Source organism: Streptomyces sp. WZ-12, assembly GCF_028898845.1.
Classification (GTDB): Bacteria; Actinomycetota; Actinomycetes; order Streptomycetales; family Streptomycetaceae; genus Streptomyces.
In genome coordinates this window covers 6,858,113-6,914,663 of sequence record NZ_CP118574.1, presented here as the reverse complement: position 1 = coordinate 6,914,663, position 56,551 = coordinate 6,858,113, and the positions used below count along the sequence as shown (strand labels likewise).

53 protein-coding genes (2 of these 53 cut by a window edge) are annotated in these 56,551 nt (G+C 73.1%); 28 read left to right on the top strand and 25 right to left on the bottom strand.

Features of this window, described 5'->3' with window-relative positions; all coding sequences use genetic code 11:
- The 3 genes from PV796_RS30000 to PV796_RS29990 all read left to right on the top strand — a co-directional run.
- Positions 1–70, top strand: the final stretch of a protein-coding gene (locus PV796_RS30000) for a DNA sulfur modification protein DndB (protein WP_274916620.1). Its footprint begins 1,157 nt before the window's first position; only the last 70 of its 1,227 coding nucleotides appear in the window; its start codon lies beyond the left edge, outside the window; it ends in the stop codon at positions 68–70.
- Positions 71–222: 152 nt separating this feature from the next.
- Positions 223–1,590: a hypothetical protein gene (locus tag PV796_RS29995; RefSeq protein ID WP_274916619.1), complete on the top strand. Its 1,368-nt coding sequence runs from the start codon at positions 223–225 to the stop codon at positions 1,588–1,590.
- A gap of 1,512 nt (positions 1,591–3,102) precedes the next feature.
- On the top strand, positions 3,103–3,777 hold the full coding sequence (locus PV796_RS29990) for an HAD family hydrolase (RefSeq protein WP_274916618.1): 675 nt from the start codon (positions 3,103–3,105) through the stop codon (positions 3,775–3,777).
- Between the two features lie 51 nt (positions 3,778–3,828).
- Here PV796_RS29990 and PV796_RS29985 read toward each other — a convergent pair whose 3' ends face one another.
- A complete protein-coding gene (locus PV796_RS29985; protein WP_274916617.1) occupies positions 3,829–5,454 on the bottom strand; it encodes an ABC-F family ATP-binding cassette domain-containing protein in 1,626 nt (541 codons plus the stop codon).
- A 373-nt stretch (positions 5,455–5,827) separates the two neighbouring features.
- On the bottom strand, positions 5,828–7,204 hold the full coding sequence (locus PV796_RS29980; RefSeq protein WP_274916616.1) for a cytochrome P450: 1,377 nt from the start codon (positions 7,202–7,204) through the stop codon (positions 5,828–5,830).
- 138 nt (positions 7,205–7,342) lie between these two features.
- Here PV796_RS29980 and PV796_RS29975 point away from each other — a divergent pair, with 138 nt between their 5' ends.
- Both PV796_RS29975 and PV796_RS29970 read left to right on the top strand, forming a co-directional pair.
- Complete coding sequence (locus PV796_RS29975) at positions 7,343–7,750, top strand: (2Fe-2S) ferredoxin domain-containing protein (protein WP_274916615.1); 408 nt, start codon at positions 7,343–7,345, stop codon at positions 7,748–7,750.
- A 98-nt stretch (positions 7,751–7,848) separates the two neighbouring features.
- Positions 7,849–8,589, top strand: coding sequence for a winged helix-turn-helix transcriptional regulator (locus tag PV796_RS29970; protein WP_274916614.1), 741 nt, complete (start codon positions 7,849–7,851; stop codon positions 8,587–8,589).
- Between the two features lie 126 nt (positions 8,590–8,715).
- Here the strand turns inward: PV796_RS29970 and PV796_RS29965 are convergent, their stop codons facing one another.
- On the bottom strand, positions 8,716–10,005 hold the full coding sequence (locus tag PV796_RS29965; RefSeq protein ID WP_274916613.1) for an MFS transporter: 1,290 nt from the start codon (positions 10,003–10,005) through the stop codon (positions 8,716–8,718).
- Positions 10,002–10,688 (bottom strand): helix-turn-helix domain-containing protein, encoded by a 687-nt coding sequence (locus tag PV796_RS29960; RefSeq protein ID WP_342456933.1) that lies wholly within the window; start codon positions 10,686–10,688, stop codon positions 10,002–10,004. Before PV796_RS29960 ends, PV796_RS29965 begins: the two co-directional genes overlap by 4 nt.
- A 153-nt stretch (positions 10,689–10,841) precedes the next feature.
- Here PV796_RS29960 and PV796_RS29955 point away from each other — a divergent pair, with 153 nt between their 5' ends.
- The 7 genes from PV796_RS29955 to PV796_RS29925 all read left to right on the top strand — a co-directional run bounded on the left by PV796_RS29955 (position 10,842) and on the right by PV796_RS29925 (position 17,487).
- Positions 10,842–11,738, top strand: coding sequence for a DMT family transporter (locus PV796_RS29955; protein WP_274916612.1), 897 nt, complete (start codon positions 10,842–10,844; stop codon positions 11,736–11,738).
- 87 nt (positions 11,739–11,825) lie between these two features.
- Complete coding sequence (locus PV796_RS29950) at positions 11,826–12,473, top strand: TetR/AcrR family transcriptional regulator (RefSeq protein ID WP_274916611.1); 648 nt, start codon at positions 11,826–11,828, stop codon at positions 12,471–12,473.
- Positions 12,470–13,264: a glucose 1-dehydrogenase gene (locus tag PV796_RS29945; RefSeq protein WP_274916610.1), complete on the top strand. Its 795-nt coding sequence runs from the start codon at positions 12,470–12,472 to the stop codon at positions 13,262–13,264. Before PV796_RS29950 ends, PV796_RS29945 begins: the two co-directional genes overlap by 4 nt.
- Before the next feature lie 65 nt (positions 13,265–13,329).
- Complete coding sequence (locus PV796_RS29940) at positions 13,330–13,881, top strand: NUDIX domain-containing protein (RefSeq protein WP_274916609.1); 552 nt, start codon at positions 13,330–13,332, stop codon at positions 13,879–13,881.
- Positions 13,882–14,085: 204 nt separating this feature from the next.
- A complete protein-coding gene (locus PV796_RS29935) occupies positions 14,086–15,033 on the top strand; it encodes an MBL fold metallo-hydrolase (protein ID WP_274916608.1) in 948 nt (315 codons plus the stop codon).
- 164 nt (positions 15,034–15,197) lie between these two features.
- The gene (locus PV796_RS29930; protein ID WP_274916606.1) at positions 15,198–16,247 is read left to right on the top strand and encodes a phosphotransferase family protein; all 1,050 of its coding nucleotides are present in this window, start codon (positions 15,198–15,200) and stop codon (positions 16,245–16,247) included.
- A gap of 7 nt (positions 16,248–16,254) precedes the next feature.
- Positions 16,255–17,487, top strand: coding sequence for an acyl-CoA dehydrogenase family protein (locus PV796_RS29925; RefSeq protein ID WP_274916605.1), 1,233 nt, complete (start codon positions 16,255–16,257; stop codon positions 17,485–17,487).
- A gap of 98 nt (positions 17,488–17,585) precedes the next feature.
- Here the strand turns inward: PV796_RS29925 and PV796_RS29920 are convergent, their stop codons facing one another.
- Together PV796_RS29920 and PV796_RS29915 are read right to left on the bottom strand one after the other, a co-directional pair.
- Complete coding sequence (locus tag PV796_RS29920; protein ID WP_274916604.1) at positions 17,586–17,792, bottom strand: DUF397 domain-containing protein; 207 nt, start codon at positions 17,790–17,792, stop codon at positions 17,586–17,588.
- A complete protein-coding gene (locus PV796_RS29915; RefSeq protein ID WP_274919303.1) occupies positions 17,779–18,639 on the bottom strand; it encodes a helix-turn-helix domain-containing protein in 861 nt (286 codons plus the stop codon). Before PV796_RS29915 ends, PV796_RS29920 begins: the two co-directional genes overlap by 14 nt.
- 488 nt (positions 18,640–19,127) lie before the next feature.
- On the opposite strand from PV796_RS29915, the gene PV796_RS29910 reads away from it, so the two are divergent.
- Positions 19,128–19,274: a hypothetical protein gene (locus PV796_RS29910; protein WP_274916603.1), complete on the top strand. Its 147-nt coding sequence runs from the start codon at positions 19,128–19,130 to the stop codon at positions 19,272–19,274.
- 497 nt (positions 19,275–19,771) lie between these two features.
- Here PV796_RS29910 and PV796_RS29900 read toward each other — a convergent pair whose 3' ends face one another.
- From PV796_RS29900 to PV796_RS29890, 3 genes are all read right to left on the bottom strand, one after another.
- A complete protein-coding gene (locus PV796_RS29900) occupies positions 19,772–20,383 on the bottom strand; it encodes a TetR/AcrR family transcriptional regulator (RefSeq protein WP_274916601.1) in 612 nt (203 codons plus the stop codon).
- Positions 20,384–20,460: 77 nt separating this feature from the next.
- The gene (locus tag PV796_RS29895; protein WP_274916600.1) at positions 20,461–22,113 is read right to left on the bottom strand and encodes a class I adenylate-forming enzyme family protein; all 1,653 of its coding nucleotides are present in this window, start codon (positions 22,111–22,113) and stop codon (positions 20,461–20,463) included.
- Positions 22,110–22,883: an SDR family oxidoreductase gene (locus PV796_RS29890; RefSeq protein ID WP_274916598.1), complete on the bottom strand. Its 774-nt coding sequence runs from the start codon at positions 22,881–22,883 to the stop codon at positions 22,110–22,112. Before PV796_RS29890 ends, PV796_RS29895 begins: the two co-directional genes overlap by 4 nt.
- Positions 22,884–23,113: 230 nt before the next feature.
- On the opposite strand from PV796_RS29890, the gene PV796_RS29885 reads away from it, so the two are divergent.
- Entirely contained in the window at positions 23,114–24,370 is a 1,257-nt protein-coding gene (locus PV796_RS29885; RefSeq protein ID WP_274916597.1) for an exo-beta-N-acetylmuramidase NamZ family protein, read from the top strand.
- An 85-nt stretch (positions 24,371–24,455) separates the two neighbouring features.
- Positions 24,456–25,784, top strand: a complete 1,329-nt coding sequence (locus PV796_RS29880) for an MFS transporter (RefSeq protein WP_446750637.1) — start codon at positions 24,456–24,458, stop codon at positions 25,782–25,784.
- A 19-nt stretch (positions 25,785–25,803) separates the two neighbouring features.
- Here PV796_RS29880 and PV796_RS29875 read toward each other — a convergent pair whose 3' ends face one another.
- The gene (locus tag PV796_RS29875; RefSeq protein ID WP_274916595.1) at positions 25,804–26,844 is read right to left on the bottom strand and encodes a LysR family transcriptional regulator; all 1,041 of its coding nucleotides are present in this window, start codon (positions 26,842–26,844) and stop codon (positions 25,804–25,806) included.
- 193 nt (positions 26,845–27,037) lie between these two features.
- On the opposite strand from PV796_RS29875, the gene PV796_RS29870 reads away from it, so the two are divergent.
- Complete coding sequence (locus PV796_RS29870) at positions 27,038–27,613, top strand: hypothetical protein (protein ID WP_274916594.1); 576 nt, start codon at positions 27,038–27,040, stop codon at positions 27,611–27,613.
- A gap of 72 nt (positions 27,614–27,685) precedes the next feature.
- On the opposite strand, the gene PV796_RS29865 is transcribed toward PV796_RS29870, so the two are convergent.
- The gene (locus PV796_RS29865) at positions 27,686–30,508 is read right to left on the bottom strand and encodes a penicillin acylase family protein (RefSeq protein ID WP_274916593.1); all 2,823 of its coding nucleotides are present in this window, start codon (positions 30,506–30,508) and stop codon (positions 27,686–27,688) included.
- Positions 30,509–30,759: 251 nt separating this feature from the next.
- Here PV796_RS29865 and PV796_RS29860 point away from each other — a divergent pair, with 251 nt between their 5' ends.
- From PV796_RS29860 to PV796_RS29850, 3 genes are all read left to right on the top strand, one after another.
- Positions 30,760–31,374, top strand: coding sequence for a hypothetical protein (locus PV796_RS29860; protein ID WP_274916592.1), 615 nt, complete (start codon positions 30,760–30,762; stop codon positions 31,372–31,374).
- Positions 31,375–31,454: 80 nt separating this feature from the next.
- Positions 31,455–32,186, top strand: coding sequence for a 3-keto-5-aminohexanoate cleavage protein (locus PV796_RS29855; RefSeq protein WP_274919301.1), 732 nt, complete (start codon positions 31,455–31,457; stop codon positions 32,184–32,186).
- Between the two features lie 892 nt (positions 32,187–33,078).
- Positions 33,079–34,521, top strand: coding sequence for an amidase (locus PV796_RS29850; RefSeq protein WP_274916591.1), 1,443 nt, complete (start codon positions 33,079–33,081; stop codon positions 34,519–34,521).
- Between the two features lie 73 nt (positions 34,522–34,594).
- Here the strand turns inward: PV796_RS29850 and soxR are convergent, their stop codons facing one another.
- Positions 34,595–35,119 carry a redox-sensitive transcriptional activator SoxR gene (gene soxR, locus PV796_RS29845; RefSeq protein ID WP_274916590.1) on the bottom strand — a complete coding sequence of 175 codons (525 nt, stop codon included), beginning with the start codon at positions 35,117–35,119 and terminating at the stop codon, positions 34,595–34,597.
- 131 nt (positions 35,120–35,250) lie between these two features.
- Here soxR and PV796_RS29840 point away from each other — a divergent pair, with 131 nt between their 5' ends.
- Positions 35,251–35,712, top strand: a complete 462-nt coding sequence (locus PV796_RS29840) for a MaoC family dehydratase (protein WP_274916587.1) — start codon at positions 35,251–35,253, stop codon at positions 35,710–35,712.
- Positions 35,713–35,733: 21 nt separating this feature from the next.
- Here the strand turns inward: PV796_RS29840 and PV796_RS29835 are convergent, their stop codons facing one another.
- Positions 35,734–36,357: a TetR/AcrR family transcriptional regulator gene (locus PV796_RS29835; protein ID WP_274919300.1), complete on the bottom strand. Its 624-nt coding sequence runs from the start codon at positions 36,355–36,357 to the stop codon at positions 35,734–35,736.
- Positions 36,358–36,620: 263 nt separating this feature from the next.
- On the opposite strand from PV796_RS29835, the gene PV796_RS29830 reads away from it, so the two are divergent.
- Entirely contained in the window at positions 36,621–36,815 is a 195-nt protein-coding gene (locus PV796_RS29830) for a DUF6191 domain-containing protein (RefSeq protein ID WP_274916586.1), read from the top strand.
- Here PV796_RS29830 and PV796_RS29825 read toward each other — a convergent pair.
- Complete coding sequence (locus PV796_RS29825; protein WP_274916585.1) at positions 36,812–37,996, bottom strand: acyl-CoA dehydrogenase family protein; 1,185 nt, start codon at positions 37,994–37,996, stop codon at positions 36,812–36,814. The genes PV796_RS29830 and PV796_RS29825 overlap by 4 nt on opposite strands.
- 90 nt (positions 37,997–38,086) lie before the next feature.
- Here PV796_RS29825 and PV796_RS29820 point away from each other — a divergent pair, with 90 nt between their 5' ends.
- The gene (locus PV796_RS29820) at positions 38,087–38,725 is read left to right on the top strand and encodes a TetR/AcrR family transcriptional regulator (protein WP_274916584.1); all 639 of its coding nucleotides are present in this window, start codon (positions 38,087–38,089) and stop codon (positions 38,723–38,725) included.
- Positions 38,726–38,801: 76 nt separating this feature from the next.
- A complete protein-coding gene (locus PV796_RS29815; protein WP_274916583.1) occupies positions 38,802–39,794 on the top strand; it encodes an urea transporter in 993 nt (330 codons plus the stop codon).
- A gap of 46 nt (positions 39,795–39,840) precedes the next feature.
- Here the strand turns inward: PV796_RS29815 and PV796_RS29810 are convergent, their stop codons facing one another.
- From PV796_RS29810 to PV796_RS29800, 3 genes are all read right to left on the bottom strand, one after another.
- A complete protein-coding gene (locus PV796_RS29810) occupies positions 39,841–40,941 on the bottom strand; it encodes a zinc-binding dehydrogenase (protein ID WP_274919299.1) in 1,101 nt (366 codons plus the stop codon).
- Positions 40,942–41,046: 105 nt separating this feature from the next.
- On the bottom strand, positions 41,047–42,441 hold the full coding sequence (locus PV796_RS29805) for an aldehyde dehydrogenase family protein (protein WP_274916582.1): 1,395 nt from the start codon (positions 42,439–42,441) through the stop codon (positions 41,047–41,049).
- Positions 42,442–42,598: 157 nt separating this feature from the next.
- Positions 42,599–43,345 (bottom strand): TetR/AcrR family transcriptional regulator, encoded by a 747-nt coding sequence (locus PV796_RS29800; RefSeq protein ID WP_376566001.1) that lies wholly within the window; start codon positions 43,343–43,345, stop codon positions 42,599–42,601.
- Positions 43,346–43,567: 222 nt separating this feature from the next.
- On the opposite strand from PV796_RS29800, the gene hmgA reads away from it, so the two are divergent.
- Both hmgA and PV796_RS29790 read left to right on the top strand, forming a co-directional pair.
- Positions 43,568–44,902 (top strand): homogentisate 1,2-dioxygenase, encoded by a 1,335-nt coding sequence (gene hmgA / locus PV796_RS29795; RefSeq protein WP_274916580.1) that lies wholly within the window; start codon positions 43,568–43,570, stop codon positions 44,900–44,902.
- Positions 44,903–44,938: 36 nt separating this feature from the next.
- The gene (locus PV796_RS29790) at positions 44,939–45,688 is read left to right on the top strand and encodes a GntR family transcriptional regulator (protein ID WP_274916579.1); all 750 of its coding nucleotides are present in this window, start codon (positions 44,939–44,941) and stop codon (positions 45,686–45,688) included.
- A 20-nt stretch (positions 45,689–45,708) separates the two neighbouring features.
- Here the strand turns inward: PV796_RS29790 and PV796_RS29785 are convergent, their stop codons facing one another.
- Complete coding sequence (locus PV796_RS29785) at positions 45,709–47,130, bottom strand: MFS transporter (RefSeq protein ID WP_274916578.1); 1,422 nt, start codon at positions 47,128–47,130, stop codon at positions 45,709–45,711.
- 168 nt (positions 47,131–47,298) lie between these two features.
- Between PV796_RS29785 and PV796_RS29780 the strand changes: the two genes are divergently transcribed.
- Positions 47,299–48,567: a type ISP restriction/modification enzyme gene (locus PV796_RS29780; RefSeq protein ID WP_274916577.1), complete on the top strand. Its 1,269-nt coding sequence runs from the start codon at positions 47,299–47,301 to the stop codon at positions 48,565–48,567.
- Positions 48,568–48,722: 155 nt separating this feature from the next.
- Here PV796_RS29780 and PV796_RS29775 read toward each other — a convergent pair whose 3' ends face one another.
- Entirely contained in the window at positions 48,723–48,992 is a 270-nt protein-coding gene (locus tag PV796_RS29775) for a hypothetical protein (protein ID WP_274916575.1), read from the bottom strand.
- 241 nt (positions 48,993–49,233) lie between these two features.
- Complete coding sequence (locus tag PV796_RS29770) at positions 49,234–50,040, bottom strand: SGNH/GDSL hydrolase family protein (protein WP_274916574.1); 807 nt, start codon at positions 50,038–50,040, stop codon at positions 49,234–49,236.
- 321 nt (positions 50,041–50,361) lie between these two features.
- Between PV796_RS29770 and PV796_RS29765 the strand changes: the two genes are divergently transcribed.
- A complete protein-coding gene (locus PV796_RS29765) occupies positions 50,362–51,600 on the top strand; it encodes a S8 family peptidase (RefSeq protein WP_274916573.1) in 1,239 nt (412 codons plus the stop codon).
- 111 nt (positions 51,601–51,711) lie between these two features.
- On the opposite strand, the gene PV796_RS29760 is transcribed toward PV796_RS29765, so the two are convergent.
- Both PV796_RS29760 and PV796_RS29755 read right to left on the bottom strand, forming a co-directional pair.
- A complete protein-coding gene (locus PV796_RS29760) occupies positions 51,712–52,419 on the bottom strand; it encodes a YoaK family protein (RefSeq protein WP_274916572.1) in 708 nt (235 codons plus the stop codon).
- Positions 52,392–52,769, bottom strand: coding sequence for a hypothetical protein (locus PV796_RS29755; protein ID WP_274916571.1), 378 nt, complete (start codon positions 52,767–52,769; stop codon positions 52,392–52,394). The genes PV796_RS29760 and PV796_RS29755 overlap by 28 nt, the downstream gene beginning before the upstream one ends.
- Before the next feature lie 150 nt (positions 52,770–52,919).
- Between PV796_RS29755 and PV796_RS29750 the strand changes: the two genes are divergently transcribed.
- Entirely contained in the window at positions 52,920–54,032 is a 1,113-nt protein-coding gene (locus tag PV796_RS29750; protein WP_274916569.1) for a DUF5925 domain-containing protein, read from the top strand.
- A 42-nt stretch (positions 54,033–54,074) separates the two neighbouring features.
- On the opposite strand, the gene ddaH is transcribed toward PV796_RS29750, so the two are convergent.
- The 3 genes from ddaH to asnB form a co-directional block, all read right to left on the bottom strand.
- A complete protein-coding gene (gene ddaH, locus PV796_RS29745; protein ID WP_274916568.1) occupies positions 54,075–54,851 on the bottom strand; it encodes a dimethylargininase in 777 nt (258 codons plus the stop codon).
- A 36-nt stretch (positions 54,852–54,887) separates the two neighbouring features.
- A complete protein-coding gene (locus PV796_RS29740) occupies positions 54,888–55,277 on the bottom strand; it encodes a GntR family transcriptional regulator (RefSeq protein WP_274916566.1) in 390 nt (129 codons plus the stop codon).
- Between the two features lie 147 nt (positions 55,278–55,424).
- Positions 55,425–56,551, bottom strand: partial view of an asparagine synthase (glutamine-hydrolyzing) gene (gene asnB / locus PV796_RS29735; RefSeq protein WP_274916564.1) — the 3' portion only. It continues 724 nt past the right edge of the window; only the last 1,127 of its 1,851 coding nucleotides appear in the window; its start codon lies off the right edge, out of view; its stop codon occupies positions 55,425–55,427.

Here is a 56,551-nt window from a genome sequence, read left to right as displayed (position 1 = left end):
CGGCGGGCGCGTCGCCGACGCGCTGCTCCACCCGGACAGCGAGTACGGCCGTAAGATCCGCGGCTGGTAGGGCACCGCGCCCTTCACATGCATGGGAGTCCCAGGCGGAGAACTTCGTGGGTTCCCCAGTGCACCTGCATAACCCTTCTTGCGCCAGGAACAGGTCAACTAAAGTCCTAGTAGAGGCTGTTGTGGTCACGGTGGCCAGAGTGAGGGAGAGTCATGAGCGATGACGGGAACCACCCGGAGCCCAACGACTCGGAGGGAGAGGAGAACGAAGACGAGGAGTGGGAGGAAGATGTACCGGAGAACATCGAGGACCGCAGGCGCGTGGCCCGAGCAATCAGACTGGCCGAGAAGAACCCTGAGAGGTGGGTTCCTGTCCTCCTCGGCATGCTGACGGAGACCGACCTCGACGAGTGCGGTGACTTTGAACTCCGTACGGATGTGATGACCTGTCTGCGATACCTGGGAGGCGCGGCCGAGAGGGCCGTGATGTGGGTGGCAGAGGCCGCGCAGCCCGCCTATGAACTCCACGGCGTTTTCTATAATTCCGACGGCCCTCATAGTGGGACAAGAGCCGCTATGACGGAGGACGAGCACCGGAAGGTGACAATACAGGCCTTCGCCCACCTGGTGGCCGCGACGGAACTCGACGAATACCTGCGCAGACGGGCCATCGACGAGTACTTGCGTCTGGCCGGAGAGCCGGGATATCACCAACTGGGGTCCATCGCACCAGACATCAACGTCGAGACGTTTGTCCACGGGGATGGGTACGGCGGGGACGAGGACCTTCGAGTCCTGCGGGACTTCGTTGCCCAGGACCCGTTCCGCCCCATGAACCTGCGCATCGACATCGTCGACACCTTGTGGGACGACAGCCCTCGTGAAGCTGCCTACGCGCTCGCCGCCGTGATGGAAGAACTACCGCTCGAAGGCGGCCCGGAGCGGCTACTGCGCCTGTTGAGCACGTTGGACAAGGTGAAGGTCGACGCACTGCTGTCCGATGCCGAAATGGACGAGGAGCTCCGTGGGCACAGCCGATTCTGCACGGCTGTCCGCGAGGCTCTGGACGCGACTCACGTACTGCACCCGCTGGGCCGCATCGGGGACGTGCTGCACACCTGGGTGTGCGACGCGACGACGGTGCACTGGGGAGGCGACAGTCCGACTGGTGGGCACCTGGAGCCCGCGGACAAAACAGCGATGATCGATATTGCGGCGCAGTACGAACGCTGGCGTTCCGAAGACCTTGTGGACGACTGGTCTGCGCATTCCCACCGTCAGGGAGCCTTGTTCGAGTCGGACGATCGGTGGCACCGCTTCACCGTGGCCGGCACACACCAATTCCTCTACCTCGATCGCCATGACGTCCGCTGTGCCCTGTACCTGTCCCCGCCCTTGGGTACCAGCTTGGGTTCGCGTTGGCGCATGGCGCTGGAAGACCGGGGCAGCTGCACGGTGGCACGCTTCGAAGGAGCGGTTACCAATCAGCTTGCAGGCAGTTCGGTGGGATTCCCGGACGATCTGCTGCGCCGGCCCGACTGGGCGGGACTTCTCCTAAAGGGGCTGGCCGAGCTCGACTGACGTGTTCCGATCGTCACACTCGGTCAGCCCTGGGTAAGGAATGGTCGGCGGCCGGGGGCCGCTGCGGCCGCGGTCTGGGCAGTGTGACAGGCGGTCCACACTGCCGTGGCCGATATGTGGGGTACGGGCCCAACTCCGTCTTCCACCCATGAGGGCGTCACTTTGGACATCCCCTCACCGTCGGAGACGCAGCTACCGACTGACTCTCCATTTGAGACGGCGGGAATCCGGTGCCACCGGATTCCCGCTTCGTCCGCATCTCACGATGTTGTTCATGGAGAGGGCACGTCGTACCGAATGCCTCCTTCCAAGACCGCCTCTGTTGGTGAGGCTGTTGTTTCCCTTCTGGCCTCAGCACGCTACGGCCACCGCAGCCCCTCGGACACCTATCGCGGCTACGCCGACCTCGCGGCCCATGAGGCCGAGGGCCGGGCATGTGGCACATTCGGCGCTCATCCATCCAGGCGCTCAGCGTGCGGTGCTCCGAACGCCTCGCCGGTTAAGGAGGAGCTGAACGACATGCTGGTGTCCAAAGTCCGCTCCAGTGCGCGCCGGGCTGCCACGGCAACGGCCGTCGCTCTCCGGATCACCGCCGGCCTTGCGATGTTCGCAAAAGTCGCCGATCTGCTGCCGAATGGCATACAGGGCTCATCGACCACACCGTGCTGGACCAGGCTGCCGAACACCGCTACCCGGCCTGGACGGTGGCCAAGGAGACCGCAAGCACCGCTGCCGAGATTCCGCTCATGGCCACGGCCGCACTTCTCGCCTCGGCTTTGCCTGACGGTCCCACAGCTGGCGAACACGTGTCACGCCACGGGCGTTCACACGGACAAGCGATGTACCAGATATCGGCAGAGTGGTAACTTGCGGAAAAGAGAAGGAGCTTCCAGCACAGCACAGCACAGCACAGCACAGCACACGATAGATTTGTATCGGCCGTGAGGCGCTATGTCAGCCGCAACTCACCCCGCATCACCGGCATGTGCGTAAGGTTCAAGTCCCCCCTCGGACACTTACGCAGGTGCTGACTGATTCGGTCAGCACCTGCTGTGTTATGTGCGGGCATATTGGTGCGGTCCGGGGGCGCCCCGCGCCAGATGCCGTGAACAGCGACCGCCAGTGACGGCGCTTACCGTGCGTCCATGGATGACGACGCACGGGAGTCGATCGCGGCTCGGTGCTCGGGACGTACCGGAACCACGCAGTACGCGGCGCCTCTTGAGGGGCGGGATCCGGGCCCGATGCGAGGCCGGAGGGCATTGGGCCGTGTCACGACGTGTGGGTGGTAGGGGACTTCACCCTGTGCGCCGCCCGCGTCTTCTCGGCCCTCAAGTGCGACGGCACTTGGGGCGGTTCTCTCGACCGGGCGTGGAAGGTGAGCCCGCCGACGGTGGGTCGGTGTGCCGTTGTCTCGTCGTGTGCGTGCCGGCGGGCCGGGAATTTTCGGTGCGGGGGCCCCGGGCGCGTGCGTAGGGTGCCCCCGTTCCTGGACGGCGAAAGGGGCTTGTGGTGTTGATTTTTGATGCGGATGACACGTTGTGGGAGAACAACGTGATCTTTGAGCGGGTCATTGCGGAGTTCACGGGGTGGTTGGCGGGGCCGGGGATGGGGCGGGGGGCGGTGCGGGAGGTGTTGGACGGGATCGAGGCGGCGAACGCGGTGACGTTGGGGTACGGGAGCAAGGTGTTCCTGCGGAGCCTCGGGGAGTGTGCGGAACGGGTGCGGGGGCGGGCGGTGACGGCGGCGGAGCGGGCGCGGATCGCCGGGTGGGGGGCGGCGTTCGAGGGGGATCGGGTGGAGTTGATCGCCGGGGTGGCGGAGACGCTGGCGGAGTTGGCCGGGCGGCACGAGTTGCTGTTGTTGACCAAGGGGGATCGGGAGGAGCAGCAGCGGAAGGTGGACGCGTCGGGGCTGACGGGGCACTTCCAGGGGGTGCACATCGTGCCGGAGAAGAACGTCGCCACGTATGCGGAGTTGACGCGGGCCTATGGGCTGGCGCCGGAGCGGACGTGGATGATCGGGAACTCGCCGAAGTCGGATATTTTGCCGGCCCGTTCGGCGGGGCTGAACGCGGTGTTCATCCCGCATGACCACACCTGGGTGCTGGAGCACGAGGAGTTGGATCCGGGGGACGAGAAGGTGTTGCGGTTGGGGGCGTTCGGGGAGTTGGTGCGGCACTTCTGAGGGAGGGGACGGGACGCGCCGGCCGGCCCGGAGGGGCCGACCGGCCGGTGGTTAGAGCGGGGCGGTGGTGGTGAGTTCGCCGGGGTCGAGGGTCAGCCAGCGGGTGAGGGAGAGTTCGCGGAGGAAGTGCGGGTCGTGGCTGACCACGAGGAGGGCGCCCTCGTAGGAGTGCAGGGCGGCCACCAGGCGGCGGACGGAGGACATGTCAAGGTTGTTGGTCGGTTCGTCGAGGAGCAGGAGTTGGGGTGCCGGCTCGGCGAGCATCAGGGCGGCCAGGGCGGCTCGGAAGCGTTCGCCGCCGGAGAGGGTGCCGGCCCGTTGGTCGGCGCGGGCGCCCTTGAAGAGGAAGCGGGCGAGGCGGGCGCGGATGCGGTTGTTGGTGGCGTCGGGGGCGTAGCGGGCGACGTTCTCGACGACGGTGAGGTCGTCGTCGAGGACCTCGTCGAGGCGCTGCGGGAGGAAGCGGTGCGGGACGTGGACCTCCGCGGTGCCGGCGGCCGGCGGGAGTTCGCCGGTGACGGTGCGCAGCAGGGTGGTCTTGCCGGAGCCGTTTCGGCCGGTGACGGCGATCCGTTCCGGGCCGCGCACGTCCAGGTCGGCGCGGGTGCCGTGGCGGGTGCGCAGGCTGGTGAGGGTGAGGACGGTGCGGCCCGGGGGGACGGCGGTGTGCGGGAGGTCGATGCGGATCTCGTCGTCGTCGCGGACCGCCTCGACGGCCTCGCCCAGCCGGTCCTTGGCCTCTTGGAGGCGTTCGGTGTGCAGGGCGCGGTGTTTGCCGGCCGAGACCTGGGCCTCGCGCTTGCGGCCGTTCATGACGATCTTGGGTTCGCGCTTCTGGGCGTACATCTTGTTGCCGTAGCGGACCCGGCGGGCCAACTTGACCTGGGCGTCGGACAGTTCGCGCTGCTGGCGGGCGACATCGGCCTCGGCGGCGCGCACCGTCCGCTCGGCGGCCTCCTGCTCGACGGCGAGGGCGTGTTCGTAGGCGGTGAAGTTGCCGCCGTACCAATGCACCTCTCCCCCGCGCAGGTCGGCGATCCGGTCGACGCGGTCGAGGAGTTCGCGGTCGTGGCTGACGACGAGGAGGACGCCGGACCAGGCGGCGACCGCGTCGTGGAGGCGGCGGCGGGCGGGCCGGTCGAGGTTGTTGGTGGGCTCGTCGAGGAGCAGGACGTCGGGGCGGCGGAGCAGCAGGGCGGCCAGGCGGAGCAGGACGGACTCGCCGCCGGAGACCTCGCCGATGGTGCGGTCGAGATCGAGGGCGGACAGGCCGAGTTGGTCGAGGGTGGCGCGGGCGCGCTCCTCGACGTCCCAGTCGTCGCCGACGGCCGCGAAGTGCTCCTCGCCGGGGTCGCCGTTCTCGATGGCGTGCAGGGCGGCGCGGGTGGCGGCGATGCCGAGCGCCTCGTCGACCTTCAGGTGGGAGTCGAGGGAGGCGTGCTGCGGGAGGTAGCCGACCTCGCCGACGGCCTTGACGCTGCCGGCGGTCGGGGCCAGTTCGCCGGCGATCAGCTTCAACAGGGTTGATTTTCCCGACCCGTTGAGGCCGACGAGACCGGTGCGGCCGGGGCCGACGGAGAGCTGGAAGCCGTCCAGGACGGGGGTGCCGTCGGGCCAGGCGAAGCCGGTGTCGGTGCAGACGACGGCCGCGGCGGGGCTGGTGGCGGGCTTTGACATGCGGGTCTCCTGGGAGGTGTGCGCGAGGTGGGGTGCGAACTGCGCAGGGGGAGACACCGCGGCAAGGGGCCGGGGTACGGGTACGCCGTGCGTACGCCGAGGTCACGGACGGGCCGCGCGGGGCTGGTTCGCTGAGCGAATCGCCGATCGCGGGCGCGGTGTCTTCCGGACCTCAGACGAGCAACGGCCTTCTCCTGTCGGGAGGGAACCCGCCGGGGTGCTGCCCGGGCGGGGTGGACGTCTACGACCGTAGAGGGTCGCGACCGAGAATGCAAACGCTATTTTCGTTGCGTTTGAGTCGACGGGGCTCGGCCGGGCCGGTCCGGCGCCCGCCCGTCGGGGGTGGGGCGGTCGCCGGGCCGGGAGCGCGCGGCTAGAGGGCGCGGAGGCGGATGCGGGCGGGGCCGGTGGCCTGGAGGGTGATGCCGGCGGCGACCGGGACGTCCTGGTCGACGGCCGTCAGTTCGTGGGAGCGGAGCAGCGTCGCCAGGGCCAGGACGGACTCCAGCATCGAGAAGTGCTGGCCTATGCAGGCGCGCGGGCCGCCACCGAACGGGAACCAGGCGTACCGGTGCCGCGCCGCCTCGCGTTCGGGGGCGAAGCGGTCCGGGTCGAACCGCTCGGGGTCCGTCCACAGGTCCGGGTGGCGGTGGGTCACCCAGGGGGCGACGATGACGTCGGCGCCGGCCGGGAGGGGGAAGCCGGCGACCTCGGTGGCCGCCACGGCCCGCCGGCTGACGATCGGGGCCGCCGGGTAGAGCCGCATGGACTCCTTCAACGCCTGGGTGAGCAGCGGCAGTTGGTCCAGGTCGGCGGCGGTGGGGGTGCGGTCGCCGAGGACGCGCGTCAACTCGGCGCGGACCCGGGCCTGTTCGTCGGGGTGGCGGGCGAGGAGGTGGAGGGCGAAGGCCATGGAGGTGGCGGTGGTCTCGTGGCCGGCCAGCAGGAACACCAGGACCTGTTCGCGGACCTCGGTGGCGTCGAGGGTGCCGTCCTCGTCGTTGCCGGCGGCGGCGAGCAGGGAGAGCAGGTCGTCGTGGTCGCCGGCGCCGGCGGCCGTGCGGCGCTCGGCGATGATGCGGTCGCACAGCGCGTTGAGTTCGGCGGTGACCCGGCGGTTGTGGAGGTTCCTGGGGGTGGGCCAGTCGCGCGGGAACTTCAGGGGGGTGTAGGCGCGGCTGACGACGTAGTCGTTGATGACCGGGGCACAGCGGTGGATGGCGTCGACCGCGGCCTCCACGTCGACGCCGAAGAGGATCCGGGCGACGGTGCGCAGGGCGAGCCGGTTCATCTCCGGGACGAGGTCGACCGCGCCGTCCCCGACCGAGCGCCAGCGGGCGGTGACCGCGTCGGCCTCGGTGGTCACGGCCGAGGCGTAGCCGTCGACCCGGCGCTTGGTGAACAGCGGCTGCACCAGCCGGCGTTGCCGGAGGTAGTCGTCGTCCTGGCTGGTGAGCAGGCCGTTGCCGAACGACTGGCGGACCTCCTCGTAGAACGGGTGGTCCTTGCGGAAGTTGGCGGCCTGGGTGGCGAGGATCTGCTGGGCGCCCTCGGGCGCGAAGACGGCGTAGAAGACGCTGCGGAGCCCGGGCGGGCCGGCCTCCAGCCGGACCACGTCGCCGTGTTCGCGCCGGGCGCTTAAGAAGGTGCTCAGGGGGTCGCGGCGCAGGTCGAGCAGGGAGCCGAGCACGGGCAGGCCGGCGGGGCCGGGGACCGTGGGCCGGACGGTGCTGGAGTTGGTCAGGGACATGCCCCGATCCCTATCCAGGAACGGCCGGGAAATGTCGTGGCCCACCGTGGCGTGGGCAACGCGAGGGGCGGCGGGGGCTTGAGGGGTGGATGGCCGGGAGCGGGCGGGCGGTGCGGAGCGGCCACGTAGCATGAACGCATGATCGAAAAGCGTTCCGGAGGGGCGGCGCGGGCCGCCGGGCGACAGTGCCGGGTCACCGTCTGCCGCGGCTGCTGCTGTGGGGACGCGGCGAAGCTGCCGGGGGTCGACCACGCCGGGCAGATCCCCCGGCTGCGGGCGGCGCTTGAGGCGGCGGCGCCGGTCCGCGCCTCGGAGTGCCTGGACGTCTGCGACCAGGCGAACGTGGTCGTGGTGCAGCCGTCGCCGGCCGGGCGGGCCGCGGGCGGGCGGCCGGTGTGGCTGGGGCTGGTCAACGACGACGACGCGCTGGCGGACATCGCGGCCTGGATACGGGCCGGCGGGCCGGGGATCGCTGAGCCGCCCGGGGTGTTGGACCTCTACGCGTTCACGGTGTCGCGGCGGGTGCGGGAGCAGTTGGAGAAGTAGCGGGGCGCTCTCGCCGGGTGGTCTCACCGAGGGCGGGCCCTCCCGGACGGTGGTGGCTTCGGCGCGCGGGGGCGCGCGGACGGGTGTTGGCTGGAGGTATGGGATCGCTCCTGCCGGGGCCGCCGCACCGCGTCCTGGTCGTCGCGGCCGACCCCGCGCTCGCCGCGGCCGTCGCCGACGGACTGGCCCGCGCCGGCCACCCCACCGCCTGCGCCACCGACGGCTTCACCGCCCTCGACCTGGCCGCGGACTTCGCCCCGCACGCCGTCGTCCTCGATCCGGCGCTGCCCGGCGTCGACGGCCTGGGGCTGCGCCGCCGGCTGGGGCGGGGTGGCGGCGGGCCGCCGGTCCCGGTGGTGCCGTTGACCGCGGAGGCAGAAGGGGCCGCGGGGGTGCGGGAGTTGGTGGCGCGGGTGGCCGAGGCGCTGGGCGGCGCCGGGGCGGCGGGAGCGGCCGCCGGGGCCGGTGCCGTGCTGCGGGTCGGGGAGCTGACCGTCGACCCCGGGGCCGGGCGGGCGTGCCGCGGCGGCCGTGAACTCTCCCTGACCGGGCATGAGTTGGCGCTGCTGGCGTTTCTGATGCGACACCCAGGAAGGGTGTTCTCGCGGGAGCAACTGCTCAAGCGGGTCTGGGGGCGGGACTTCGGCGATCTGTCGGCGGTGGCCGCGCGGGTGGCGCACCTCCGGGCCGAGCTCGCACCGGACCCGGCGGCGGCGCCGCTGCTGACGGAGGTGTGGGGGTCCGGCTATCGCCTCGACCCTGGGGGTGGCGAGGTGGTGGGGGCGGGCATGACGGCCGGGGAGGCCGGGGAGGCGATCACGGCGGGTGGGGCGCCGTAGGACGCGGGGCGGGTCGGACCGGATCGGGAGGGGCAAGAGCGCGCGCCGGGCGGAGCCCCAACTCCCCCGCATACCACCTCCGTTGAGCCGTATATCACCGCCGTTGAGGCCCCAACGGCCAGACGTTCAGGGCGACGCGAGCAGATCATCAGCGGCCCGAGCCGCCTCCGGCCGCCGCGGGTGGTGGCGGGTCGGCAGGTCGCGGGCGGTGCGAAGCGGTGAGGCGAGGAGGATCAGGGCGGCCAGCGGGACGCCGGCGGTGGTGATCCACAGGGCCGTGCGGACGCCCAGCGCGGCACCGAGGGCGCCGCCGAGCAGGGCACCCAGCGGCAGCGTGCCGTAGTTGAGGAAGGCGGCGCTGGCGGTCACCCGGCCGAGCAGGGCGGGCGAACAGTACGCCTGTTGGAAGCCGGCCTTGAGAACGTTGCCGCCGACCACGCCGGCGGAGACGCCGAAGCTGCCGACGACGAACAGCGCGGCACCGGGCCCCGCGGTGGTGAGCGGGATGAGCAACGCCGTTATCGGCAGGCCGAGTTCGAAGAGCAGGCTGGCGCGGGCGGTGCCGATCCGGGCGGCGGCGCGGCGGGCGGCGAAGGCGCCCGCGACGCCGCCGGTGCCGGCCACCGCCAGCAGGGTGCCGACGGTGCCCGGCGGCAGCCCGACCTCGCGGACCAGGAAGACCGGCAGGATCGACTGGTATCCCATCAGGGCGAGGTTGGAGGCGGCGCCGAAGAGGGTCAGGGTGCGCAGCCAGACGTCCCCGGCCACCAGGCGCAGCCCCTCGGTGACCTCGGCGCGCAGCGGCCGCGCGGGACGCTCGCCGGCGTCCGGGCGGGGTTCGCGGTGCCGGATGCCGAGCAGGCAGAGGACGGAGACCAGGAAGGTGGCGGCATTGGCGAGCAACCCGTTGGCGGCGCCGGCTCGTTGGACCAGGAAGCCGCCCGCGCCCTGGCCGACGAGCTGCGCCGCCGAGGCGCTGCCGTGCAGCTTGGCGTTGCCCTCGGGCTGGTCGGCGGGGGCCAGCAGCCCGGGGAGGTAGGCGCTGTAGGCGGTCTGGAAGACCACCGCCGCGGCGCCGCTCAGCAGGGCCGCGCCGGTCAGCAGGCCGATGCTCAGCCCGCCGCACCAGGCGACGACGGGGACGGCGGTGAACACCGCGGCCGAGAGCGCCGCGGCGCCCAGCATCAGGGGCCGGCGGCGCTTTCGGTCCACCCAGACGCCGACCGGCAGCCCGATCAGCAGCCAGGGCAGCCAGCCGCAGGCGCTCAACAGCCCGACGGCGAAGGTGTCGGCGCGCAGGGCGGCGACGGCGGTCAGCGGCATCGCCACCCCGGTGACCGCGGCGCCGAACCTTCCCGCGCTCTCGCCGCACCACAGCAGTCGGAAGTCGCGGTGGCGCCGGAGCAGACCGCTCATCGCCCGGCCCGACCGGCGCCGTCCGACCGGCCGTCGGCATCCGGGGTGCGGTCCGGGCGCGCCCTGCGGGGGAAGGACTGGAGCTGGACGATGACGGGCTGCGCGGCGCGGTCGGCCGAGCCCGCGGCGGCGGCCCGGTGCCGGTCCACGACGTCCGCCAACTCCTCGTTCAAGGCGGCCAGTTGATCGGGCGTCAGGGTCAGGTCATGCCACTGGGCGAGGGTGCCGGCGTCCCGCCACCGCGGCCCCCAGTCCTCGGCGAGGTAGTCGACGACCCGGTTGAAGTGCTGCTGGACGATCTCGTGGACGTAGACGGTGAGCGGGCCGCGGGCGTCCGGATCGTCGCGGAAGTCGGTGGTGTTGAGCTGGCGGGAGGCCGCCGCGGCCCGCCACCAGCGCTCGCGCCGGGTGCCGCGGCCGGTCTCCTCCTCGATGAAGTCGTGGTCGGCGAGGTGGCGCAGGTGCCAGCTCACCGTGCCGGTGTTCTCGCCGAGCCGGCGGGCCAGGCCGGTGGCGGTGTCCGGGCCGTCCAGGGTCAGCAACTCCAGGATGCGCATCCGCAGCGGGTGGGCGAGGCCGCGCAGGCTGCGGGCGTCCATCCGTCGGACGGGGCGCGGCGCGGAGGGCGCGGGGGCGTCGGGCGCGGCCGACCGGTCGTCGTGCGGCACGTCGTCGTGGGTCATGGCCGTCAGCGTAGAGATGCAGAGAGTTCTCTGCAGAGGTTTCTCTGCAAGGGGAGAAGTTGGGATTCCGCGGCGGTGGCGCACCGGTTTCGGCCACCGTGGCTGACTATCCTCGGGCGCATCCCCCGCCCCGCGCGATACGAGGTGTGCGACGTGACGGTGATCCTGCTCGCCCTTGCCGCGGCATGCTGTCTGGGCACCGGGTTCGTCCTCCAGCAGCTCGCGGCGCAGCACGCCCCGCCCCAGGACTACCTCTCGCTGCGGCTGCTGCTCGACCTGGTCCGGATGCCCCGTTGGGTGGCCGGGATCGCGTTGATGGTGGCGGGGATGGCGCTGGGCGCGGTGGCGCTGGGGATGGGCGACCTCACGCTGGTCGAGCCGCTGATGGCGACCAATCTGCTGTTCGCGATGGCGCTGGCGCGGCGGATCTCCCGGCAGCGGTTGGGCCGCACCGGCTGGGCCGGGCTGGCGCTGCTGGCCGGCGGGGTGACCCTGTTCATCGTGGCCGGGCAGCCGCACGGCGGGCGGAACAGCGAGGTGGGACAGCTCGCCCAGTGGCTGATCATGGGCAGCGTGCTGTCGGTCGCCCTGGTGCTGGCGGCGGTCGCCAAGCGGGAACGGACGCACATCAGCCTGGAGGCCGCGCTGCTGGGGGTGGCGGCCGGGCTGCTGTACGGGTTGCAGGACGCGCTGACCCGGATCAGCGGCCTCCGCTTCACCGCGGGCGGCTGGCGCGAACTCCTCACCAGTTGGCAGCCGTACGCGATCGTGGTGCTCGGGGTGGTGGCGCTGGTGATGGTGCAGAGCGCGTTCGAGTCGGCGCCGCTGCGGATGTCGCTGCCGGCGCTGACCGCCGCCCAGCCGTTGGCCGGGATCATCTGCGGCGTGGGTTTTCTGGGCGACCGGTTGCGGGTGACGCCGGGGGCGCTGGCCTTCGAGGCGGCCGGGATCGCCGCGGTGGTGACGGGGATCGTGCTGATCGGCAGCCATCCGCTGATGCCGCCGGGGGCCAGGGGGGCCGAGGGCGCGCACGAACTCCAGCCGCGCTGAGGCCGGGAGCACCGCGCGCGGACCGTCGGTACGGGGCCGGCCGCACCACCACCTCCCGTTATTAATGCTCGGCATTACCATGAGGCCATGCCCAGGACATCAGGCCCCGAGACCCGCGAGAAGTTGATCCGCGCCGCCGAGGAGGTCTTCGCCGGACAAGGCGTGGTCGGCGCCCAGCTCCGCGACGTCGTCGCGCTGGCCGGCCAGGGCAACCCGTCCGCGGTGCAGTACCACTTCGGCTCGCGGGCCGGGCTGTTGGACGCGGTGATGGCCGGCCGGCTGGCCCGTACGGAGGCGGCGCTGGCGCCGCTGCTGACCGCGGCGGAGGCCGGCGAGCCGACGCCGCGGGAGCTGCTCGGGCTGCTGGTCACCGCGGAGGCGACCGAGCTGCGGACCGACCGGGGGCGGCGCTGCCTGCGGATCTCCGCGCAGCTCAGCCACGAGAGCGGGGTCCGCACCCGGGTCCCGCACCCGACCCTCGACGGGACCGCGTACTGGCGGCTGATCTGCCGGATCGAGGGCGCGCTGGCGGCGGCCGGGTTGCCGGAGGCGGTGCGGCTGGAGCGGCTGGACCTCGCGCTGACGCTGATCGGCGCGGCCTTCGCCGACCGGGCCCGGCACTACCTCGACGGCGCCGCACCCCTGACGGACGAGGAGCTGTTCCTCGTCGACCTCACCGGGACGACGACGGCGTTCCTGCTGGCCGCCGCCCCCGAACAAAGGAGTTCACCATGACCGGATCCACCCCCGTGACCGCGGAGCTGACCGGCAAGACCGTCGTCCTCACGGGCGCGGCCCGCGGGCTGGGCGCCGCGGCCGCCGAGCGGGCCGTCGCGGCCGGCGCCAACGTCGTCGTCACCGACGTCCTGGCGGAGGAGGGCGCGGCGACCGCGGCCCGGCTCGGCGAACGGGCCCGGTTCCTGACCCACGACGTCACCTCCGAGGAGGACTGGCAGCGGGTCGCGGACTTCGCGGTGGCGGAGTTCGGCGGGCTCGACGGGCTCGACGGGCTGGTGAACAACGCCGGGATATCGAGCGGCGCGCCACTGGAGACGCTCTCCGCCGACGCCTTCCGCAAGGTCCTCGACGTCAACCTCACCGGAGTCTTCATCGGCATGAAGACCGTGCTGCCGGCCATGAAGGAGCGCGGCGCCGGCTCGATCGTCAACATCTCCTCGGCGGCCGGGCTGATGGGGCTGGCGATGACCGGCGGCTACGGCGCGTCGAAGTGGGGCGTCCGCGGCCTGACCAAGATCGGCGCGGTGGAGTGGGGCGCCGCGCGGGTGCGGGTGAACTCCGTCCACCCCGGCATGACCTACACCCCGATGACCGCGCAGGTCGGCATCGAGCGGGGCGAGGGCAAGTACCCCAACACCCCGATGGCCCGGGTCGGCGAGGCGCACGAGATCGCCGGCGCGGTGGTCTTCCTGCTCTCCGACGCCGCCTCCTACATCACCGGCGCCGAGCTGGCGGTGGACGGCGGCTGGACCACCGGGCCGACGGTGAAGTACGTCATGGGGCAGTGAGCCGGCGGCCGTTGGGTGACGTTCCCAACGGGTGCGCGCGCCGCGTCCGGTGGTTCCATGGCCCCATGACCGAGCAACGACCTGACCACGCGCCGGAGCCGCTCAACGCGGACGAGATCCTCGACGTCGTCGACGAGCACGACCGGGTGGTGGGGCAGGCCCCGCGGGCCGAGACCTACGCCCGCCGGCTGCGCACCCGGTGCGCGTTCGTCCTGGTCCGGGACGCCGAGGACCGGATCTTCGTGCACCGGCGGACGCCCCGGAAGCTGGTGTTCCCCTCGCACTACGACATGTTCGTCGGCGGCGTGGTGGGCGCCGGCGAGAGCTACGACGAGGCGGCGCTGCGGGAGGCCGAGGAGGAGCTGGGGGTGTCCGGACTGCCCCGCCCGGAGCCGCTGTTCCGCTTCCTGTACGAGACGCCGGAGCACACCTGGTGGTCTGCGGTATACCAAGTGCGCTGGGCGCTGCCGGTGGCGCCCCAGGAGTCGGAGATCGACTGGCACGCCTTCCTGCCCCAGGAGGAGCTGGACCGGCGGCTCGACCAGTGGCCGTGGACGCCCGACGGGCTGGCCGCCTACCGGGAATTGACGGCCCGGCGGGCGGCCGGCGAGCTCTGAGGCGGCGGGCGCGGGTTGGCCGCCGGCTCCGCCGGAGCCGGCCCGCGGAGTCGATCGGCGGCGGTGACCTGCGGTGCGGTGCCGCGGCCGCCCGTCCGGCGCGGCGCGGCCGGAGGTACCGTTGATCGGGTCCGCGCGGCCAGGGCCGGCGCCGGAGCGACGGCCGGGCGCCGGACCGACCCAGCCCCCACCCGAAAGCGGACCATGACGAACCACCAGCACCCCACGGGCGGCGACGCCCACGCCCTCCCCGAGCCCTACCTCACCGAACTCGCCCCGGGCGTCCACGCGTTCATCCAGCCGGACGGCGGCTGGTGCCTGAACAACGCGGGCTTCGTCACCGACGGGACCGCGACCCTGGTGGTGGACACCGCCGCCACCGAGCGGCGGGCGCGACTGCTGCGCCGCCGGATCGAGGAGAGCGGCGCGCCCGCGCCCCGCACCGTCGTCAACACCCACCACCACGGCGACCACACCTACGGCAACGGCGTGTTCGCCCCCGAGGCCACCGTCATCGGGCACGCGGCCTGCCGCCGGGAGCTGCTGGCCGCCGGCTACCAACTGCACGCCGTGTGGCCCGAGGTGCCGTACGGCGAGATCGCGCTCACCCCGCCGGAGATCACCTTCGAGGACCGGCTGACCGTCCACGTGGGCGCGATCGAGGTGCAGTTGATCCACCCCGGCGTGGCGCACACGCCCGGCGACGCCATCGTCTGGCTGCCGGAGCAGCGGGTGGTCTTCACCGGGGACCTGATCTTCAACGGGGGCACCCCGTTCCTCTTCATGGGCTCGCTGAGCGGCTCGTTGCGGGCCATCGAGATCCTGCGGTCACTGGACGCCACGACCGTGGTGCCCGGGCACGGCCCGGTGGCGGGTCCCGAGGTCTACGACGGCGTCGAGCGCTATCTGCGGTTCGTCGAGGAGCTGGCCCGCGAGGGGCGGGCGGCCGGGCGGACGCCGTTGGAGATGGCCCGGGAGGCGGAGCTCGGCGAGTTCGCGGAGCTGGCCGAGCACGAGCGGCTGGTGGCCAACCTCCTGCGGGCGTACGCCGAGTTGGACGGGGCGGCGCCGGGTTCGCCGCTGGACGCGGTGGCCGGCTTCGGGGCGATGGCGGAGCTGAACGGCGGGGTGCCGCCGGCCTGTCACGCCTGAGGGACGGTCCGGATCAGGGGCGTCGGTGGCGCAAACACGTCGGGTGACCGACGCCCCACCGCCGGGCACTGGACGCCATACCGACTAGTCGGCATGATCAGGCGGGACGGGCCCCGCCGGCCCCGGACCGTCCGACCGTCCACGCTCCCTACGGAGGAAGCACGATGAGCAACGGCACCCCGCCCCCGCCGGCCACCGGTGCGGCACCACCCGGCCTCGACCTGGCGCGCCTGCGGGACCACCTGGACCGGGAACGGCCGGGCCTGGCATCCGGGCCGCTGCGCGCGGAGTTGATCGAGGGCGGACGGTCCAACCTCACCTACCGGGTCACCGACGGCGCCGCCTCCTGGGTCGTGCGCCGCCCACCGCTCGGGCACGTCCTGGCCACCGCGCACGACATGCGGCGCGAGCACCGGGTGATCAGCGCGCTGCACGGCACCGCGGTGCCGGTGCCCGAGGCGCTGCTCCTGTGCGAGGACGAGGCGGTCATCGGCGCGCCGTTCTACGTGATGGAGCTGGTGGCGGGCACCCCGTACCGGAGCGCCGCGCAACTGGCGCCGCTGGGCCCGGAGCGGACCCGGGCGGTGGTGCTGTCCCTCGTCGACACGTTGGTGGCGCTGCACGCGGTGGATCCGCAGGCGGCCGGACTGGCCGACTTCGGGCGCCCGGACGGCTTCCTGGAGCGTCAACTACGGCGCTGGGGCAAGCAGTTGGCGGCCTCCAAGAACCGCGACCTGCCGGGCATCGACGCGCTCCACGAGGCGCTGGGCCGGGCGCTGCCCGCCTCCCCCGCGCCGACCGTGGTGCACGGCGACTACCGCCTGGACAACGTCCTGGTGGGCGAGGACGACGCGCTCAACGCCGTGCTGGACTGGGAGATGTCCACCCTCGGCGACCCGCTGACCGACCTCGGGCTGCTGGCGATGTACTGCACCGACCTGGGGCTGCCGCAGTCTCCGGTCAGCACCACCAGCGGCGCGCCCGGACACCCCGAACCGGACGAACTGATCGCCCGTTACGCCGACCGCTCCGGCCGGGACGTCTCGGGGATCGCCTGGTACGCCGCGTTCGCGTGGTTCAAGCTCGCGGTGATCCTCGAAGGCATCCACTACCGCTACACGCTCGGCCAGACCGTCGGCGCCGGCTTCGACCGGATCGGCGAGCTGGTGCCCGTCTTCATCGACCGCGGACTGACCACTCTCAAGGAAGGCTGAGGCAGCGATGGACTTCGCATTCGACGCCCGTACCGAGGAACTGCGGGCGCGGCTGGAGGCGTTCATGGCCGAGCACATCCACCCGGCCGAGGCGCTCGTCGAGGAGCAGCGGGCCGCGCTGGCCTCGCCGTGGGACACCCCGCCGGTGGTGGAGGAGCTCAAGGCCGAGGCCCGTCGGCAGGGACTGTGGAACCTGTTCTTCGTAGACCGGCACAGCCTGCCCGACGCGGAGCACGGGGCGGGGCTGACCAATCTCCAGTACGCTCCGCTGGCCGAACTCACCGGCCGCAGCCCCCAGTTGGCACCGACCGCGCTGAACTGCGCGGCGCCGGACACCGGCAACATGGAGGTGCTCGCGCAGTTCGGCACCCCCGAGCAGCGCAAGCGGTGGCTGGAGCCGCTGTTGGCGGGCGAGATCCGGTCGGCGTTCGCGATGACCGAACCGGAGGTGGCCTCGTCGGACGCCACCAACATCGAGACCCGGATCGAGCGGGACGGCGACGAGTACGTCATCAACGGCCGCAAGTGGTACATCTCCGGGGCGATGAACCCGCTGTGCCGCATCTTCATCGTGATGGGCAAGACCGCTCCGGACGGCCCGGACATCCGCCGCCAGCAGTCGATGGTGCTGGTGCCGCGGGACACCCCGGGCCTGACGGTCAAGCGCGCGATGCAGGTCTACGGCTACGAGGACCACTACCACGGCGGGCACGCGGAGGTGGTCTTCGAGGACGTCCGGGTGCCGGTGGGCAACCTGATCGGCGAGGAGGGCGGCGGCTTCGCCATCGCGCAGGCGCGGTTGGGGCCCGGCCGGATCCACCACTGCATGCGGCTGATCGGGATGGCCGAGCGGGCGATCGAGCTGATGTGCCTGCGGGCGGTGACCCGTACCGCGTTCGGGAAGCCGCTGGCCGCGCAGGGCGTGGTCCAGGAGTGGATCGCGGACGCCCGGGTGGCGGTGGAGCAACTGCGGCTGCTGGTGCTGAAGACCGCGTGGCTGATGGACACCGTCGGCAACAAGGGCGCGCACACCGAGATCCAGGCCATCAAGATCGCCACCCCGCGCACGGTCGTGGACATCCTCGACAAGGCGGTGCAGTTGCACGGCGCCGGCGGGGTCAGCCAGGACTTCCCGCTGGCCGAACTGTGGGCCGGCGCCCGCACGCTGCGGCTGGCCGACGGCCCCGACGAGGTCCACCAACGGTCGCTGGCACGGCGGGAGATCAAGCGGTATCAGTAGACGGGCTGCACCCGCCAACCGCCCTGGCCCTGTCGGACATGCGAACGGCCACCCCCCCCCGTGATGCTGTTGGGGGGGTGGCCGTTGAGCGTGCGGCCTCAGCGGTGGAACGCTCCACCCTTGAGGGCGGTGACGAACGATGACCAGTCGCCGGCCGAGAACGTCAGCGCCGGGCCATGTGGGTCCTTACTGTCACGGACGGGGACGGTTTCAGGGAAGTCATCGGAGACTTCGACGCAGCTAGATTGCCCATTGCTGTAGCTGGACTTTCGCCACGTAACGCGGTTCAGGTCAGCCCTGTTCATAGTTTCCTGCCATTTCGAGAATCAGACGTCGTGACGCCTCTTCGGGCATTGCCTTGGCCCAGATGTCGCTGAACGCACTGTCATAGCGCTCAACCTCTCGGGGCTTGTCCAAGTAGAGGTCCCCCGTGTAGCCGTCCGCGTAGACGGTCGGGGGTTCCGTTTCTCTCCCATTACCGGTGAGCGGAAATCGGAGAATCTGGAACTGACCCGACATGACGCCTCGGTGCAAGCCGGCGCTGAACGGGACTACCTTGATGGTCACCGTGGGTAGGCGGCTCACCTTCCCCAGGTGTCGAAGTTGCCCCGCCATCACGTCGTTCCCGCCGACGGGACGCCTCAATACAGCTTCATTGAGGGCCACGTTGAGCGTGGGTGGCTGCGTCACTCGGGTCAGAAGTGTCTGGCGCTTGATGCGTACGTGAACCCGTCGAGCGATCTCACCCGGTTCTTCGTCGGGGTTGTCGTCTTGAATGACCGTGTGGGCGTACTCGCCGGTTTGGAGCAGACCGGGGATCAACTCCGGTTCGTACCAGTCAAGGTGCGTTGCTGTCTCCTCCAACCCGATGTAGAGATCAAAACCTTCGGGGATCGCGTCCCCGTACGCGTGCCACCACCCTTTTGCCTTCGTTTCGTGTGCGAGCCCCACAAGAGCCTCAGTGAGTGCTGGTGATGCGCCGTAAAGATCGCACATGGCCTTCACCTCGACGGCGCGAGATGAGACCTTCCCTTGTTCCACGCGCCACATGGTCGTTGGCGAACGCTCCAGCAGCTTGGCTGCCGCGTTCACCTTGAGTCCTGCACGTTCGCGTAACTCGCCCAGGATTCGCCCTAGTTGTCGCCTTGGCACTGTTGATCCAGTCGGACCGTCCGGTTCAGCCACACCTACCCCCTCCGGCCGAAGTGAAAGACTCCCGCGCCCTGAATGAAAGCATCACTTGATGCCGACTGCAATGCACGTCAACTAGCTGAAAAACCACTGCATGAAAGGTTGCACACAGGCATGTGACCGGAGCATTCTGGCACCCCCGACCCGCCCAACTGCCGTACGCGGAACGGGATAGAAGCGGCCGATGGCGCGGTCATGCACCGGCCGCTGAAGACCACGCCACGTAAAGACCCCCGCGACGGGGCGAACGTCCGGGGGCGTGGCCATCAACCGCTTGGAGGTTGACGACGGTGCTGCACACTATCCGAGCGATCTTCGGATCGCTGGTGAGTCGGTTGCTACCAGCCAGGGGGCGTCATCGGTCCGTCGACGCACCAACGACACCGGACGCCCCCACCCTCACGCTCCCCCACCTCCCCACCGCACAAGGGCCGTTGCGGGGTGAGGACGTGGCGTTCCTCCGTCCGTACGTCCTCATCCCCGAGGAGCGCCAGGGGCGGTGGTTGCCGCGTGCCCGGCGGCGGGCGTTGTGGCTGTCGTCGTACGGCGTCGAGGCGGGGCCGCGTTGGAATCACGGCGTGGAGGTGGGGTGCTGATGCCTGGCTTGGGCCGCCCCGTCCACCTGTCGGACCCTACGGCGAAGCCTGAGCCTCGGCCCGTTGCTGGGTGCGACGTGTGTGGGGCGCTGGACCGCCAGCGCTCGCGCGCGCGAGCGACCGGGGACCACTCGAAGGTGACCGACTGCAATGTCGAGATGCGTGACCACCCTCATGGGAAGGCGGTGCGCTGATGGGCGGGAGGCGGTGGTGCTGGCAGGTGGCTAAAGGGGGGAACCGGCACGTCAGGCGTCGGGAGCCGCACCGTCAACTCGACGTCTGGCCCTGGGACTTCAGGGCCGGTACCGCGTGGGTGGATGAGCCGGCCGACGAAGAGTGGAGGAGATGTCGTGCCGTCTCGACGCCTGCGTCGACGCCGTACGAGGCGCGGTCGGTGAAGCGTCGGGACCCGTAGGGCGCGGTCGAACAGTCCCCGTAGGGGTCGGGCGCGCCCCCTGTGGGGCCACAACGGGGGCTGGGGGTGGGGGTATTCCCGCTTAAGGGCGCAGGGCGCGCAGCAGGAGGTCGGCCAGGTGGTCGGCGACCTGGTGGGGGGTGAGGGGGCCGTCCTCGCGGTACCAGGTGCCCAGGTGGTGGACGGAGCCGAAGTGGTAGTCGACGACCAGGTCGGCGGGGACGTCCGCGGTGAAGACGCCGGTGCGCTGGCCCTCTTCGACCAGGGCGCGGAACCGCTCGTGGTAGCGGCGCCGTTCGGCCCGCACCTGCTTGTCCTTCTCCGGGCTCAGGTGGTGCATCGAGCGGAAGAAGATCTTGGTGTCGTCGAGGTTCTGGAGGGTGGTGACCACCACGTCCGCGGCGGCGTCCCGCAGCCGTTGCGCAACCGGCGCGTCGGCGTCCGCGAAGTGGTCCAGCCGCTCCTGCTGGAGTCGCAGCACCCGCCCGTAGACCTCGTGGAGCAGGTCCTCCTTGGAGCCGAAGTAGTGGTACAGCGCGCCCTTGGTGACGCCCGCCGCGTCCACGATCTCCTGGACGGAGGTGCGGTCGTAGCCCTGCTCCGCGAAGAGCCGGGTGGCGGTGGCCAGCAGCCGCCGCGCCACCGGCTTCGCCGTGCCGTTGCCACCGCTGGTGCCGCCCTTGTTGCCGGCCATCGCCCTCACCCGTTCCTCAACGTTCCTCAACTGCGTCGGCCCTGCGCGCCGGACGCCCGTCCGTCGTCCGCCGTCGGTCAGCCGCGCCCGCGCAGTTCCCGTCGGAGGATCTTGCCACTCGTGGTCTTGGGGAGCTCCGGCAGGACCTCCACCACGCGGGGGTATTTGTACGCGGCGAGCCGTTCCCGGCAGTAGTCGGTCAGCTCGTCGGGGGCGCAGGAGGCGCCCGGGCGCAGGCTGACGTACGCCTTGACGGTCTCCCCGCGGTAGGCGTCCGGCACCCCGACCACGGCCGCCTCGCGCACCGCGGGATGGCCGTAGAGGACGTCCTCTACCTCGCGCGGCCACACCTTGAAGCCGGACGCGTTGATCATGTCCTTCTTGCGGTCGACGACGTAGAGCCAGCCGTCGCGGTCCATGAACCCGATGTCGCCGGTGCGCAGTTCGCCGCCCGGGATGGCCTCGGCGGTGGCGTCCGGGCGGCGCCAGTAGCCGGGCACCACCTGGGGGCCGCGGACGGTGATCTCGCCCTGTTCGCCGAACGGCAGGTCGCGGCCGGCCTCGTCGACGATCCGCACGACGGTGTCGGGGGCGGGGACGCCGACCGCGAGGGTGCCGGAGGTCTTGTCGACCGGCGCCCGCATCCCCGGCGGGACGGAGGCGCAGGGGGCGGTGCACTCGGTCAGGCCGTAGCCGTTGTGGAGGTAGCGGCCGAAGGCGGTGCGGAAGGTCTCGACGAGGGCGGGCGGCAGCGGGGCGCCGCCGGAGCTGAGCACCCGGAAGGAGGCGAAGTGCTCGGGGGTGGCGTCCGGGTGGGCCATGAGCGCCATGAAGGCGGTGGAGGGGCCCACGGTGAAGGCCGGGCGGTGCTCCCGGAAGGCGTCCAGGACGGTGCCGGCCTCGAAGCGGTAGGCCAGCGCGAGGGTGCCGGCGCCGGCCAGGCAGGCGGCCAGTTCGCAGACCATGCCGGTGATGTGGAAGAGCGGGGCGAGCGCGAAGTAGGCGGAGCCTTCGGGGAGTTCGAGGCCGGTGCGCTGCCGTTCGGCGTTGTGACTGATGTTGCCGTGGGTGTTGGTGGCGCCCTTGGGGGTGCCGCTGGTGCCGGAGGTGTAGCTGATGAGCGCGATGTCGGTGGCGGCCGGTGCGGGGACGGCGGGGGCCGGGGCGCCGGCGCGGGCCGCGGTGAGCAGGTCGTCGGCGCCCTTCTGGGGGCCGGCCGGTTCGGTGGGCAGCACCCGGGGGTCGCCGCGGGTCTGCAGGCCGCGCTCGTCCGCGGTCAGCGCGACGGTGACGGACGGCGCCTCGGCGGCGGTGGCCCGCAGGAACGCCGCCCAGGTGCGGTCCGCGCAGATCACCGCGGTGACCTCGGCGTCATCCAGGACGTGCCGGGTCTCGGCCGCCTTGTACATGGGGTTGACCGGGACGACCACGCCGCCGGCCTTCCAGACGGCGAGCACGGCGAGCACGTAGTGCGGGGTGTTCTGGAGCATCACCACGGCGCGGTCGCCAGGGCGCAGGCCGCGGGCGGCGAGGTGGCCGGCGAGGCCGTCGGAGAGCGCGTCGGTCTCGGCGTAGGTGAGGCGGCCGTCGAAGTAGGCGAGCGCGGTGCGGTCGGGGGCGCGGCGGACCGCGGCCCGGAAGGCGTGCAGGGCGGAGGGCGGCGCCTGGACGGGGGCCCGTTGGGCGTCGGTGAGTTGGGCCAGCCACGGCTTGTCCTGGTAGGTGGTCACCGGGCCTCCTCGGCGCGCGCCTCCAGCTTCTGTTGGAGGTGGTTCATGCCGGTCAGCCAGCGGTCCGGGTCGGTGGACCGGGTGGTGTAGTAGTCGGCGACCTCGGGGTGCGGCAGGACCAGGAAGCGGCCGGCGTCCATGGCCGCGAAGAGGGCGTCGGCGACGGCGTCCGGTTCGATGGCGGTCGGGGTCAGCACGAGGTCGCCGGCGGCCCCGGTGGCGGCGAGCAGGTCGGTGCGCACGCCCTGCGGGCAGATGGCGTGCACCTCGATGCCGCGGTGGCGGTAGGTCAGCGACAGCCACTCGGCGAAGGCGTAGGCGCCGTGCTTGGTGACGCTGTAGGGGGCCGCGGCGACCATGGTGAGCAGGCCGGCGGCGGAGACCGTGGAGACGAACCGGCCGCTGCCGCGCGCCAGCCACTCCGGGAGCAGCTCGCGGGCCGCCCGGACGTGCGCCATGACGTTGACGTCCCAGGCCAACGCCCAGTCGTCCTCGGGGGCTTCGGGGCCGCCGCCGGTGCCGACGCCGGCGTTGGCGCAGAAGACGTCGATGGTGCCGCCGAGCGCCTCGCGGGCCGGGCCGACGACGGCGGAGGCGTCCCCGGGGACGGCGAGCGCCCCGATCTCCTCGGCGGTCTTACGGGCCTTGGCCTCGTCCAGGTCGTTGACCACGACCCGGGCGCCCTCGGCGACGAACCGGCGGGCCAGTGCGGCGCCGATCCCCCCGCCCGCTCCGGTCACGACAACGCCCTTGTCCCGTACGGCTGCCACGCTGCGTCTCCCTCGGTCGCCTGACTTCACCGGGTCACCGGCAGGGGCAGACTAACCAGTCGGTATGTCCGAGCGGAAGACTCCTTTTCGACGCGGAACCACCGGTGTTCGGCCGTCGGGCAGGGGACGCACCGGTCCGGTGCGGCCGGGCGCGTTCCGCACCGGGCCGGTGGGCGTTAGCGTGCGCACGACACGTATCCGGTCGGCGACCGATCACGAGAGGTGTGCGGATGGCTCTGTCGAGACGTGTTCTGTTGGGGCACTTGGCGGCGGGCGGGGCGGCGGCGGTCGGCGCGGACCCGGCGCAGGCCGCGCCGCGGGTGGGCGTCCTGCGGGTGCGCACCGGCTTCGACCACCTGGCCGCGGACGGCTACCGCCTGTTGGACGGCGAGCGGGTCGGCATCGTCACCAACCCCACCGGCGTCACCCACGACGTGCGGCACATCGTGGACGTGATGCACGCCGACTCCCGGGTCCGCCTCACCGCGGTCTTCGGCCCGGAGCACGGCTTCCGGGGCACCGCGCAGGCCGGCGGCTCCGAGGGGCGTTACCGGGACCCGGCCACCGGCCTGACGGTCTACGACACCTACGACAAGACCGTCCGCGAGCTGACCGGCATCTTCGCCCAATCCGGCGTGGACACCGTCCTGTTCGACATCCAGGACGTCGGTGCCCGCTTCTACACCTACATCTGGACGCTCTACGACTGCATGGTGGCGGCCGCCGTGGCGGGCCTGCGGTTCGTGGTGCTGGACCGTCCCAACCCGGTGACCGGGCGGGCCGCGACCGGCCCGGTCCTGGACCGGCGCTTCGCCTCGTTCGTCGGCCGGGAGCCGATCGCGCAGGCGCACGGGATGACGGTGACGGAGCTGGCGCGGCTGTTCAACGGCGAGTTCGTGCCGCGGGCCGCCGGGCGGCCGGTGGAGCTGGCGACGGTCGCGATGACCGGCTGGCGGCGCGCGGACTTCTTCGACGCGACCGGGCTGCCCTGGGTGCCGCCCAGCCCCAACATGCCCACCCCCGACACCGCGCTGGCCTACGCCGGCACCGGCCTGTTCGAGGGCACCAACCTCTCCGAGGGCCGGGGCACCACCCGGCCCTTCGAACTCCTCGGCGCTGAGGGCCTGGACCGCCGGTGGGCTCAGGCCGCGGGCGAACTCGACCTGCCCGGTGTGCACTTCCGGGAGGCGTACTTCGTGCCGACCTTCTCCAAGTTCCAGGGCAAGACGGTCGGCGGGCTGCAACTGCACGTCCACGACCGGGCCGCCTTCGACCCGGTGCGGACCGGCGTCGGCCTGCTGGTCACCGCCAAGCGGCTCTGGCCGCACTTCGCCTGGCTCGCCGACCACTTCGACCACCTGGCGGGCACCGCCACCGTCCGCACGATGATCGACGCGGGCGCCGGCGCGGACGAGGTGGTGGGGGCGTGGCGGGCGGAGCTGGCGCGCTTCCGGGCGGTGCGGGAGCGGTATCTGCGGTACCGGTAGGCGGGGGCCGGCGCCCCATCTCGGCATCCGGGACGGGCCGTTGTGTCCCTTGACTGCCCTGAACACCGACCGTGAGAGTGCGCAGGTGCACACAGAAGCGACAGCAGCAGCGGAGGCGGCCGACGAGCCGACCGGGGAGCCGGCCGACGGCGAGCGCCTGCGGCGGGTGGCGGTGGCCTCGTTCATCGGGACGGCCATCGAGTTCTACGACTTCTACATCTACGGGACCGCCGCCGCCCTGGTTCTCAACACGGCGTTCTTCCCGACCCTCGACCCGGTCAACGCCACCCTGGCGTCGTTCTCCACCTACGCGGTGGCGTTCGCCGCCCGGCCGCTGGGCTCGGTGGTCTTCGGGCACTTCGGCGACCGGGTGGGCCGGAAGTCGGTCCTGGTGGCCTCGCTGCTGCTGATGGGCCTGTCCACGGCGTGCGTCGGGCTGCTGCCCGGCTACGGCACGCTGGGCCTGTGGGCCCCTTTGCTGCTGATCCTGCTGCGCTTCCTCCAGGGCATCGGGCTCGGCGGCGAGTGGGGCGGGGTGGCGCTGCTGGCGGTCGAGCACGCGCCGCGCGGCCGCCGCGGGCTGTACGCCGCGTTCCCGCAACTGGGGCCGTCCGTGGGGTTCTTCGCGGCGACCGGGGTGTTCTGGCTGCTGTCGGAGGCGATGAGCGACGCGGCGTTCCGGTCGTGGGGCTGGCGGGTGCCGTTCCTGCTGTCGTTCCTGCTGGTGGGGGTGGGGCTGTTCGTCCGGCTGAAGATCAGCGAGACGCCGGTCTTCGCGCGGGTGTTGGACGCGCAGGAGGCCAGCCGGGTCCCGGTGCTGGACGTGTTGCGGCGCCATCCGCGCCAACTCCTGCTGGGCGCCGGCGGGATGGTGATCGCCTACGGCCTGTTCTACACCGCGACGACCTACTGCCTCTCCTACGCCACCGGCACCCTGGGCATCTCCCGCACCACCATGCTCGGCCTGTCGCTGGTCGCCTGCCTGTTCCTGGCCGCGGGCACCTGGTTGGCGGCCACCCGCTCCGACGAATGGGGCCGCCGGAAGCTCGTCCTGGGCGGCTCGGGGCTCGCGGTGGTGTGGGGGCTGGCCCTCTTCCCGCTGCTGGACACCCGACAGCCGGTGCTGATCGCGCTGGGCATCGGCGGCGCGCTGTTCTGCATGGGCGTGGTCTACGGGCCGATGGGCGCCTATCTGCCGGAGCTGTTCGGGGCCACGGTGCGCTACTCGGGCGCCTCGCTCGCCTACAACCTCGGCGGGGTGCTGGGCGGGGCGGTCGCGCCGCTGGTCGCCACCCGGCTCCAGGCGGCGTTCGGCTCGGCGTCGGTGGGCTGGTACGTGAGCGCGATGGCGCTGGTGTCGCTGGGGTGCGTGCTGGCGCTGCCGGAGACCCGGGAGCGGGAACTGCTCGGCTGAGCCGGCCCGTTGGGGAGGGTCAGGGCCGCAGCCACCACCGCTCGCTCTCCCAGGACAGCGCCTCCCACAGCCGGTTGAGGGGGTGCTCGGGGCCGTAGGAGGCCCGTTCGCCGCGCCGGGTGAAGACGCCGACCAGGACCTCCGTGCGAGGGCCGACGTCGCCGGTGACCTCCAGGGTGCGCAGCCCGTCGGCCTCCGGGAGGTGCCCGTCCGACGCGGCCTCGCCCAGGCCCCGGGTGACCAGCATCGCGCCGCTGACCACGCCCGAGCGCAGCAACTCGAAGCCGTAGTGCGCGGCCTCGATCTCGGCCGCGACGGTCAGCCGCTGGCGGTAGTCACTGCCGTACCAGGCGGTCAGGAAGCGGCCGATCAGCCCGCCGGTGGAGACCACCAACGGCAGCCGCGGCAGGTCGCGGGCGTGCACGGTGCCACCTGGCAGCCGTTCCGGCGGGAGGTTGGTCAGCAGGGCCAGTCCGGTGCGCCGCCACTCCAGCACCTCGAACGGGGCGAGTTGGGCGGCCTCCTCGCCCTCGGTGACCACGACGCTGCCGCAGACCAGGTCCAGTTCCTTGGAGCGGAGCTTGGTGAAGAGGTCGCCGGTGCGGACGTGGGTGATCTTCAGGTCGACGCCCTCGCGGTCGAAGTCCTCGCTGACGTACTCCACGGCGTCCAGGAGGAAGCCGAGGGTGTAGCGGGTGGTGCCGACGGAGAGCGTGCGGCCGAGCCGGCGGCGGGCGTCGTGGACGCCCTCGGTCCAGGCGCCGAGGGTGTGCCGGGCGAGATCGACCAGCGCCTCGCCGGTGGCGGTGAACAGGGCGTCCCGGCCGCGGCCCTGTTTGCGGACCAGTTCCTCGCCGCACAGCGCCGCGAACGTGCGGTTCATGGTGTCGAGTTGCTTCTGCACGCTGGATTGCTCACGGCCCAGCCGGCGGGCGGCCGCCAGCGCAGTGCCCGTCTCGTGCACCGTGATCAGCGTGCGCAACTGGTCCATCGTGGTGTCGAGCAGCCCCGACGGGTACTGCTGCGGAATCGGATGTGGCTGCGGACCGGACACGACCATGGCCCTACTCGCTTTCCCTTCCCCCGAATTCAGGAATGAGCAGCATAGCCGCACCCGAAAACTGCTCCGGAGATCACCGGGGATTATCTGCGGATTTCTTCCGGAAGATGCTGGATGCGTTAGCGGTACCCGTGGAATGGTCGGGGCAATCCCGAACCACGCAACAACGTTCTTCACAGGGGGAGTTACGCTCGTGAGTCATTCCCAGGCCGCCCTTAGGCGGCCCGGTACCCTCGTCGCCGCCGTGGCCTGCTCGGTGGCATCGGCGCTGGCCGCTTTCGCCGGCGCGCTCGTCGTCCTCACCCGGGGCCGCGGCCTCGCGGCCGAGAACATCGAGCAGCTCATCCGGGACGCCCCGGAAGAGGTCGGGCTGCGCGTCGGCACGACGCCCGCCGCGTTCAGGGCGATGTCCGGCCCCCTGTGGGACGGGCTGGTGGACGACCGCTCCAGCACGTTGCTGGCCCGCGGCGTACTGGCCGCGGTCCTCGGGCTGTGCCTGCTGGTCTTCGGCCTGTACGCCGGGCAGGGCGCCGTCTGGGCGCGGGTGTTGGTGACCGTCTGCGCGGTGCTGGCGGCGCCGATGCACGCCCTCGTCTGGTGCGACCACGCGCCGACCGCGCTCCTGGTGCCGACGCTGCTCGCGCCGGCGGCCGCGCTGGCCGCCGTGGTGCTCGCCTGGTTGCCGCCGGCCGGGCGTTATGCCGCGCAGCGCAAGGAACGGAAGCGGAATGCGGCGGTGCCACAGCCGACCGGGGCGGTCTCCGCTTAATCCACGGAAAACGGAGGGGAATTGGCGCGGCCCCGGGGTGCGAACACCCCGGGGCCGGGCCCTTACCCGCGCCTACCTATGGGCGGGGAATTCCACCACCTGCTGATAGGTGGGGCGGTTCTGCCAGGTCATCTTGGCGTGGGTGAGGCCGCCCACCGCGCGGTGGACGATGGCGTCGGCGCACCACTGGTCGCCGGCCTTGCAGTTGTCGTCGCCCGGGTAGACCTGGGCGGCGGTTTTGGCGTTGGCCTGTTGGAGGGTGGCCAGCAGGGTGTCCCGGCAGGCGGACAGGTCGCCGTTGCCGCAGTAGCGGGCGGCGAGCGGCCCCTGGACCCGGTCGCCGAGCACCGCGCGCAGGTCCTTGTCCACGTAGGACCACCAGCCGTACTGGAAGGCCGAACCGGCGTGCGCCCCGGTGGGGCCGTGGCCGGCCGACGGGGACTCGTCGATGGCGAGGTTGGCGCCCAGTGCGCCGTACAGGTCGGCGCCCAGGCCCGGTTGGAAGACGCCCTTGACCATCAGCGGCCACCAGGCGTCCATCAGTTGGACGGCGTCGGCGTGGGCGTAGGTGCCCGAGCCGGGGGTGGTCTCGCGGCGCTGGGCGCCGTCCCTGCGCCAGGCGTCCAGCCGCTGCACCGCGGTGCGCAGCGCGGGGTCGGCGATCGGCTTGCTGCCCAGGACCCGCAGCAGGTCGGGCAGGACGTCCTCGCCGCGCAGGTCGGTGAGGGCGGCGTCGGCCATCGCCCGGGTCAGGGCGGCGCGGGTGACGCCGCCGTCCTTGGTGAGCGCGCGGACCCGGTCGTCCAGGAGGTTGGCGCGGTGCACCGAGCCGTTGCCGAAGCCGGCCGAGTCGTAATCCTTGGCCTGCTTGTTGTTCCAGGAGACGTAGTAGTCCTGGTCGATCGACTGCGGGTGCTGGGCCGGCGGGGTGTAGGCGGTGGTGTTGGTGGCGGGGTCGAAGTCCTTCCACTCGTAGGCCGGTTCGGCCCGGACGGGCAGCGCGGGGTCGACGTCAGGGTTGCGGACGGGGTTGAGGCCGCTGTTGTAGTACGCGATGTCGCGGGAGTCGGCGTAGAACCAGTTGAAGGCGTATCCGATGTGCGCGGCGGCCCGCTGGAAGCTCTTGGCGTCGCGGACGTAGGAGGGGTCGTTGAGCATCTGGAAGCCGATGATGGAGTCGGCCTCGTGGCGGTAGGTGGAGCGCAGCGCGGCGTAGGCGACGGGCTTGCCGTCGACGGTGGCGCGGTGGGTGACGATGCCGTACTTGGTGCGGAAGACCTGCATCCGGTAGGAGCCGGCCGCGGTGGGGTCGGCGATGGTGGGCTTCCAGGAGGTGGTGCGCTCCAGCTTCTCCATCGGCAGGCACCGGCCGTGGTAGCGGTACGAGATGGACTCCTTGGTGGGCGTGGAGCCGTCCGCGTTGCACAGGTCCAGGGCGTAGGTGTCGGTGATGTCCTGACCGGCGGAGGTGGCGCTCCAGGCGTAGTCCTGGCCGCGACCGAGCTGGACGTACATCCCGACGCCGGCGAACGAGGCGCCGCGGGCGCTGATGCCGGGCCCCTGGATCTCCTGGAGCATCAGCAGTTGGGGCGCGAAGTAGCCGGTCTGCGGGCCGAAGACGGCGACCGGGTGGCCGCTGGCGGTGTGCTTGCCGGAGACCAGCAGGGCGTTGGACATGCCGCGGTGCTGGGTCGGGTCGAAGCTCCCCTTGGGCAGCACGCCGTCCTTGAAGAGCCCCTCCAACTTCCGGTACTTCTCCGGTGCCTTGACCGGGTCCCGGGGTGGGGTGGCGCTCTTGGAGGCGGCGGCGCCGGTGCGGTCGAAGACCAGCGGCTCGGGGGTGACGCTGCCGGGGTCGGGCAGGGCGGTGCCCCGGGCCTTGGCGGGCTTGACGGCGTAGGGGAAACTCTGGCCGTCGTGCAGGGTCTTGACCGCCTCGGGGTCGTTCCGCTCGCGGAAGGACTCCCAGACCTCGGTGCCCTTCTCCAGGCCGTACTTGTGCTGGGCGGAGAGCAGGGCGAGGGCGGACGGCACCTCTCCCCCGCCGCCGTTGCCGAAGAGGCCGCCGACGACGGAGGCCAGGGCTATCAGGTCGGTGAGTTTGAACGGCTGGATCTCGCCGGCGTTGGTGATCGCGTCGACGTGACCGGTGACGACGTACTCACCGGGGAAGTAGCGGCCCTTCTTGGACTGTTCGCGGTAGGCGTTGATGCCGTCCACGTACGCCTGGGCGTCGGCCATGGCCTGTTTGCCACGGGCGCCGTTGTCGTCCCGGATGGCGTCGACCTGCGCCTGGAGGTCGGCCTCGGTGTACGGGGCGGAGGGCCAGAACTGTTGCTCCAGGCCCTGGTTGGCGGGGGCGCCGCCGGCGAACGAGGTCAACTCGCCGCGCCCGATGTGGCGGAAGAGGTCCATCAGCCACAGCCGGTCCTGGCCCGCGGCGTAGCCGGCGCCGTACTCGGTGCCGTAGCGGGTGGTGCCCTTGATGTGCGGGACGCCGGTCTTCTTGTCGCGGGTGATGGTGACGTCGGGGCGCGGTGTGCTCACCGAGCCGACCTGGTCCTTCGGGACACCGAAGGAGGCGTCGTTGTAGAAGTCGGTGAGGGTGGCGTCGGTGAGCGAACGGTAGCCGCCGGCCAGGGCGTTGTAGGGGGCGATCTGGTCGGTGGTGTGCGGGGGATGGGTGCCGAACAGCTTGTTGCCGAGGATCTGCACCAGGGTGGCGTTGCCCGTCGCGCCCGGCGGGAGGATGTCCGCGCACTGGCCCTGACAGTAGTCCTCGGAAGTCTGCGGTGCGGCCGCGGCCGCGGTGGGGGGCGGTGCCAAGAACGTGGCACCCAAGGCGAACAGGGCTGCCGTGGCGGCGGTCCTGAGCCTTCCGGTACGTCGTCGCATTCCTGCTCCTCGAAGAGGTCCCTGCTCGCCACGAGCTCGGGGAGGCTGCGCCGGACGTTACCGTCGGTTACTCGTTACCGGAAGATGAACAACAGTCACCTTTTCGTATTCCCCACCGTGGGCAGGAGGTTGGGGCCGGACACCCCGGCACATCGCCACCCAAAACCGCAAGAGAATTCGATGGATCCGGGTGGCGGCCGGTTACGTCCATTCCGTGTCCAGTCGGGATCCTCCTCGGAGGTGGAAGCATCATGGCCAGTTTCAGAGCCCTCGCAGAACAGGTCCGCAATCCGCGCCTCGCCACCGTTCGGCGACGCACCGCACTGCGCAAGTGCCTTGAGCGCTTCGCCCCTTACGGGCACCGCGCCACCTGGCACCACCTGTGCACCCGGGCCGGGTTCACCACACAGGACCGCGATCCGGATCCGGCGCGGCTGATGGCCGCGCTCGCCGAGCTGGAGGAGGCACGCGCCCTCTGGCTCGCCTACGAGCAGGAGTTCGCGGCCCGCCGCCGCCGCGAGAAGCACGAGGGCATCCGCCAGCCCAGCGCCCTCGACGACTGGCACCGCCGCACCTGGGGCGGCTGCGACATCGTGCCCTGCGCGTCCCCGCAGCGGCACCCGGCGGCCCGCCTCTCCGAGGTGCTGCGCCGCATGATCGCGGCGATGGAGGCGGGCACCCCGCGCCACGACTGCCCGGTCTGCGGCGGCACCGGCTTCGCGTGGGTCCCCGGCCAGGACGGCTGCCCGGCGAACGGCCCGGCCTGCCGGGACTGCGGGGCGCTCGCCCCGGCGTCCGTCCTGACCCCCGAGGCGCTGCACACCGCCGCCGCCCTGGCCGGCGGGCGGGCCTTCGCGGCGGCCTGACCCCCGCTCCGCGCGGCACCGCACCCCCCTCCCACCGCGGAGTGTCAGACCCGCCTGCCATCATCGAAACCATGCTCCAGATGCTGCAGGTGTGTCTCAACGGCCCCCGGACGGCGGCCGATTCTGGTGCGGTGCCGCTGTCGCCGGCCGCGCTCGCCCAGTCGGCGCGGCGGGCGGTCGCGGCCGGCGCCCAGGACGTCCACGTCCACCCCAAGACCCCGTGCGGGCAGGACTCCCTCTCGCCGCGGGTGGTCGGCCCGGTCCTTGAGGCGATACGGGAGGCGGTGGACGTGCCGGTGGGCGTGACGACCGGCGCCTGGGCCGAGCCGGACCCCGAGCGCCGGGCCGAGCGGATCGCCTCCTGGACGGTCCTTCCCGACCATGCCTCGGTCAACTGGCACGAGCCGGGCGCCGATGCGGTCGCCGCCGCGCTGCTGGCGCGCGGCGTCGGCGTCGAGGCGGGCATCTGGGCCGGCACGGCGGCCGCCGCCCGCTTCGCCGCCTCCCCGCTGGCCCCGCGCGTGCTGCGGGTGCTGGCCGAGGTCATCGACGACACCGACCCCCACTCCGCGCCCCGCACGGCCCGTCGGCTCCTCGCCGAGCTGGCCGAAATACCGCACGGCCGCCCGGTGTTGCTGCACGGCCAGAACGGCGGCGCCTGGCCGGTGCTGCGACTGGCCGCCGAGCTGGGTCTGGCCAGCCGGATCGGCATCGAGGACGCCCTCGCCCTGCCGGACGGCTCACCGGCGCCCGACAACGCCGAACTGATACGCCACGCCCTCGCGTTGACGGGTCCCCTCCCGGCCGCCTGACCGCCCGGCACGGCCCGCTCCGCCGCACGCCCGCCCTCGGTCACCCCCGCGCCGTCACGCCTGGCGGGACGGGGCCGCCGGCGCGTGACGCCCGCCGCCCCCGCCGTCCACCTCGCCTTGGGCCAGGCGTGGGGCTGGCGCGTGTTCAGGCCGTCGCCAAAGGGGCGTTGGGGCGGCGCTCCGGCGCGATCGACCGGAAGCGCGTCGGCCGCCGCCACCCCGGCGCCGGCGCCCTGTCGTATGCGCGCAGGCGCCGATCGCGGTGACGGGCGATGCTTCCCGGCCATTGTTGATCGGCCGCGCGACGCGTGTCCGCCCCTTCAATGAGGGCGGATTCGCCCCCGTACCAACCTGTTTGTGCAATCTGTTCGGCGCCTCACAGGTCGGCGCGCCCCACGGCCGGCGGCTCACCGTCTGCCCCCGCCCGGTCCGCCACCCGGTCCGCCAACGGTGCCCTCGGTCCGCCGGTCGTCAACGCCGTTGCGGGCGCACGGATCGTCCGCCGGCCTCCGCGGCCCGGCGCTCCGCGCCACCTCACTTCCCCACTTCGCCCTCAGGGTCGGCCTGTTGGTGGTGGGGTTCGTCGCCCATGAGCCGATCCGCCCCGTCGCTCCCGGGCGCCACGAGCCCCCGCGCCCGAGGGGCCGCCGGCCCGTCGGCGCCGCCGGTGACGGCCGGCGCGGAAGGGACCGACCGGTGAACCCCGCCGCGCCGCCCTCGTGATCGTCGTCTGGCCGTGGCTGGCCGTCCCGCGCACGGACGGCCTTTACGGGGCGGCCGGGAAGCTGACACAACTGTTCAGGGGCCGATCGCCGGCGGACCGCCCGGCGCCGGCCCGTTCCGCCGATGCGGCACCCGGGCCGCGCCGGCACCGACGAGAGGGTGGCCGTCCATGGCCGAACTGCACGACCTGACCGCGCTCGAACAGGCCGCGAGGATCCGGTCGGGGGAGCTGTCCCCGGTCGAGCTCACCGAGCACTACCTCGCGCGGATCGAGCGGCTGGACGACACCCTGGGCGCCTTCCTCACCCGCACCCCGGAGCTCGCCCGCGAGCAGGCCGCCAGGGCCGAGGCCGAGGCCACCGCGGCTCGCCGCGAGGACCGCGCGCTGCCGCCGCTGCACGGCGTCCCGGTGCCCGTGAAGGACCTCACCCGGGTCGCCGGGGTGCGCTGCACGATGGGCTCGGCCGCCCTGGCCGACCATGTCCCGGACACCGACGACCACGTCGTCACCGCGCTGCGTCGGGCCGGCACCGTCATGCTGGGCAAGACCAACACCCCCGAATTCGGCCTGCCTTGCTACACCGAGAACCGGCTCGCCCCGCCCGCCCGCACCCCCTGGGACCCGGAGCGCTCGGCTGGCGGCTCCAGCGGCGGCGCGGCCGCGGCGGTCGCCGGCGGCCTGGCGCCGGTCGCGCACGCCAGCGACGGCGGCGGCTCGATCCGCATCCCGGCGTCCTCGTGCGGGCTCTACGGCATCAAGCCCAGCCGCGGCCGGATCAGCGGCGGCCCGCTGCTGCACGACGTGACGGGCCTGAGCACCTCGGGCCCGCTGGCCCGCACGGTCGCCGACGCGGCCGCGCTGCTGGACGCGATGGCCGGCACCCGGCCCGGCGACCCGTACACCGCGCCCCCGCTGCCGCCCGGCGAGACCTTCGCCGACCAGGCCCGCCGGGACCCGGGACGGCTGCGGATCGGGGTGCTCACCCAGGCCCCGCTCCCGGACACCGCGGTGCACCCCGACTGCCGCACCGCGGTCGCCAAGACCGTCGCCCTGCTCGGCAAACTCGGCCACCACACCGAGGAGTTGACCCTCCCGGCGGACGACGAGATCCTGCACGCCTTCACCCGGGTCTGGTCGGTGATGGCCGCCAACCGGCCCGTCCCGCCGGGCGGCGAGGAGCTGCTGATGCCGCTCTCCCGCCATCTGCGGGCCCGCGGCCGGGAGGTCTCCGGCACCGCCTTCGCCGGCGCCCTCTACGCCTTCCGGAGGCTGGCGCAGACCCTCACCGACGACCTGCTGTCGCCGGGCACCGGCTACGACGTGATCCTCTCCCCCACCCTGGCCGCGCCACCGGCGCCGGTCGGCGGGCTGCGCAACGACGCCGATCCGCAGGCCGAGTTCGCCGCGGTCGGCCGCTTCACGCCGTTCACCGCCTTCTACAACGCCACCGGCCAGCCCGCGGTCAGCGTCCCGCTGCACTGGAACGAGCAGGGGCTACCGATCGGCGTCATGCTGGGCGGCCGCTACGGCGACGAGGCCACCCTGATCGCGCTCTCCGCCCAGTTGGAGGCGGCCCGCCCGTGGGCACACCGCAAGCCGCCCGTGTGGTGACCGGTCGGCCGGAGGGCGCGGGCGTGCCCGTCGGGGCGGCGCCGCGACGCCGCGGAGATCCGCCAGAAGCGCCCTAGCCGCGCCCGTCGGGGCGGCACGTCCCGGTGTCGGCGCGCTGCTCCGGCGCCGGGTCCGTGGCGCGCCGGTCCACCCGCAACCGGCGGGCGCCCGGGCCCTGTTCGCCGAGGTTGTCGTCGGGGTTGGACAGCGCGCAGCGCGACAGCGAGAGGCAGCCGCAGCCGATGCAGTCGGTCAAGTGGTCGCGCAGCTCGACGAGTTGCTTGATCCGCTCGTCGAGCTCGGTGCGCCAGACCTCGGAGAGCCGAGCCCAGTCCTCGCGGTTGGGGGTCCGCTCGTCCGGCAGCTCCGCCAGCGCGTCCCGGATCACCGCGAGCGGGATGCCGACCCGTTGGGCGGCCCGGACGAACGCGACCCGGCGCAGCGTCTCGCGGGTGTAGCGGCGCTGGTTGCCGGCGGTGCGGGTGCTGCTGATCAGCCCCTTGGACTCGTAGAAGTGCAGGGCCGAGACGGCCGCGCCGCTGCGTGCGGAGAGCTGGCCGACGGAGAGCTCATGGACCTTGAACGGGATCTGGGGCACGCCGTCAACCCTACGACCTCGTGCGGCCGGCCCCGGGGCGGTCCGTGGCGGGGCGTTGACAGCGGGCAGCCGCCCTCGCATGCTGAGCAAGCGCTTAGAAATGCTGCTGAGGCCGAGGAGGCGGACGACGAATGACTGAGCCCCGGGTGTTCGGGTCGGTGGAGGAGCTGCGCGCGGCGGTCGGCGAGGAGCTGGGCCCCAGCGACTGGCTGGAGATCGACCAGCGGCGGATCGATCTGTTCGCGGACGCCACCGGCGACCACCAGTGGATCCATGTCGATCAGGAGAAGGCCGCGGCCGGCCCGTTCGGCACCACCATCGCGCACGGCTACCTCACGCTGTCGCTGCTGCCGGTCCTCGTCCCGCAGTTGCTGCGGGTGGACAACGTGAAGATGGGCATCAACTACGGCACCAACAAGGTGCGTTTCCCGGCCCCGGTCCCGGTCGGCTCGCGGCTGCGCGCCCGGGCCACGGTCGCGGAGGTCGCCGAGGTGACCGGCGGGGTGCAGCTCACCACGGTGGTGACGGTCGAGCGGGAGGGCGGCGAGAAGCCGGTCTGCGTGGCGGAGTCGGTCAGCCGCTTCCACCTGTAGCCCGGGGAGCCGGGGCGGCGGTCAGGCGGGCCCGCCCACCATCCGCAGCACGAGGTCGGCGTAGAGCGCGCCGACCTCGTCGGGCGTGCGCGGGCCCGCCGCGGAGAACCAGCGCGCGACGTCCACGCAGAGCGACAGCACGGCCAGGGTGGTGCCGGGGACGTCGTCCACGGAGAACTCCCCGCTGTCCGCGCCGTCCTGGATGATCTGGCGGAGCAGCCGGTCGGTGCGCCGGCGCAGCCCGGCGACCTCGGCGTAGTGCTCCTCGCTGAGCGCCTGGAGCTCGTACTGGATGACCCGGGCGGTGGTGTGGTGCTCGGCGTGCCAGCGGGCGAAGGTGCGCACCGCGTCGCGGAGCCGGTCGGTGGCGCTGCCCGGGGCCTCGGCGGCCGCGGCCATGATGTGCAGCGCCTTCTCGTGGCCGATGCCGCTGATGCGGTAGAGCAGCTCCTCCTTGGTCTTGTAGTGGATGTAGAGGGCGGCCGGGCTCATCCCGGCGCGGCCGGCGATGTCGCGGGTGGTGGTGGCGTGGTAGCCGCGCTCGGCGAACGCCCGGACGGCGGCGCCGACCAGTCGCCGCGCGGCGTCCGGGGTCACCCCGGACCACTCGTCGCCCGCCTCCGCCGCCCGCTCGGCCGCACCCATCGCCGCTCCCCGTTCCTCGATCCGCCAGGCCCGCCAGGGGCCTTCCGCTGCTCGGCCGTCCACCATACCGCGCCGCTGAGCAAGCGCTTAGGGGTCGGGCGGGACCGGGGTTCTTGGGGCGGGGCGGCGTCGGGGCGGTCCGGCCCGCGCGGGAGTTGACCGGATCCTCCGGCCCGCGGTGAGCCGGTCCCTTTTCGGGCGCCTGCTTACACTTGACGCCGGGGGACGGGTCGGTCCGAGCGGATCACGCCGAAGGGGGCGCCGTGTTCAACGTCGTGGAAGAGCTGTTCGCACCCGGCCGTAAGCGCGCCGACGAGGAGCGGCAACGGATGTCGCTGGTGGTGGACGACGTCGGCGACGGGGACGCCGGTGACGGGCCGATAGACCTCGCCTCCGGGACCGTCGTCATCACGATGCGGGCACCGCGGCCCCCAGCGGACCCGGCGGACGGGCACTAGAAGGCGGAGACCCCGGTCAGCGCGCGGCCGATGAGCAGCTTCTGGATCTGGCTGGTGCCCTCGTAGAGGGTCATCACCCGGGCGTCCCGCAGCAGTTTGCCGACCGGGTACTCGTCGATGTAGCCGTAACCGCCGAAGACCTGGAGGGCGTTGCCCGCGGCGCGCACCGCCGCCTCGGAGGCGAACAGCTTCGCCTTGGACGCCTCGGTGGCGAACGGTTCGCCGCGGTCGATCAGGTCGGCCACCCGCCAGGTCAGCAGCCGCGCCGCGTCCACGTCCACCGCGATGTCGCTGATCAGCTCCTGGACGAGCTGCCGGCCGGCGATCGGGGCGCCGAACTGCTCGCGCTGGCCGGCGTATTCGAGGGCGGCGTCCAGCGCGGCCTGGGCGATGCCGACGCAGCCGGCGGCGACCGACATCCGCCCCTTGGCCAACGCGGACATCGCGACCGAGAAGCCCTTGCCCTCGGGGCCGAGCAGGGCGGCGGCCGGCACCCGCACGCCCTCCAGGACGAGTTCGGCGGTGGCCTGGCCGCGCAGCCCCAGCTTGCCGTGGATCGGGCGGCGGGTCAGGCCCGGGGTGTCGGTGGGTATCAGGAAGGCGCTGATCCCCTTGTGGCCGGGGCCGCCGGTCCGGGCGAAGAGCAGGACGACGTCCGCCACGGTGCCGTTGGTGATGAACATCTTGCCGCCGTCGATGATCCAGTCTCCCCCGCTCCCGGCTCCGCCCGAACGGGAGGCGCCCCCTCCGGCCCGCACCGCGCGGGTGGTCAGGGCGGCGGCGTCGGAACCGGTGCCGGGCTCGGTGAGGCCGAAGCAGCCGAGCGCCTCGCCCGCGGCGAGCCGGGGCAGCCAGGCGCGCTTCTGCTCCTCATCGCCCCAGGCCGCGAGGGTCTTGGCGACCAGCCCGAGCGAGACCGAGACGATGCCGCGGACCGCGGAGTCGCCGCGCCCCAACTCCTCGGTGACCAGGGCGTAGGCGAGGTGGTCGCCGCCGGAGCCGCCGTACTCCTCGGGGAGGGTCAGCCCCAGGAAGCCGAGGTCGCCGAGCTTGCGGACGATGCCCGGGTCGACGCGTTCGGCGCGGTCCCAGTCCCTGGCGTGCGGGGCGATCTCGCGGGCGGTGAAGTCCGCGGCGAGCCGGCGCACCGCGGTCTGCTCTTCAGTGAGCTCCAGGTTCATCTCGGGCCCCTTGTCGACGGGAACGGGAGCGCACGGGGCGCATTAATTAGCACTGCTAGTTTCTTGTCGGCAGCCCCTACTATGTGCGGCATGGCCCGACCCCGCAAGCCCCTGCTGAGCCGCGAGCGCATCGTCACCACCGCGCTGGCGCTGATCGACGCGGAGGGGCTGGCGGCGCTCTCCACCCGGCGGCTGGCGGCGGAGTTGGGGGTGAGCGGCCCCTCCCTCTACAACCACTTCACCACCAAGGACGAGATCCTCGACGCGGTGGCCGACACCGTCATCGCCCAAGTCGACGTCTCCACCCTGGCCACCGGCGCCGACTGGCGGGCCGGCCTGCTGGACTGGGCCCGCTCCTACCGCGCGGCGCTGGCCGCCCATCCGCACATCGTGCCGTTCCTGGCCCAGGGCCCGGGCCGCCGGCCGGCCGGGCTGAAGATGGCCGACGCGGCGTTCGGCGGCATGGTCGAGGCCGGCTGGCCTCCGGCCCTGGCCACCAAGGTGTGCGCGATGGTGCGGTACTTCGTCGCCGGCTCGGCTCTCGGCTCGTTCGCCCGCGGCTTCGTGGACGACCCCGGGGCCTACGACCCGGCCGCCTATCCGCACCTGGGCCAGGCGCACTTGCTGGCCGAGCACCAACGCCGGGTGGACGAGGGCGCGTTCGAGGCCGGGCTGCTGGCGCTGGTGGACGGCCTGGGCCTGCACCACCCCGAACTGGCACCTGGCTGAGGCGATTTCAGGAAACGCATGTACAGTGCACCAGTCCCTGGCGGGCAGGGACGATGTGTGTCCTGCGGAGGCGGAAATGCGCCAACCCAGCACGGCCGAGGGCGGGCCGGTTGCGAAGAGCTTCGACGTGTCGACGACCCGCTGGGGGAGAGGACTCGCGGCGGTGCTGCGCGGCCAGGCACAGGTCGACTTCCTGCCCAGCGCCCTGGCCGGGTTGGTGTTCTCCGTGGCGCTGTTCGCCGCGGGCTGGCAGTACGGCCTCTACGGGCTGCTCGGCGCGGCCGTCGGCACCGGCACCGCGCGGCTGCTGGGCGTGGACCGCGGCCGGATCGCGGTCGGGCTGGAGGGCTTCAACGCCTGCCTGGTCGGCGTCGCCTGTGCGGTCTTCCTCGACGCCGACCACCTCTCCACGCTGCTGATCGCGGTGGCCGCCAGCGCGGCCGTGACCGTCGTCACGGCGGCCGCCGCACGGGTGTTGGGGACCTGGGACCTGCCCACCCTCACCCTGCCGTTCTGCCTGACGGCCAGCGCGCTGACCGTCGCCGCGCCCGGCTTCCAGCGCGTCTGGCACCTGACCGACGATCTCGCCGCGCTGCCCAGGACGGCGTCCGGGCCGACCGCGCTCAGCCTCACCGACCTCTGGCACGCCTTCTTCACCAACATCGGCGAGATCTTCCTGATGCCGCAGTGGTACGTCGGCCTCATCTTCCTGATCGGCATCTTCCTGGCCGACCGCCGCCTGGGCCTGCTGGCCTGCGCCGGCAGCGCCATGTCCATCGCCACGTCCTGGGCGCTCGGCGCCCCCGCCGACCAGGTGCGGCAGGGCCTGATGGGCTACGACGCGGTGCTGGTCGCCATGGCGTTGGGCGGGGTCTTCCTGGTCACCGACGCCTGGAGCGTGGGGTACGCGATGGTCGGCGCGGTCGCCTCCACCGTGCTCAGCCCGGCCCTCGGCGCGCTCTTCGCACCGTCCGGCGGGCACGCCTTCACCTGGCCGTTCGTGCTGGTGGCGCTGGTGTTCCTGGCGGCCGCGCCGGCCTTCCCCCGGCTGCGCCGGGCCGCCGGCTGACGCGCCGGGCGCCCGGCCCGGCGCGCGCCGGACGCCCGGCCCGGCCTCAGAAGACGACCAGCGCCCGGCCGCCCTTCCCGGCGAGCATCGCCTCGAACGCGGCCGGGATGCCGTCCAGTCCGATCCGTTCGGTGATCAGCCCGGAGAGGTCCAGCGCCCCGGAGCGGACGTGCTCGGCGATCACCGGCAGGTCCCGGGCCGGATCGCTGTTGCCGTAGACGCAGCCGGCCAGCGTCCGGCCGAAGTGGAACAACTCCAGGGCGGAGAAGGCGACCTGCTGGTCCTTGCCGCCGATGCCCACCACCGTCGTCCGGCCGCCGCGGCGGGTGGCGGACCAGGCCGCGCGGATGGTCTCCGCCCGCCCCACGCACTCCACCGCGACATCGGCGCCCACGCCGCCGGTGAGGGCCCGGACCCGCCGGGCGCCCTCCTTCTCGAAGAACGCCGGGCCGTCGGCGACCAGGAAGTCGGTGGCACCGGCCGCGCGGGCCAACTCCTCCTTCGCCGGGGAGACGTCCACCGCCACGATCGGGCCGGCCCCGGCGATCCGCGCCGCCTGGAGGGTCGCCAGGCCCACCCCGCCGACGCCGTAGACCACCACCGACTCCCCCGCCCGCACCCGGGCGCTGTGGTGGATCGCGCCCCAGCCGGTGAGCACCGCGCAGCCGAGCAGCGCCGCGTCCACCAACGGCACCCCGGCCGGCAGCGGTAGCGCGGCGCGCGCCGGTACCAGGGTCTCCTCGGCGAACGCGGCGGTGCCCAGGCCCGGGTAGAGCGCGCTGCCGTCGGCGCCGAGGGTGGCGTAGGGGGCGCCGGCGGCCCGCCCGGCGTGTGCGCACAGCCACGGCTCGGCCACCCCGCAGAAGTGGCAGTCGCCGCAGGACGGCGCCCAGTTGAGGACCACCGGGTCGCCGGGGGCGACCCCGGTCACCTCCGGCCCCACCGCGGTGACGGTGCCGGCGCCCTCGTGGCCGAGCACCGCGGGCGCGGGCTGGCGCAGCGTCCCGTTGGACAGCGACAGGTCGGAGTGGCAGACTCCGGCGGCGGCGAGCCGGACCCGGACCTGCCCCGGGCCCGGCGCGGGCAGCTCGATCTCGGTGACCTCCAACGGGGCGTTGACGGCGGGCAGAACGGCGGCGCGGACCACGGGGACTCCTCGGGCGACGACGGGACGGGCGGGCGGGGCGACGCGGGGCGGGCGGAACATGACGGTCATGCGGCCCCGGACCGGGTGAGAGCTGCTCGAAACCGCTCAGAACTGAAGGGACTTGGTCTGGAGGTACTCGGCCAGGCCGTGCGGCCCCAGCTCGCGGCCGGTCCCGGACTTCTTGTAACCGCCGAACGGGGCCAGCGGGTTGAAGCGGCCGCCGTTGATGTCGACCTGGCCGGTGTCCAGGCGGCGGGCGAAGGCGACCGCCGTGGCGTCGTCGGCCGCCCAGACCGCGCCGGCCAGTCCGTAGACGGTGCCGTTGGCGATCCGCACGGCGTCGTCCTCGTCCTCGTAGCGCAGGATCGACAGGACCGGGCCGAAGATCTCCTCCTGGGCGATCGTCATCTCCGGGGTGACGTCGGCGAAGACGGTGGGGTGGACGTGGAAGCCGGGCCCCTCGGGCGTCCGCGGGCCGCCGATGACGGGCCGGGCGCCCTCGGCGACGCCGCGTTCGAGGTAGCCGACCACCTGGTCCCGCTGGCGGGCGCTGACCAGCGGGCCGATCCGCTCGCCGGGGACGTACTTGGCGGCCGCGGTCGCGGCCAGCTCCACCGCCTCGTCGTACTGGTCGCGGTGGACCAGCATCCGGGTCCAGGCGCTGCACGTCTGGCCGGAGTTGGCCATGACGTTGGCGACGCCGACCGCCACCGCCCGGCCGAGGTCGGCGCCGGGCAGGATCACGTTGGCGGACTTGCCGCCGAGCTCCAGCGCCACCCGCTTGACCGCGCCGCCGGCGAGCGCGCCGATGGTCCGCCCCACCGCGGTCGAGCCGGTGAAGGAGACCAGGTCGACGCCGTCGTGCGCGGCGAGGGCGTGGCCGGCGACCGGGCCGCGGCCGGTGACGAGGTTGACGACGCCGGCCGGTATGCCGGCCGCCGCGACGCACTCGACGAACAACTGGGCCACCAACGGGGTGTCCTCGGCGGGCTTGAGGACGACGGTGCAGCCCGCCGCCAGGGCCGGGGCGACCTTGGCGACGATCTGGTGCAGCGGGTAGTTCCACGGCGTGATCGCGCCCACCACGCCGATCGGTTCGTGCAGCACGGTGGAGGTGCCGAGGGTCTCCTCGAAGGCGTGGGTGCGGGCGAGTTCGGCGTAGGTGCCGCAGACCGTGATCGGGAGCCCGGCGTGCACGGTGCGGCTGAAGGCCAGCGGTGCGCCCAGTTCGGCGGTGACCGTCCGGGCGATCTCCTCGGCGCGGTCGGCGAGTTGGTCGCGCAGCGCGGCCAGCAGGTCGGCGCGGGCGGCGGGCGGGGTGGCGGCCCAGGTGGGCAGCGCCGCGCGGGCGGCCCGCACCGCGGCGTCCACGTCGGCCGCGGAGCCGGCGGGGACGGTGGCGATGACCCGTTCGTCGGCCGGGTTGACGACCTCGATGGTCTCGCCGCCGGCGGCGGGCCGCCAGTCTCCGTCGATGAACAACGCCTCGTGGTGCTTCACGTCGCGGTCCTCCCGGGCCGGCTGGGAACGGTGGTCGGCCACCCTAGGGGCGCCCCGGGGCACTTCCTAGGGGGACACCGTCCAAACTAGCGCCGGTAGTTTCGTGGCCGCCAGCGGCACTTCGCGCCCGCCCTGGCCGAATACCCCGCGGCGCCCCTCAGGGTGCACCGTCACCGGCCCCCTCCGCGCCGCCCGCCGGACCGGACCCCGCGCCCTCCGCGCCGCCGCCCTCCGCGCCGTCCAGATAGCGCGCCAGATACGCCCGCAGCAGCTCCTTGGTCTCGGTGACGATCGCGGGATCGCCCGACGGGTCGGTGCGGAAGGCGAGTTGGAGCAGCGCGTCGGCGGTCTCCACGCCGACCAGGAAGGCGGTGCGCAGGTGGGGGTCGGCGGGGTCGAGGCGGAGCCGGCCGGCGAGCAGGAGCAACAGCCGGTCGGCGACCTCGTAGTTGGCCTGCCGGGACTCGCGCGGGGCGGGGACAGTGAACTCCACCAGGGCGAAGCCGGAGACCGTCCGCTTCATGGCGAGGTATTCGTCGATCACCACGTCCATCGCGCCGCGCCAGCCCGGCGGTTGGTCCGGGGCGGTCAGCCGGGCGGTGATGCGCTGCGCGTAGGCGTCGAGGTTGCGGCGGGCCAGCGCCTCGGCCATCGCCCGCTTGTTGGGGAAGAAGCGGTAGACGGAGCCGATCGGGACCCCGGCGCGGCCGGCCACCGCGCGGGTGCTCAGGTCCTCGTAGCCGGTCTCGTCGAGCAGTTGGGCGCAGGCGTCGAGGATCCGGGCCAGGCGCTGGGCGCTGCGCCGCTGGACGGGCGCGCGGCGGAGCAGGGGCGGGGCGGGCGGTCCTGCCGGGGTGGTGGGGGTGGTGGGCCGAGGGGCGGGCGGGGGCGTCGAAGGAGGCACATGGTCATCTTGCCCGGCGCACGGGCCGGGGATGGCGGGGCGGGGCGATCCGGCCAGCGCGGCCGGTATCCGCCGGGTTTCCGGCCAGGCTCGGCCGGGGCGGCGCGCTCCTCGTTGACGCCGCTCCCCGCCAAATCCTAATGTCCTGCATAGGATTCGCTGAGATTCCTGTGGTGCCTTGGATTCCGTGGACGTCCGGTTCGTGAGCGGCGGGAGCGTGTGATGGCAGGTACGACCAACGAGCGGGCGAGGAAGGCGGCGGAGGGGCTCGCCTACGCGTCCGGTTTCGGCAACGAGCACAGCTCGGAGGCGGTTCCCGGCGCGCTGCCGGTGGGCCGCAATTCCCCCCAACGAGCCCCCCTCGGGCTCTACGCGGAGCAGCTCAGCGGCTCCGCCTTCACCGAACCGCGCCGGCACAACCGCCGGTCCTGGCTCTACCGCATCCGGCCGTCGGCCGCGCACCCGCCGTTCGCCCGCGCCAACCGCGGCGAGATCCGCTCGGCGCCGTTCACCGAGTGCCTGCCCGACCCCAACCGGCTGCGCTGGAACCCGCTCCCCGAGCCCGCCGACCCGACGGACTTCGTCGACGGCCTGTGGACGCTGGGCGGCAACGGCGACGCCACCCAGCGCGCCGGGATGGCGGTGCACCTCTACCACATCAACGCCCCCATGGAACGGCGGGTGTTCGGCGACGCGGACGGCGAGCTGCTGATCGTGCCGGAGCACGGCGGGCTGCTGCTGCGCACCGAATTCGGCCTGCTGCGGGCCGAACCGGGCCATGTGGCGCTGATCCCGCGCGGGGTCCGCTTCCGGGTGGAGCTGTTGGCCGACACCGCCCGCGGCTACGTCTGCGAGAACTACGGCCGCCCCTTCGAGCTGCCCGACCTCGGCCCGATCGGCGCCAACGGCCTGGCGAACGCCCGGGACTTCCTCGCCCCGACCGCCGCCTACGAGGACGTCGAGGGCCCGGTCGAGGTGGTCAACAAGTTCGGCGGCCACCTGTGGACCGCGACCTACGACCACTCCCCCCTGGACGTCGTCGCCTGGCACGGCAACCACGTCCCCTACGTCTACGACCTGCGGCGCTTCAACGTCATCGGCTCGATCAGCTACGACCATCCGGACCCGTCGATCTTCACGGTGCTGACCTCGCCCTCGGACACCCCGGGGCTGGCCGGTGTCGACTTCGTGGTGTTCGCGCCGCGTTGGCTGGTCGGCGAGGACACCTTCCGCCCGCCGTACTTCCACCGCAATGTGATGACCGAGTACATGGGCCTGATCGAGGGCGCCTACGACGCCAAGACCGGCGGCAAGGGAGGGTTCGTGCCCGGCGGCGGCTCGTTGCACAACATGATGTCGGCGCACGGTCCGGACCGGGAGACCTTCGAGCGGGCCAGCGCCGCCGAGTTGGCCCCGCAGAAGATCGACGACGGGCTGGCCTTCATGTTCGAGACCCGCTGGCCGCTGACGCTCACCCCGCAGGCCAGGGACGCCGGCCATCTCCAGCGCGGCTACGACGACGTGTGGCAGGGTCTGCAGCGCCATTTCCGCCCGTAGCACCGCCGACCAGCTCCGCAGACCGGGGAACCCACCATGACCACCTTCGCTCCCGACTCGCTCGCCCTGAACCGCAAGCTGCCGCTGTGGTACCAGGTCTCGCAGTCCCTGCGCGCCTCCATATTGGGTCGCTCGCCCGACGCACCACTACGGCTGCCCACCGAGGACGCGCTCGCCGCGCACTACGGCGTCAGCGTCTTGACCATGCGTCAGGCGCTGAAGGAGTTGGAGACGGAGGGGTTGATCAGCCGGCACCGGCGCCGGGGCACCTTCATCGAGCCCCGCGCGCGGCGCGGGGCGCCGGTGCGGCTGTTGGGGTCGGTGGACGCGATCGTGGCCCAGCAGTCCGGGATGCGCACCGCGCTGCTGGAACACGGGCCGGTCCCCGTTCCCGCCGAACTGTCCGAATACTTTCCCGAGACGGCGGAGGTCGCCGGTTTTCGGCGGTTGCGCGGCGACGAGGCGACGGACGAGCCGACCAACCACGCGCGCAACTACGTGCGCCCCGACGTCGCGGCCCGGATCGACCCCGCCGACCTCACCCGGTGGCCGATGACGAAGGTGCTGCGGGACGCGGTGGGCGTGCGGATCGGGCGGATCACCGACACCGTCGAGGCGCGGCTGGCCGACCCCGAGACCGCCCGGCTGCTGCGGGTGCCGCTGCTCAGCCCGATCCTGCACTACACCGGTGTCACCTACGACGCGTCCGGGCGGGTGCTCGACGTCGCGCTGATCCACTACCGGGGCGACCGGTTCTCGTTCACGGTGACGCTGGACGCGCACTGAGGGCCCCGGCGGCCCGCCGCTCAGATCCGCTCCAGGCTCCGCCCGGTGGTGCGCGGACCCAGCAGCGCCACGTCCAGGCAGAGCAGCACCAGCAGCGCCGCGGACCCGGTGAAGACGGCGAGTGGCCCGAGGGCGGTCAGCACCGACAGCGCCACGAACGGCAGCACGACCGAGGTGAGTCGGGACAGCGCGTAGGCGATGCCGATGGCGCTGCTGCGCAGGGCGGTGGGGAAGATCTCGGTCTGGTAGACGTGGAAGGCGTTGGAGAAGACGTTGCTGCACACCGTCAGCAGGAGGCCGAAGGCGATGATCGCCCAGGGGGCGGCGGCGAAGCCGAAGGCCAGGCCGCAGGCGGCCATGCCCAGCGCCGCGGCGATGATCAGGGTGCGGCGCTCGATCCGGTCGATCAGCGGGGCGGACAGCGCGGAGCCGAGCGGATAGCCGCAGTAGCCGAGCGCCGCGTACAGCAGCGAGTCGGTGACGGTGTGCCCCTTGGCGGTGAGCACCACCGGCGCCAGCGAGCCGAAGCCGTAGTAGCCGACGGTCTGGAGCACCTGGAAGATCCACCACATCAGCGTCCGGCGCCGCTGCTCGCCGCGGAACATCTCGCCCAGCGGCACCCGCCGCTCCGGGACGGGCTCGACGTCCGGGACGGACGGCAGGCTGGTGCCGGTCTCCGCCGCCACCCGCCGCTCGATGTCGGTGACGATCCGATCCGCCTCCTCGGTGCGGCCCTGGACGCTCAACCACCGCGGCGACTCCGGCAGTTGCCGGCGCATCACCTGGATGAACGCGGCCCCCAGCGCGCCGGCGGCCAGCAGCCAGCGCCAGCCGTCGACGCCCAGCAACTGGTGTCCGGCCACCAGGCGGGCGCCGAGCAGCGCCGCCACCGGGACGCCGACGAAGCCGAGGGTGTAGGCGTGCGCGAGGTAGCGGCCCCGGACCGCCCGCGGCAGGAGCTCCGCCAAGTAGGTGTCGACCAGGACGAGTTCGGCGCCGAGCCCGAGCCCGGCCAGGAAGCGCAGGCCCAGCAGCCAGCCGAGGTCGGGAGCGGCCGCGGCGGCCAGTGAGAACAGCGCATAACCGCCGAGGTTCACCAGGAACATCCGGCGCCGGCCCAGCCGGTCGGCGAGCACCGACAGCACGTTGGCGCCGACGAACATCCCCAGGAACCCGGCGGCGATCACCGAGGACTTCGCGAGGTGCCCCAGGCCCCACCGGTCGGCCAGCACCGCGGCGAGCACCCCGCCCAGGAAGACCTCGTAGAGGTCGAAGAAGGCGCCGACGCCGACGACCAGCGTGACCCGGCGGTGCCAGCGGGACGCCGGCAGCCGGTCCAGGCGCGCGGCGACCCTGGTCGCGGCGGGGCTCCCCTCTGGCCGTTGGGGCGCGGGGGCGGGGTTCCGCCCGCACCGTTTCGGCCTGGGTGCGGCGTCCGTCATGCCGGTCCTCCCTTGGCAGGTGTCCGAACGGGGACGGTACTGCGCCAAGATCAGCAGGCGGAAGACCGTGTCACCCGCTGGGCTGGAGCGGGGTGGGTGCGGCGAACGGGCGCGGCGCCCGCCGTTACCATGCCGGGGGTCAACCATCGGTCCGGGGAGGGGCTCCGCGTGACGGCGAAGCAGGGCGCGCCGGTTCCGGCCGCGCCGCGGCTGTCCGATCTGATGCCGTGGTCCGTGGCGCCGCTACGGCTCGGCCGCTCCTGGGTGCGGGACCCGGATCCGGCCGCGCTGCGCGCCCGTTGGCGGGCCCTGGCCGACGCCGACCCGGCCGCCCGCGCGCTGCTGTTCCGCCCGTCCCGGGCCCGCACCGTGACGTCCGCGGTCGCCCAACTCCCCGGCGTGGACACCCCGACCGCGCGGCTGTCCCGGGCGGTCGGCCGGTGCCCGGAGCCGGTGCGGGTGCTGCACGGCCCGTTCGACCGGCAGTGGTTGCTGCCCGACCACCGGCTGATCGACGTCGCCCGCCCGGAGTTGTGGCGGGTCGCCGACGAACACCAGCTCTTCCTGGTCGAGTTGGGGCACGTCCCGCAGGCCGGCGGGCCCGCGGTGGTGTGCTCCGCACTGCTCCCGGACGGGCGCTCGCCGGCCGGGCGACCCGGCCGGATCCATCCGCTCTACCGCCGGCCCGGCGGCACCGAGCCCAACCTCGCCCCCGGCCTGGCCGCGCTCCTCGCCGACCGCCTGGGCCGCCCGGTCACCCCGCCCGCCCTGCTGGCCTGGATCGCGGCCGCCGCGGAGCACTCCCCCGACGGCACCGCGGTGCCGCTCACCACCGACCCGGCGCTCTGGGACCGCGGGGTGGCGCTCGGCAGCCGCCTGCTGTGGCTGCACACCTGGGGCGGCCACGGCGCCGACGGCCCCAACGGACCGGGCGGGCGGCCCCGGTTGCCCGGCGGCCGGCGCCCCTACGTACGGGCCGCGCTGCCGACCCGCGGGCTGCCGCCGACCCTGGACTACGACCCCGAGGACGAGGCGCTGCTGCTCGGCGACGGCCGGATCTCACCGGTCCCGGCGGGCGCCTGGGAGTTCCACGCCGGGGGCACCCGGGTGCTGGCGGAGTGGTTCGCGCACCGCGCCGCCGCCGGCGCCGCCGGCGCGGAGCCCGTCGAGTCCGGCTCCCTGGCGGCGCTGCGCCCGGCGGCCTGGCCGCAGGAGTGGACCTCGGAACTCCTGGAGCTGGTCACGGTGTTGGCGCTGCTGGCCGAACTGGCGCCGGAGGTCGCGCAGTTGGCGCGGGCGGTCGCGGACGGACCACGGCTCGGGACGGCGGAGCTGCGGGCCGCGGGGGTGCTGCCGGCGCCGGCCTCGGCGACCCGACCGGCGTCGGTGCTCGATCACCAGGAGGAGGGCCCGGAGGGCCAGTTCGCGCTGCTGTGACCCCGCGGCGACGGCCGCGCTCCGGGGCGTGCGGGCGCACGCAAAGAACCACCCGCCACGAAGTGACGGGTGGTGAGGGGAGGCACCGGGCGGCGCTGTGGCGAAGCCGGGACAATGGGCCACCTGAGGCCGGTGGTGCCGCCGTGCGGGGTGGCTCAGCCGTGGCCGTGGCCACCGAAGAGCGAGCGGCGCAGCCGGCGCAGCGGCGCGAACAGCGACACCCGGTGACCGCGGCTCTTCCTCATGCGCGTGTGGTCACGCGCGGTGAGCTCCTGCATCAGCGATGTGGCACCCGCCACGTCGCGCTGCGGGATGGCGGGACCGCCGAGCACCGCGAGATGACGGTCGAGCCGCGCGCTGGACGCGCCGCTCCCGCATGTGATGGCAGGGACCCGCGCCCTGCTGCGCACTGTTATCTGTTCCATGACTCTCCCCACCCGTACGAGGGCACCCGGCCAACGGGCAGGGTAACCCTATCTCTCTTGGAGGACACGCGTGCATACCGGTCAACGGATTCACCTGCCATGCCTTGACGTTGACGAACACCATACGGAATGTCACGTACAGCGCGTGTAACAGGGCGAGTTGAGCGACCGGCGGGGAGCTCCGGGAGCGCGGGGCGCAGGGGAGTGAGGGGGCTCTCCTCCGCGCCCCGTGCACGGAAGATCACGCAGCGGAGCCGAACACCGGGAGATAGCCGTCGGCTTGGCCGGCGGCGGTGGGGTGGTAGGACTCGTCGATGGGATAGGTCACGCTGTGCAACCAGGGACTGCCGGAGCACAGCTCATGGCCGGTGAAGGTCGAGTTGACATCGGCGAAGGTGAACTCGTGCGCGGCGGCACGCCGGGAGATGACGCCGTTGATGTCGTCGGCGGCGGCGTCGACGGCGGCCCGGGACTTCTCGCTGAGGCCGACCGAGCAGGAGCCGTCGAGCTTGTAGAAGTGCGGGTACCCCAGGACGACGACGCGGGCGGACGGGGCCTTGTTGGCGATGGCCGCGTACACCGTGTCCAGTTTCCCGGGGAGGGTGTTGTCGATGTAGCTGCGGGCCTGGGCGATCCGGGCCAGGCAGGCGCTCTCGCCCTGGAGGGCGCAGGTGGTCATGGTGTTGGCGAATCCGGCGTCGTTGCCGCCGATGGTGATGCTGACCAGGCTCGTGGCCGAGTTCAACGGGCCGAGCTGGCCGCTGACGACATCACCCGTACGGGCCCCGGAGCAGGCGGTGAAGGAGAAGGACGAGGGGGAGTGCGCGGCCGCCCAGAGCGCCGGGTACGCCTTGGTGCTGCGCTTGCAGGAGCCGCTGCCGCTGTCGTAGCTGCCGGCGCCGACGCCGGCGGAGTAGGAGTCACCGAGGGCCACATAGCCCCCGTTGACGGTGAGTTGGGTCGCCGCGGCGGCGGTCGCGCCGGTGAGCGCGAGCGACGACGCGACGAAGAGGGCGACTGTCAAGGCCGCAAAACGGGACACTCTCATGGAACCTCCCATAGCAGGATCTCTGCGTGATCTGTTGGTACCAGCAGTCCCGCGTGGCCGGTAGTGTCCATGCCAAAAGTCGTCAAGAGTTCACGGCTAATCTGCCGATCTGTCAGCTTCTTCGCTGCCGCGCCATTGCCTTTTCATGACGCGTATATGACATCCCGTTGGAACTCTTGATACCGAGCCGCCGCTCGCGGAAGCCTTTTGACGGTCGGTCACGGTCATTTCCGAAACGACCGATTGCGTACCGCTCGTACGTCCCACACGTCCACCCCCGCGCGCACCACCGCGCGCACCGAACGAGGAGGACTTCCCGCGATGGCAGTGATGCGTTCCACCACCCCCGGCGCCGCCCGGCGGCGTTCCACCACCCTGCGGATCGCCGCGGCGACCGCCGCGGCCGCGGCGGCGACCACGCTCGGCGCCCTTTCCCTGCCCGCCCAGGCGGCGCCCGCCCAGGGCACCGTCGTCGGCGCCGGCACCGCGGACGCGGTGCACGGCAGCTACCTCGTCACGCTCAAGCCGTCCGCCGGCCTGAAGTCCGCCTCGGCGGACGGCCGCGGCCTGATATCCACCTACGGGGGCACCGTCCGGCGCACCTACACGGCCGCGCTCAACGGCTATGCCGCCACCCTGTCCGAGGCCCAGGCGAGACGGCTGGCGGCCGACCCCGCCGTCGACCGCGTCTACCAGGACCGCACCGTGCACGCCCTGGACACCCAGACCAACCCGCCGTCCTGGGGCCTGGACCGGATCGACCAGGCCAAGCTCCCGCTGGACAAGAAGTACGCCTACCCTGCCACCGCCGGCTCCGGCGTCACCGCGTACGTCATCGACACCGGAGTGCGGGTCTCCCACCAGGAGTTCGGCGGCCGGGCGACCAACGGCTACGACGCGATCGACAACGACACCGTCGCCCAGGACGGCAACGGCCACGGCACCCACGTCGCGGCGAACATCGCCGGCTCCTCGTACGGCGTCGCCAAGAAGGCGAAGATCGTCGCGGTGCGGGTACTGGACGACTCCGGCTCCGGCACCACCGCCCAGGTGGTCGCGGGCATCGACTGGGTCACCAAGAACCACAAGGGCCCCTCGGTGGCCAACGTCTCGCTGGGCGGCGGTCCGGACGCGGCGCTGGACACCGCCGTGCGCAACTCCATCAAGAGCGGCGTGACCTACGCGGTCGCGGCCGGCAATTCCGGGGACAACGCGCAGAACTACTCCCCCGCGCGGGTCGCCGAGGCGCTCACCGTCGGCGCGACCACCTCCACCGACGCCCGCGCCTCGTACTCCAACTACGGCTCCCGGGTGGACCTCTTCGCCCCCGGCAGCTCCATCACCAGCGCCTGGAACACCAGCGACACCGCCACCAACACCATCTCCGGCACCTCGATGGCCACCCCGCACGTCGCCGGCGCCGCCGCGGTCTACCTCGCCGGGCACCCCACCGCCACCCCGGCCCAGGTCGCCACGGCCCTGGTGAACGGCGCCACTTCGGGCGTGGTGACCAACCCCGGCAGCGGCTCGCCCAACAAGCTGCTGAAGATCGTCCCGTGAGGGGCGCGTCCCTAGTGGACGCCGCCCGCCCTCCCGGGCCGCGCAGGACCACCCGGTGAACGGCCGTCTCCCATAAGGGCCGTCGGGTGGGGGACGTCGACGGCTGGCCGGTCAGCCGTCGGCGTTCCGCCCGTGGGTGAGCCCGGGGACGAGGCAGGCGGTGGCCGCGACGGCGACCGCGGCCAGCAGCACCACCAACGACGTCCGGGTGCCCAGCCCGATCAGCCAGGCCCCCAGCAGACCGCCGCCGAGCATCCCGCCCACCGAGCCCAGCCGGCGGGGCACGGCGCCGCTGCCGTAGCCCAGCCGCCGGTCGCCGCCCAGCGCCGAGCCGCTCACCAGGGCCGTCAGCGCCCGGGTCTCCACCGTCGTGGACAGGTCCGGGGCGGCCACCCGCATCGCGGTGACGTTGCGCATGCCCATCGCCACCGCCATCAACGCGACCACCACATCGCGCTGACCGGCCGCCAACTCCCGGGCCGGGCCGGTCTCCCAGCCGGCCGCCGCGGCGCCGACCAGCAGCGCCGCCTCGACCAGCAGCGCGAGGGGGAACCAGGGCCGCCGGCGGGCGGCCAGCAGCGACTCCAGCCGGGCTCCGAGCACCGCCCCCATCAGGAACGCCCCGAGCGAGACCACCGGCATCACCACCGACAGCCCACCCTGCCCGGCGATGCCGAAGCCCAGGAAGAGCAGGTTGCCGGTCTGGGTCGCGGTGAAGACATGACCGAGGGTCAGGAAGCTGACGGCGTCGAGCACGCCGGTGACCACGGTCAGGCACACCATCACCACCGTCAGGGCGGTTCCGCTCGGCGGCTCCACGGATTCGGCTCCTTCCGGTGGGCACCCGGGGTCGGCGTGCTGCCAGTCTCCGGACGGCCGGCGCGGCGGTGGGCCATTGCGCCGTCTGTGGGCGCCCCGACGGCCTGACGCGCCCTCAACTCCGGTTCGACGGGGTTCGGCCGCGCCCCTTCCGTCCACCGGGTCGGCACGCCGGCCCCCGCCACCCGCTCGCCGCCCGCCCCGCACATCACCAGCAGCAGCGCCAGCGCCGCCACCCCGACCACCACCGCCACCCCGAAGGCCGTCCCCCGACGCCCCCGCAGGTGCCCGCCGTCCGCACGCTCCGGCCCGCCCGGCCGTCCCTGACGTTCCCCACCGCGTCGTCGCACGGCGGACCACCCTAGGGCGGGCCCGGCGGGCGCGCACAGGGCGCGTCCCGGCGCGCTCACCCTCCGCGGACAACCGGCCCGGACGACGCGGACGGCGCGACCCTTGATATTCCGTGTACGCGGGCGGCCGCTCTGCCGGATCATGACGGCATGTGTGCCGACCGGGTCCCGCCCTCCCCCGCCGCCGAGGCGCTGCCGCTCCGGCTGACCATGGACGACAGCGACTCCCCGTCCGACGTCATCGACGCGCTCTTCCTGGGCCGGTTCGCCAACGGCGAGCAGCCCCACGCCCGGAGCCGCACGGTGGACCGGGTGAAGTCCGGGCTGACGCTGCTGCCACCCGGGGTGCGGATCCTGCGCTCGGCCCGGGACGACGACCGCAGCGCCGTCCTCGCCGAGGGCGACGGCTTCACCCTGCTGGTCTCCCGTTGGAACCGCGGCGCCGACGTGACGGTCACCGCGGAAACCGACGCGCTCGCCGAGCAGGTGCTCGGGCAGGCCGCGGACGGTGCCGAGGACGAGCCCCCGCCGCAGCCGGAGAACGTCCCGATGGGCTTCTGGTACTTCTCCCCGCGCCGCGGTCCGCACCGCACCTCCCGACAGATCTCCGCCGGGTCCTGGGAGGACGTCCGGGCCAACTACACCGCCCCGGTGGCGACCGCGCTGGACCACCTGATGAAGGTCTCCCCCGAAGAGATCGCCGGCCGGCTGCTGTTGCTGCACGGCCCGCCCGGCACCGGCAAGACCTCCGCGCTACGCACCCTCGCCCGGTCCTGGCGGGAGTGGTGCCAGGTGGACTGCGTGCTGGACCCCGAGCGGCTCTTCTCCGACGTCGGGTACCTGATGGACATCGCCATCGGGGAGGAGGACCCCACCGGCCGGGGCCGTTGGCGGCTGCTCCTGCTGGAGGACTGCGACGAGCTGATCCGCGGCGAGGCCAAGCACACCGCCGGCCAGGCCCTCTCCCGTCTGCTCAACCTCACCGACGGCCTGTTGGGCCAGGGCCGCAACGTCCTGGTCGGCGTCACCACCAACGAGGACCTGGAGCGGATGCACCCCGCGGTGGTCCGCCCCGGCCGCTGCCTGGCCCGCATCGAGGTCGGACCGCTGACGCAGCCGGAGGCCACCGCCTGGCTCGGCACCGAGGACGGCATCGGCCGCGACGGCGCCACCCTCGCCGAGCTCTACGCCCTCCGCCGCGGCACCCGCCCCACCGCGCTGCCCACCCAACCCCAGGGCACGACCTCGGGGTTGTACCTGTGACGCGGCGCCGCCCCGCCGAAGTGGCGCGCGCCGCACCGGTGTTCACGCCGCAAGCTCGCGCAGCCGCACCGACAGGCAGGCGACGCAGCCCTCCCGCTTCTCGAACTCGCTGATGTCGACGGGGACCGGGCGGTAGCCGAGGCGGGCGAAGAGCTGGGCGGTGCGCGGCGCGGAGGCGGCCAGCAACAGCGCGTCGTCGCCCAGGAGGACGACGTGCGCCCCGGACTCCTCCAGGACCGGCCGGAAGTGCGGGAAGACCGACGGGTCCTCGACCAGCGGCGGGTAGCCGATGACGGTGCCGTCGGGGAGGGCGCTGACCGCCGACGTCAGGTGCAGCGCCCGGCTGATCGGCACCGGGACGACCTGGGCCCCCAACGGCTCGAAGGCGGCCCGGAGTTGCCGCACCCCCTCGGCGTTGGTGCGGCAGCCGCGGCCCACGTACACCGTGTCGCCGACCGTGAGGACGTCGCCGCCGTCGAGCGTCCCGGGGGCGCGCACCGCGTTGAGGGAGCAGCCGAGCGCCTCGGCGGCCTCCCGTGCGCCGGGGAGCTCGGGCCGGCGGTCGTCGGCGCCGGAGCGGGCGAGCAGCGCGACGTTGCGGAAGACGGCCATGGTGTCCTCGACGAAGACCGCGTCGGGGCAGTCGTCGGCGGGGGCCACCTCGGTGGTCACCCAGCCGTGGTCGCGCAGCGCCCGGACGTACCCCTCCCACTGACGCAGCGCCAACGCGGCGTCCACCGGCCGCCGGTCGACGTAGCTGACCAGACCCTCGGCCAGGTGGGGGCCGGGGCGTCGGACGAGGGCGTGCCGGCTGGTCATGGGCTCCTCCCGGGGCGAGCGCGGGCCGGTTTGCGGTCAGGAGTCGCCGTCGTACGTGGCGCGCAGGGCGTCGGTGACGGCGGCGAGGGCGGCGGCGCGGTCCAGGCCGAGGCGGTGGGCGCGCCGGGCGTAGGTCGCGGCGGCCGCGGCGGCCTCCCTGTCGGCGGCGTCGCCGGCCGCGGCGACGAAGCTGCCGTTGCGGCCGCGGGTCTCGATCACGCCGTCGGTCTCCAGGGCGCGGTACGCCTTGGCGACGGTGTTGGCGGCCAGGCCCAGCTCCTCGGCGAGGCCGCGGACGGTGGGGAGCTTGTGGCCGACGGGCAGGGTGCCCGTCCGGGCCTGATCGGCGATCTGGGTGCGGACCTGCTCGAACGGGGCCTCGGCCGCCGCCGGGTCGATGGTGATGGTCAGGGGCTGGGGGGACACGGTGGCGCTCCTGGTGCTGGTGCGGTGGTGGCGCGGCGGGTGCGCGGGTGCGCGGATCCGCCGGCGCGCTGCGCGGTTTTGTCGCATCCATTGTGCGCCAGGAGCGGCCACCGTGCCCGGGATACGGGCACCCCTGCGGGCCCGGGCCTACAGCTCCAGGCTCGTGCCGGTGGTGCGCAGCCAGGCGTCCATGCCGAGGACCAGCTCGGCGCTGGGGCGGACGTCGCCGGTGGCGCCGTCAGCGGTGACCTCGGCGAGCACCCCGGAGTCCAGCAGCGGGCGGACCGGGGCGTCCCGGTCGGCGGCCAGCGCCCGCAGCTCGCCGCGGAGCGCCTCGTTGTAGCCCGGGTCCTGGGTGCTGGGGTAGGGGCTCTTGACGCGGTCGGCGACCAGGTCGGGCAGCACGTCGCGGGCGGCGGCGCGCAGCAGGGACTTCTCCCGGCCGTCGAAGGTCTTCATCGCCCAGGGGGTGTTGAAGACGTACTCGACCAGCCGGTGGTCGCAGAACGGGACCCGGACCTCCAGGCCGACGGCCATGCTGGCGCGGTCCTTGCGGTCGAGCAGGATCTGCACGAAGCGGGTCAGGTGCAGATAGCTGACCTCGCGCATCCGGCGCTGGTGGCCGATGTCACCGTCCAGGTACGGGACTTCGGCGAGCGCCTCCCGGTAGCGGCGGTGCTCGTAGCCGGGCAGGTCCAGCTTCTTCAGCAGCGCGCGGTCCAGCAGCGCCTCGCGGACCGCGTTGCCACCGGAGAACCGGCCGGACAGGCCGGCGGCGACCCAGGGGAAGGTGTCGGCGTTGACCGACTCCGGGTCGTGGAACCAGCGGTAGCCGCCGAAGATCTCGTCCGCCGACTCGCCGGACAGGGCGACCGTGGACTGCTCGCGGACCGCCTTGAACAGCAGGTAGAGCGAGGTGTCGCCGTCGCCGAAGCCGTTGGGCAGGTCGCGGGCGGCCAACACCGCGGCGCGGTGCGCGGGGTCCATCAGGGCGGCGGTGTCCAGCATGATGTCGCGGTGGTCGGAGCGGACGTGCTCGGCCAGCGCGTGCGCGTAGGGGCCGTCGGGGGTGCCGCGCAGGTCGTCGGGGGTGAAGTTCTCGGTGTAGCCGGTGAAGTCGACGGCGAACGAGCGGACCGGGCCGCTGCCCTGTTCGGCCAGCGCCTTGGCGGCGAGCGCGGTGATGGCCGAGGAGTCCAGGCCGCCGGAGAGCAGGGTGCACAGCGGGACGTCGGCGATCAACTGGCGGGCGACGATGTCGTCGAGCAGCTCGC

Bases quoted from the DNA above. Each gene is read 5' to 3' on its own strand.
- PV796_RS29995 (WP_274916619.1), top strand. From the start codon at position 223: ATGAGCGATGACGGGAACCACCCGGAGCCCAACGACTCGGAGGGAGAG.
- PV796_RS29985 (WP_274916617.1), bottom strand. From the start codon at position 5,454: ATGTCAAAGCCCGCCACCAGCCCCGCCGCGGCCGTCGTCTGCACCGAC.
- PV796_RS29980 (WP_274916616.1), bottom strand. From the start codon at position 7,204: ATGTCCCTGACCAACTCCAGCACCGTCCGGCCCACGGTCCCCGGCCCC.
- PV796_RS29975 (WP_274916615.1), top strand. From the start codon at position 7,343: ATGATCGAAAAGCGTTCCGGAGGGGCGGCGCGGGCCGCCGGGCGACAG.
- PV796_RS29970 (WP_274916614.1), top strand. From the start codon at position 7,849: ATGGGATCGCTCCTGCCGGGGCCGCCGCACCGCGTCCTGGTCGTCGCG.
- PV796_RS29965 (WP_274916613.1), bottom strand. From the start codon at position 10,005: ATGAGCGGTCTGCTCCGGCGCCACCGCGACTTCCGACTGCTGTGGTGC.
- PV796_RS29960 (WP_342456933.1), bottom strand. From the start codon at position 10,688: ATGACCCACGACGACGTGCCGCACGACGACCGGTCGGCCGCGCCCGAC.
- PV796_RS29950 (WP_274916611.1), top strand. From the start codon at position 11,826: ATGCCCAGGACATCAGGCCCCGAGACCCGCGAGAAGTTGATCCGCGCC.
- PV796_RS29945 (WP_274916610.1), top strand. From the start codon at position 12,470: ATGACCGGATCCACCCCCGTGACCGCGGAGCTGACCGGCAAGACCGTC.
- PV796_RS29940 (WP_274916609.1), top strand. From the start codon at position 13,330: ATGACCGAGCAACGACCTGACCACGCGCCGGAGCCGCTCAACGCGGAC.
- PV796_RS29935 (WP_274916608.1), top strand. From the start codon at position 14,086: ATGACGAACCACCAGCACCCCACGGGCGGCGACGCCCACGCCCTCCCC.
- PV796_RS29930 (WP_274916606.1), top strand. From the start codon at position 15,198: ATGAGCAACGGCACCCCGCCCCCGCCGGCCACCGGTGCGGCACCACCC.
- PV796_RS29925 (WP_274916605.1), top strand. From the start codon at position 16,255: ATGGACTTCGCATTCGACGCCCGTACCGAGGAACTGCGGGCGCGGCTG.
- PV796_RS29920 (WP_274916604.1), bottom strand. From the start codon at position 17,792: ATGAACAGGGCTGACCTGAACCGCGTTACGTGGCGAAAGTCCAGCTAC.
- PV796_RS29900 (WP_274916601.1), bottom strand. From the start codon at position 20,383: ATGGCCGGCAACAAGGGCGGCACCAGCGGTGGCAACGGCACGGCGAAG.
- PV796_RS29885 (WP_274916597.1), top strand. From the start codon at position 23,114: ATGGCTCTGTCGAGACGTGTTCTGTTGGGGCACTTGGCGGCGGGCGGG.
- PV796_RS29875 (WP_274916595.1), bottom strand. From the start codon at position 26,844: ATGGTCGTGTCCGGTCCGCAGCCACATCCGATTCCGCAGCAGTACCCG.
- PV796_RS29865 (WP_274916593.1), bottom strand. From the start codon at position 30,508: ATGCGACGACGTACCGGAAGGCTCAGGACCGCCGCCACGGCAGCCCTG.
- PV796_RS29860 (WP_274916592.1), top strand. From the start codon at position 30,760: ATGGCCAGTTTCAGAGCCCTCGCAGAACAGGTCCGCAATCCGCGCCTC.
- PV796_RS29855 (WP_274919301.1), top strand. From the start codon at position 31,455: ATGCTGCAGGTGTGTCTCAACGGCCCCCGGACGGCGGCCGATTCTGGT.
- PV796_RS29850 (WP_274916591.1), top strand. From the start codon at position 33,079: ATGGCCGAACTGCACGACCTGACCGCGCTCGAACAGGCCGCGAGGATC.
- PV796_RS29840 (WP_274916587.1), top strand. From the start codon at position 35,251: ATGACTGAGCCCCGGGTGTTCGGGTCGGTGGAGGAGCTGCGCGCGGCG.
- PV796_RS29835 (WP_274919300.1), bottom strand. From the start codon at position 36,357: ATGGGTGCGGCCGAGCGGGCGGCGGAGGCGGGCGACGAGTGGTCCGGG.
- PV796_RS29825 (WP_274916585.1), bottom strand. From the start codon at position 37,996: ATGAACCTGGAGCTCACTGAAGAGCAGACCGCGGTGCGCCGGCTCGCC.
- PV796_RS29820 (WP_274916584.1), top strand. From the start codon at position 38,087: ATGGCCCGACCCCGCAAGCCCCTGCTGAGCCGCGAGCGCATCGTCACC.
- PV796_RS29815 (WP_274916583.1), top strand. From the start codon at position 38,802: ATGCGCCAACCCAGCACGGCCGAGGGCGGGCCGGTTGCGAAGAGCTTC.
- hmgA (WP_274916580.1), top strand. From the start codon at position 43,568: ATGGCAGGTACGACCAACGAGCGGGCGAGGAAGGCGGCGGAGGGGCTC.
- PV796_RS29790 (WP_274916579.1), top strand. From the start codon at position 44,939: ATGACCACCTTCGCTCCCGACTCGCTCGCCCTGAACCGCAAGCTGCCG.
- PV796_RS29785 (WP_274916578.1), bottom strand. From the start codon at position 47,130: ATGACGGACGCCGCACCCAGGCCGAAACGGTGCGGGCGGAACCCCGCC.
- PV796_RS29775 (WP_274916575.1), bottom strand. From the start codon at position 48,992: ATGGAACAGATAACAGTGCGCAGCAGGGCGCGGGTCCCTGCCATCACA.
- PV796_RS29770 (WP_274916574.1), bottom strand. From the start codon at position 50,040: ATGAGAGTGTCCCGTTTTGCGGCCTTGACAGTCGCCCTCTTCGTCGCG.
- PV796_RS29765 (WP_274916573.1), top strand. From the start codon at position 50,362: ATGGCAGTGATGCGTTCCACCACCCCCGGCGCCGCCCGGCGGCGTTCC.
- PV796_RS29750 (WP_274916569.1), top strand. From the start codon at position 52,920: ATGTGTGCCGACCGGGTCCCGCCCTCCCCCGCCGCCGAGGCGCTGCCG.
- ddaH (WP_274916568.1), bottom strand. From the start codon at position 54,851: ATGACCAGCCGGCACGCCCTCGTCCGACGCCCCGGCCCCCACCTGGCC.